The organism is Blastococcus brunescens (assembly GCF_035320885.1).
Classification (GTDB): domain Bacteria; phylum Actinomycetota; class Actinomycetes; order Mycobacteriales; family Geodermatophilaceae; genus Blastococcus_B; species Blastococcus_B brunescens.
The window spans coordinates 3,875,404-3,929,963 of the sequence record NZ_CP141261.1 but is presented as its reverse complement, the minus strand read 5'-3'; the positions used below and the strand labels follow the sequence as shown (position 1 = coordinate 3,929,963).

At 72.8% G+C, this 54,560-nt stretch carries 57 protein-coding genes and 16 pseudogenes (3 of these 73 cut by a window edge); 32 read left to right on the top strand and 41 right to left on the bottom strand.

Annotated elements, in window-relative coordinates:
- Positions 1-398, bottom strand: partial view of a phosphatase PAP2 family protein gene (locus U6N30_RS26390; protein ID WP_324274593.1) — the 5' portion only. The gene continues 40 nt to the left of window position 1, outside the view; 398 of the gene's 438 nt are visible here — the first part of the coding sequence; it begins with the start codon at positions 396-398; the stop codon falls past the left edge of the window.
- Positions 399-750: 352 nt separating this feature from the next.
- Here U6N30_RS26390 and U6N30_RS26385 point away from each other — a divergent pair, with 352 nt between their 5' ends.
- From U6N30_RS26385 to U6N30_RS26370, 4 genes are all read left to right on the top strand, one after another.
- Complete coding sequence (locus tag U6N30_RS26385) at positions 751-1,686, top strand: ABC transporter substrate-binding protein (protein WP_324274592.1); 936 nt, start codon at positions 751-753, stop codon at positions 1,684-1,686.
- A 36-nt stretch (positions 1,687-1,722) separates the two neighbouring features.
- Positions 1,723-2,334 (top strand): TetR/AcrR family transcriptional regulator, encoded by a 612-nt coding sequence (locus U6N30_RS26380; RefSeq protein ID WP_324274591.1) that lies wholly within the window; start codon positions 1,723-1,725, stop codon positions 2,332-2,334.
- Between the two features lie 68 nt (positions 2,335-2,402).
- The gene (locus tag U6N30_RS26375) at positions 2,403-3,305 is read left to right on the top strand and encodes an IS982 family transposase (RefSeq protein ID WP_324274590.1); all 903 of its coding nucleotides are present in this window, start codon (positions 2,403-2,405) and stop codon (positions 3,303-3,305) included.
- A 140-nt stretch (positions 3,306-3,445) separates the two neighbouring features.
- Positions 3,446-4,093 (top strand): enoyl-CoA hydratase/isomerase family protein, encoded by a 648-nt coding sequence (locus tag U6N30_RS26370; RefSeq protein ID WP_324274589.1) that lies wholly within the window; start codon positions 3,446-3,448, stop codon positions 4,091-4,093.
- Here the strand turns inward: U6N30_RS26370 and U6N30_RS26365 are convergent.
- The 5 genes and pseudogenes from U6N30_RS26365 to U6N30_RS26345 form a co-directional block, all read right to left on the bottom strand.
- Positions 4,021-4,874: pseudogene (locus U6N30_RS26365) on the bottom strand (acyl-CoA dehydrogenase family protein). The gene U6N30_RS26370 and the pseudogene U6N30_RS26365 sit on opposite strands and share 73 nt — an antisense overlap.
- 76 nt (positions 4,875-4,950) lie before the next feature.
- The gene (locus tag U6N30_RS26360) at positions 4,951-5,202 is read right to left on the bottom strand and encodes an acyl-CoA dehydrogenase family protein (protein WP_324274588.1); all 252 of its coding nucleotides are present in this window, start codon (positions 5,200-5,202) and stop codon (positions 4,951-4,953) included.
- A 334-nt stretch (positions 5,203-5,536) separates the two neighbouring features.
- Positions 5,537-6,571, bottom strand: coding sequence for a YihY/virulence factor BrkB family protein (locus U6N30_RS26355; RefSeq protein WP_324274587.1), 1,035 nt, complete (start codon positions 6,569-6,571; stop codon positions 5,537-5,539).
- A 116-nt stretch (positions 6,572-6,687) separates the two neighbouring features.
- Positions 6,688-7,458 carry an MFS transporter gene (locus U6N30_RS26350; RefSeq protein ID WP_324278478.1) on the bottom strand — a complete coding sequence of 257 codons (771 nt, stop codon included), beginning with the start codon at positions 7,456-7,458 and terminating at the stop codon, positions 6,688-6,690.
- Entirely contained in the window at positions 7,350-8,021 is a 672-nt protein-coding gene (locus U6N30_RS26345) for an MFS transporter (protein ID WP_324274586.1), read from the bottom strand. Before U6N30_RS26345 ends, U6N30_RS26350 begins: the two co-directional genes overlap by 109 nt.
- A 381-nt stretch (positions 8,022-8,402) precedes the next feature.
- Between U6N30_RS26345 and U6N30_RS26340 the strand changes: the two genes are divergently transcribed.
- Positions 8,403-8,528, top strand: a complete 126-nt coding sequence (locus tag U6N30_RS26340; RefSeq protein WP_324274585.1) for a hypothetical protein — start codon at positions 8,403-8,405, stop codon at positions 8,526-8,528.
- Between the two features lie 85 nt (positions 8,529-8,613).
- Here U6N30_RS26340 and U6N30_RS26335 read toward each other — a convergent pair whose 3' ends face one another.
- The 5 genes and pseudogenes from U6N30_RS26335 to U6N30_RS26315 form a co-directional block, all read right to left on the bottom strand.
- Complete coding sequence (locus U6N30_RS26335) at positions 8,614-9,171, bottom strand: acyl-CoA dehydrogenase C-terminal domain-containing protein (RefSeq protein ID WP_324274584.1); 558 nt, start codon at positions 9,169-9,171, stop codon at positions 8,614-8,616.
- 512 nt (positions 9,172-9,683) lie between these two features.
- Positions 9,684-10,421 (bottom strand): annotated as a pseudogene (locus tag U6N30_RS26330) (acyl-CoA dehydrogenase family protein); the annotation flags it as partial.
- A gap of 268 nt (positions 10,422-10,689) precedes the next feature.
- Positions 10,690-11,292: an MFS transporter gene (locus U6N30_RS26325; RefSeq protein WP_324274583.1), complete on the bottom strand. Its 603-nt coding sequence runs from the start codon at positions 11,290-11,292 to the stop codon at positions 10,690-10,692.
- The gene (locus U6N30_RS26320; RefSeq protein ID WP_324274582.1) at positions 11,289-12,290 is read right to left on the bottom strand and encodes an MFS transporter; all 1,002 of its coding nucleotides are present in this window, start codon (positions 12,288-12,290) and stop codon (positions 11,289-11,291) included. Before U6N30_RS26320 ends, U6N30_RS26325 begins: the two co-directional genes overlap by 4 nt.
- Complete coding sequence (locus tag U6N30_RS26315; protein ID WP_324274581.1) at positions 12,287-12,799, bottom strand: MarR family winged helix-turn-helix transcriptional regulator; 513 nt, start codon at positions 12,797-12,799, stop codon at positions 12,287-12,289. Before U6N30_RS26315 ends, U6N30_RS26320 begins: the two co-directional genes overlap by 4 nt.
- Positions 12,800-12,901: 102 nt before the next feature.
- Here U6N30_RS26315 and hrpA point away from each other — a divergent pair.
- The 3 pseudogenes from hrpA to U6N30_RS26300 form a co-directional block, all read left to right on the top strand.
- A pseudogene (gene hrpA / locus U6N30_RS26310) lies at positions 12,902-14,449 on the top strand (ATP-dependent RNA helicase HrpA); the annotation flags it as partial.
- Positions 14,450-14,463: 14 nt separating this feature from the next.
- Positions 14,464-15,060 (top strand): annotated as a pseudogene (locus tag U6N30_RS26305) (oligonucleotide/oligosaccharide-binding fold domain-containing protein); the annotation flags it as partial.
- Positions 15,061-15,227: 167 nt separating this feature from the next.
- Positions 15,228-16,942: pseudogene (locus U6N30_RS26300) on the top strand (DUF3418 domain-containing protein).
- Positions 16,943-16,945: 3 nt separating this feature from the next.
- Here U6N30_RS26300 and U6N30_RS26295 read toward each other — a convergent pair.
- Positions 16,946-17,347 carry a hypothetical protein gene (locus U6N30_RS26295; protein WP_324274580.1) on the bottom strand — a complete coding sequence of 134 codons (402 nt, stop codon included), beginning with the start codon at positions 17,345-17,347 and terminating at the stop codon, positions 16,946-16,948.
- Positions 17,348-17,530: 183 nt separating this feature from the next.
- On the opposite strand from U6N30_RS26295, the gene U6N30_RS26290 reads away from it, so the two are divergent.
- From U6N30_RS26290 to U6N30_RS34650, 4 genes and pseudogenes are all read left to right on the top strand, one after another.
- A complete protein-coding gene (locus tag U6N30_RS26290) occupies positions 17,531-18,169 on the top strand; it encodes an ATP-binding protein (RefSeq protein ID WP_324274579.1) in 639 nt (212 codons plus the stop codon).
- A gap of 71 nt (positions 18,170-18,240) precedes the next feature.
- Positions 18,241-18,576 (top strand): hypothetical protein, encoded by a 336-nt coding sequence (locus tag U6N30_RS26285; protein WP_324274578.1) that lies wholly within the window; start codon positions 18,241-18,243, stop codon positions 18,574-18,576.
- A gap of 44 nt (positions 18,577-18,620) precedes the next feature.
- Positions 18,621-19,037 (top strand): cytochrome P450 family protein, encoded by a 417-nt coding sequence (locus U6N30_RS26280; protein WP_324274577.1) that lies wholly within the window; start codon positions 18,621-18,623, stop codon positions 19,035-19,037.
- Positions 18,974-19,438, top strand: a pseudogene (locus U6N30_RS34650) (cytochrome P450); the annotation flags it as partial. The gene U6N30_RS26280 and the pseudogene U6N30_RS34650, both read left to right, overlap by 64 nt.
- Before the next feature lie 209 nt (positions 19,439-19,647).
- On the opposite strand, the gene U6N30_RS34645 reads toward U6N30_RS34650, so the two are convergent.
- Positions 19,648-19,944, bottom strand: a complete 297-nt coding sequence (locus U6N30_RS34645) for an elongation factor 1-alpha C-terminal domain-related protein (RefSeq protein ID WP_422678146.1) — start codon at positions 19,942-19,944, stop codon at positions 19,648-19,650.
- Positions 19,945-19,995: 51 nt separating this feature from the next.
- Here U6N30_RS34645 and U6N30_RS26270 point away from each other — a divergent pair, with 51 nt between their 5' ends.
- On the top strand, positions 19,996-20,181 hold the full coding sequence (locus U6N30_RS26270; RefSeq protein WP_324274575.1) for a hypothetical protein: 186 nt from the start codon (positions 19,996-19,998) through the stop codon (positions 20,179-20,181).
- 37 nt (positions 20,182-20,218) lie between these two features.
- On the opposite strand, the gene U6N30_RS26265 is transcribed toward U6N30_RS26270, so the two are convergent.
- The 10 genes and pseudogenes from U6N30_RS26265 to U6N30_RS26225 form a co-directional block, all read right to left on the bottom strand.
- Positions 20,219-20,947 (bottom strand): GTP-binding protein, encoded by a 729-nt coding sequence (locus U6N30_RS26265; protein WP_324274574.1) that lies wholly within the window; start codon positions 20,945-20,947, stop codon positions 20,219-20,221.
- Positions 20,947-21,144, bottom strand: a complete 198-nt coding sequence (locus U6N30_RS35850; RefSeq protein ID WP_324274573.1) for an adenine nucleotide alpha hydrolase family protein — start codon at positions 21,142-21,144, stop codon at positions 20,947-20,949. Before U6N30_RS35850 ends, U6N30_RS26265 begins: the two co-directional genes overlap by 1 nt.
- Complete coding sequence (cysD, locus tag U6N30_RS26255) at positions 21,096-21,854, bottom strand: sulfate adenylyltransferase subunit CysD (RefSeq protein ID WP_324274572.1); 759 nt, start codon at positions 21,852-21,854, stop codon at positions 21,096-21,098. The genes U6N30_RS35850 and cysD overlap by 49 nt, the downstream gene beginning before the upstream one ends.
- A 158-nt stretch (positions 21,855-22,012) precedes the next feature.
- Positions 22,013-22,360 (bottom strand): hotdog fold domain-containing protein, encoded by a 348-nt coding sequence (locus tag U6N30_RS26250; protein WP_324274571.1) that lies wholly within the window; start codon positions 22,358-22,360, stop codon positions 22,013-22,015.
- Complete coding sequence (locus U6N30_RS26245) at positions 22,357-22,482, bottom strand: hypothetical protein (RefSeq protein WP_324274570.1); 126 nt, start codon at positions 22,480-22,482, stop codon at positions 22,357-22,359. Before U6N30_RS26245 ends, U6N30_RS26250 begins: the two co-directional genes overlap by 4 nt.
- The gene (locus U6N30_RS26240; RefSeq protein ID WP_324274569.1) at positions 22,479-22,724 is read right to left on the bottom strand and encodes a hypothetical protein; all 246 of its coding nucleotides are present in this window, start codon (positions 22,722-22,724) and stop codon (positions 22,479-22,481) included. Before U6N30_RS26240 ends, U6N30_RS26245 begins: the two co-directional genes overlap by 4 nt.
- Positions 22,721-24,253 carry a sensor histidine kinase gene (locus U6N30_RS26235; protein WP_422677983.1) on the bottom strand — a complete coding sequence of 511 codons (1,533 nt, stop codon included), beginning with the start codon at positions 24,251-24,253 and terminating at the stop codon, positions 22,721-22,723. Before U6N30_RS26235 ends, U6N30_RS26240 begins: the two co-directional genes overlap by 4 nt.
- Positions 24,254-24,344: 91 nt before the next feature.
- A pseudogene (locus tag U6N30_RS35845) lies at positions 24,345-24,443 on the bottom strand (winged helix-turn-helix domain-containing protein); the annotation flags it as partial.
- Between the two features lie 100 nt (positions 24,444-24,543).
- Positions 24,544-24,972: a response regulator gene (locus tag U6N30_RS35840; protein ID WP_479690559.1), complete on the bottom strand. Its 429-nt coding sequence runs from the start codon at positions 24,970-24,972 to the stop codon at positions 24,544-24,546.
- A 125-nt stretch (positions 24,973-25,097) separates the two neighbouring features.
- Positions 25,098-25,832, bottom strand: coding sequence for a siderophore-interacting protein (locus U6N30_RS26225; RefSeq protein WP_324274568.1), 735 nt, complete (start codon positions 25,830-25,832; stop codon positions 25,098-25,100).
- A gap of 406 nt (positions 25,833-26,238) precedes the next feature.
- Here U6N30_RS26225 and U6N30_RS26220 point away from each other — a divergent pair, with 406 nt between their 5' ends.
- Entirely contained in the window at positions 26,239-26,448 is a 210-nt protein-coding gene (locus tag U6N30_RS26220) for a hypervirulence associated TUDOR domain-containing protein (protein ID WP_324274567.1), read from the top strand.
- A gap of 195 nt (positions 26,449-26,643) precedes the next feature.
- Complete coding sequence (locus tag U6N30_RS26215; protein WP_324274566.1) at positions 26,644-26,904, top strand: DUF2795 domain-containing protein; 261 nt, start codon at positions 26,644-26,646, stop codon at positions 26,902-26,904.
- Here the strand turns inward: U6N30_RS26215 and U6N30_RS26210 are convergent.
- A complete protein-coding gene (locus tag U6N30_RS26210) occupies positions 26,850-27,650 on the bottom strand; it encodes a hypothetical protein (RefSeq protein WP_324274565.1) in 801 nt (266 codons plus the stop codon). The two genes, U6N30_RS26215 and U6N30_RS26210, sit on opposite strands and share 55 nt — an antisense overlap.
- On the opposite strand from U6N30_RS26210, the gene U6N30_RS26205 reads away from it, so the two are divergent.
- Both U6N30_RS26205 and U6N30_RS26200 read left to right on the top strand, forming a co-directional pair.
- Positions 27,532-29,214, top strand: a complete 1,683-nt coding sequence (locus U6N30_RS26205) for an LCP family protein (RefSeq protein WP_324278477.1) — start codon at positions 27,532-27,534, stop codon at positions 29,212-29,214. The genes U6N30_RS26210 and U6N30_RS26205 overlap by 119 nt on opposite strands.
- Positions 29,105-29,842, top strand: coding sequence for a LytR C-terminal domain-containing protein (locus U6N30_RS26200; protein ID WP_324278476.1), 738 nt, complete (start codon positions 29,105-29,107; stop codon positions 29,840-29,842). The genes U6N30_RS26205 and U6N30_RS26200 overlap by 110 nt, the downstream gene beginning before the upstream one ends.
- Positions 29,843-30,118: 276 nt before the next feature.
- Here the strand turns inward: U6N30_RS26200 and U6N30_RS35835 are convergent, their stop codons facing one another.
- From U6N30_RS35835 to pstS, 6 genes and pseudogenes are all read right to left on the bottom strand, one after another.
- Positions 30,119-30,325 (bottom strand): hypothetical protein, encoded by a 207-nt coding sequence (locus U6N30_RS35835; RefSeq protein WP_479690558.1) that lies wholly within the window; start codon positions 30,323-30,325, stop codon positions 30,119-30,121.
- A gap of 102 nt (positions 30,326-30,427) precedes the next feature.
- Positions 30,428-30,514 (bottom strand): annotated as a pseudogene (locus U6N30_RS35830) (phosphate ABC transporter ATP-binding protein); the annotation flags it as partial.
- A 95-nt stretch (positions 30,515-30,609) separates the two neighbouring features.
- Positions 30,610-30,831: pseudogene (locus tag U6N30_RS35825) on the bottom strand (ATP-binding cassette domain-containing protein); the annotation flags it as partial.
- A 95-nt stretch (positions 30,832-30,926) separates the two neighbouring features.
- Positions 30,927-31,895, bottom strand: coding sequence for a phosphate ABC transporter permease PstA (gene pstA / locus U6N30_RS26190; RefSeq protein WP_324274564.1), 969 nt, complete (start codon positions 31,893-31,895; stop codon positions 30,927-30,929).
- Positions 31,896-32,010: 115 nt separating this feature from the next.
- Complete coding sequence (gene pstC / locus U6N30_RS26185) at positions 32,011-32,964, bottom strand: phosphate ABC transporter permease subunit PstC (RefSeq protein WP_324274563.1); 954 nt, start codon at positions 32,962-32,964, stop codon at positions 32,011-32,013.
- Between the two features lie 118 nt (positions 32,965-33,082).
- A complete protein-coding gene (pstS, locus tag U6N30_RS26180; protein ID WP_324274562.1) occupies positions 33,083-34,327 on the bottom strand; it encodes a phosphate ABC transporter substrate-binding protein PstS in 1,245 nt (414 codons plus the stop codon).
- A gap of 655 nt (positions 34,328-34,982) precedes the next feature.
- On the opposite strand from pstS, the pseudogene U6N30_RS26175 reads away from it, so the two are divergent.
- Both U6N30_RS26175 and U6N30_RS26170 read left to right on the top strand, forming a co-directional pair.
- Positions 34,983-35,578 (top strand): annotated as a pseudogene (locus U6N30_RS26175) (PhoX family protein); the annotation flags it as partial.
- Positions 35,521-36,663, top strand: a complete 1,143-nt coding sequence (locus U6N30_RS26170) for a PhoX family protein (protein WP_324274561.1) — start codon at positions 35,521-35,523, stop codon at positions 36,661-36,663. The pseudogene U6N30_RS26175 and the gene U6N30_RS26170, both read left to right, overlap by 58 nt.
- Before the next feature lie 34 nt (positions 36,664-36,697).
- On the opposite strand, the gene U6N30_RS26165 is transcribed toward U6N30_RS26170, so the two are convergent.
- The 4 genes and pseudogenes from U6N30_RS26165 to U6N30_RS26150 form a co-directional block, all read right to left on the bottom strand.
- Positions 36,698-36,961, bottom strand: coding sequence for a GNAT family N-acetyltransferase (locus U6N30_RS26165; RefSeq protein ID WP_324278474.1), 264 nt, complete (start codon positions 36,959-36,961; stop codon positions 36,698-36,700).
- 391 nt (positions 36,962-37,352) lie between these two features.
- Positions 37,353-37,457 (bottom strand): annotated as a pseudogene (locus U6N30_RS26160) (mycothiol synthase); the annotation flags it as partial.
- 153 nt (positions 37,458-37,610) lie between these two features.
- Positions 37,611-37,970, bottom strand: a complete 360-nt coding sequence (locus U6N30_RS26155) for a winged helix-turn-helix domain-containing protein (RefSeq protein ID WP_324278473.1) — start codon at positions 37,968-37,970, stop codon at positions 37,611-37,613.
- A 111-nt stretch (positions 37,971-38,081) separates the two neighbouring features.
- Positions 38,082-38,338 (bottom strand): annotated as a pseudogene (locus tag U6N30_RS26150) (DNA-binding response regulator); the annotation flags it as partial.
- A gap of 190 nt (positions 38,339-38,528) precedes the next feature.
- Between U6N30_RS26150 and U6N30_RS26145 the strand changes: the two are divergent.
- The 5 genes and pseudogenes from U6N30_RS26145 to U6N30_RS26120 all read left to right on the top strand — a co-directional run bounded on the left by U6N30_RS26145 (position 38,529) and on the right by U6N30_RS26120 (position 41,835).
- Entirely contained in the window at positions 38,529-39,362 is an 834-nt protein-coding gene (locus tag U6N30_RS26145; RefSeq protein ID WP_324274560.1) for a hypothetical protein, read from the top strand.
- Positions 39,281-40,067 (top strand): annotated as a pseudogene (locus U6N30_RS26140) (LmeA family phospholipid-binding protein). The gene U6N30_RS26145 and the pseudogene U6N30_RS26140 overlap by 82 nt, the downstream one beginning before the upstream one ends.
- 30 nt (positions 40,068-40,097) lie before the next feature.
- The gene (locus U6N30_RS26130; RefSeq protein ID WP_324274559.1) at positions 40,098-40,445 is read left to right on the top strand and encodes a thioredoxin family protein; all 348 of its coding nucleotides are present in this window, start codon (positions 40,098-40,100) and stop codon (positions 40,443-40,445) included.
- 262 nt (positions 40,446-40,707) lie between these two features.
- Positions 40,708-41,535: a sulfurtransferase gene (locus U6N30_RS26125; RefSeq protein WP_324274558.1), complete on the top strand. Its 828-nt coding sequence runs from the start codon at positions 40,708-40,710 to the stop codon at positions 41,533-41,535.
- Positions 41,536-41,541: 6 nt separating this feature from the next.
- On the top strand, positions 41,542-41,835 hold the full coding sequence (locus tag U6N30_RS26120; RefSeq protein WP_324274557.1) for a DUF1416 domain-containing protein: 294 nt from the start codon (positions 41,542-41,544) through the stop codon (positions 41,833-41,835).
- A 31-nt stretch (positions 41,836-41,866) separates the two neighbouring features.
- Here U6N30_RS26120 and U6N30_RS26115 read toward each other — a convergent pair whose 3' ends face one another.
- The 3 genes and pseudogenes from U6N30_RS26115 to U6N30_RS26105 form a co-directional block, all read right to left on the bottom strand.
- On the bottom strand, positions 41,867-42,844 hold the full coding sequence (locus tag U6N30_RS26115; protein ID WP_324274556.1) for a PP2C family protein-serine/threonine phosphatase: 978 nt from the start codon (positions 42,842-42,844) through the stop codon (positions 41,867-41,869).
- On the bottom strand, positions 42,751-43,107 hold the full coding sequence (locus U6N30_RS26110) for a PAS domain-containing protein (RefSeq protein ID WP_324274555.1): 357 nt from the start codon (positions 43,105-43,107) through the stop codon (positions 42,751-42,753). The genes U6N30_RS26115 and U6N30_RS26110 overlap by 94 nt, the downstream gene beginning before the upstream one ends.
- Before the next feature lie 83 nt (positions 43,108-43,190).
- Positions 43,191-43,870: pseudogene (locus U6N30_RS26105) on the bottom strand (TetR/AcrR family transcriptional regulator).
- A gap of 127 nt (positions 43,871-43,997) precedes the next feature.
- Between U6N30_RS26105 and U6N30_RS26100 the strand changes: the two are divergent.
- Together U6N30_RS26100 and U6N30_RS34640 are read left to right on the top strand one after the other, a co-directional pair.
- A complete protein-coding gene (locus U6N30_RS26100; protein WP_324274554.1) occupies positions 43,998-44,927 on the top strand; it encodes an NAD-dependent epimerase/dehydratase family protein in 930 nt (309 codons plus the stop codon).
- A gap of 135 nt (positions 44,928-45,062) precedes the next feature.
- Positions 45,063-47,161: pseudogene (locus U6N30_RS34640) on the top strand (DUF885 family protein); the annotation flags it as partial.
- Between the two features lie 86 nt (positions 47,162-47,247).
- On the opposite strand, the gene U6N30_RS34635 reads toward U6N30_RS34640, so the two are convergent.
- The 4 genes from U6N30_RS34635 to nhaA form a co-directional block, all read right to left on the bottom strand.
- The gene (locus tag U6N30_RS34635) at positions 47,248-48,039 is read right to left on the bottom strand and encodes a hypothetical protein (protein WP_422677982.1); all 792 of its coding nucleotides are present in this window, start codon (positions 48,037-48,039) and stop codon (positions 47,248-47,250) included.
- Between the two features lie 29 nt (positions 48,040-48,068).
- Positions 48,069-48,446, bottom strand: coding sequence for a hypothetical protein (locus U6N30_RS26085; RefSeq protein WP_324274551.1), 378 nt, complete (start codon positions 48,444-48,446; stop codon positions 48,069-48,071).
- Positions 48,447-48,555: 109 nt separating this feature from the next.
- Positions 48,556-48,780, bottom strand: coding sequence for a hypothetical protein (locus tag U6N30_RS26080; RefSeq protein ID WP_324274550.1), 225 nt, complete (start codon positions 48,778-48,780; stop codon positions 48,556-48,558).
- A gap of 329 nt (positions 48,781-49,109) precedes the next feature.
- Entirely contained in the window at positions 49,110-50,384 is a 1,275-nt protein-coding gene (nhaA, locus tag U6N30_RS26075) for a Na+/H+ antiporter NhaA (RefSeq protein WP_324278472.1), read from the bottom strand.
- Positions 50,385-50,691: 307 nt separating this feature from the next.
- Here nhaA and U6N30_RS26070 point away from each other — a divergent pair, with 307 nt between their 5' ends.
- Positions 50,692-51,159 (top strand): Fur family transcriptional regulator, encoded by a 468-nt coding sequence (locus U6N30_RS26070; protein WP_324274549.1) that lies wholly within the window; start codon positions 50,692-50,694, stop codon positions 51,157-51,159.
- Positions 51,128-52,036, top strand: a pseudogene (gene ygfZ, locus U6N30_RS26065) (CAF17-like 4Fe-4S cluster assembly/insertion protein YgfZ); the annotation flags it as partial. The gene U6N30_RS26070 and the pseudogene ygfZ, both read left to right, overlap by 32 nt.
- A gap of 196 nt (positions 52,037-52,232) precedes the next feature.
- Positions 52,233-53,072 (top strand): beta-keto acid cleavage family enzyme, encoded by an 840-nt coding sequence (locus U6N30_RS26055; protein ID WP_324274547.1) that lies wholly within the window; start codon positions 52,233-52,235, stop codon positions 53,070-53,072.
- Positions 53,073-53,145: 73 nt separating this feature from the next.
- Positions 53,146-53,706 (top strand): RsiG family protein, encoded by a 561-nt coding sequence (locus U6N30_RS26050; protein WP_324274546.1) that lies wholly within the window; start codon positions 53,146-53,148, stop codon positions 53,704-53,706.
- Positions 53,707-53,783: 77 nt separating this feature from the next.
- Positions 53,784-54,560, top strand: partial view of an asparaginase gene (locus U6N30_RS26045; RefSeq protein ID WP_324274545.1) — the 5' portion only. It continues 18 nt past the right edge of the window; 777 of the gene's 795 nt are visible here — the first part of the coding sequence; it begins with the start codon at positions 53,784-53,786; the stop codon falls past the right edge of the window.
- Positions 54,515-54,560: the 5' portion of a hypothetical protein gene (locus U6N30_RS26040; RefSeq protein WP_324278617.1), read on the top strand. Its footprint extends 128 nt past the window's final position; the window shows 46 of its 174 coding nt (coding positions 1-46); it begins with the start codon at positions 54,515-54,517; the stop codon falls past the right edge of the window. The genes U6N30_RS26045 and U6N30_RS26040 overlap by 64 nt, the downstream gene beginning before the upstream one ends.

Genomic DNA, 54,560 nt, shown 5'->3' with positions numbered 1-54,560 from the left:
ACGACGCCGGCCAGGATGCCCGTCGGGTGGTCCTGCGCCAGGTAGAGGCGGGACACGGCGGTGATCACCAGCAGTACGCCCACCGCCCACTTGCCCCGCGTCCGCCACGTCCCCGGCGGGATCAGGGCGTAGACCGTGCTCACGAGGAACGCGGCGAGCACGGTCATCGGCAGCGACGGCATCGAGAAGCCGGACCAGTCACCGATCGTCTCCACCTCGAACGGCCGGGGCCGCTGCAGGCCGAGGGCGAGGAAGGCGCCGAGGTTGGCGACGAGCAGCCCGACCCCGACCCAGACGAACAGGTGGCGCCACCGCCGGAAGACCACCAGCAGGACCAGGTTGCTCAGCCACAGGACGTGGATCGCCTTCTCGCTCGCGAGCAGCCCCGCGGCCTCCATGACCGGGGTCAGACCGGGGAGCGCAGCTCGCTGATCGCCTGGAGGATGCGGGTGTCGATGACGTCGAACCACGTGATCGTGCCGGTCGCGACGACCACGACCCACATGACGAGGACGACCGCGCTCAGGCCCAGCCAGAACCGGCCGGAGGCGTTGAGCGCCCGGGGAGCGGTGGCGGTTCGCCGGACGGGCGGCGCCGGCTCCGGACACGGGCGATCGCCGGGGAGCGGGCCGCGGGACGGGGACCGAGCGTCCCGGTCCGGGCGGGGCCTGCGGCAGCGACGCCATGTCGGGGAATGCTGCCCTCCGAACCGGATCCGGACCATCCCCTTCGCCCGCCCGTGGCGTTACGGTGACCTCCGCCCGCATCCGGGGAGAGGGAGACGCGCCGTGCGACGTCGGCCTGCCGGCCTCCTGGGGTGCTGCTGCTCGTCCTCCTCGCGGCCTGCGGGGGCGGCCCTCGACGCCCGCGGCGCCAGCGGGGACGATCCGGTTCGCCTCCTACGACTTCCAGGAGAACCAGATCCTGGTGGAGGTCTACGCCGAGGCGGCCCGCCGGGCCGGGCTGCCGGTCTCCGTCCAGCACGGCATCGGCACCCGGGAGGTCGTGGCCCCCGCTTTGCAACAGGGCGTGGTCGACGTCGTCGTCGACTACCTCGGGACGGCGACGATGTTCGCCCGCCCGGCCTTCCCCGATCTGCCGGAGACGCCGGAGGGGATGCATGCGGTCCTCTCGCGGACCCTCGGCGGGCGCGGGGTGCTCGTCCTCGACGCCGCGCGGGCCGAGGACCAGAACGGGTTCGTCGTCACCACCGCGTTCGCCGCCGAGCACGACGTCGGCCGGATCTCCGAGCTGGCGCCGCTGGCCCCGCAGCTGGCGTTCGGCGGCCCGCCGGAGTGCCCGGACCGGCCGCTGTGCCTGCCCGGCCTCGAGGAGGTCTACGGCCTGGAGTTCGCCGAGGTGCTGGCCATGCCCACGCGGGCCGCCACGGTGGAGGCGCTGCTCGCCGGGCACATCCAGGTCGGCCTGCTGGAGACCACCGACGCGCGGCTGGCCCTGGCGCCGGTGATGCTCCTGGTCGACGACCGCGGTCTCCAGCCGCGGGAGAACGTCGTCCCGATGGTGCGCAGAGCCGTGGCCGACCGGTTCGGCCCCCAGCTCACCGATGCCCTCGACCAGGTCAGCGCCCTGCTGACCACCGGCGACCTCGTCCAGCTCAACCGCGCGGTGGAGCTGGAGGGGCTGAGCCCGGAGGAGGCCGCGCGGCGCTGGTGGGGAACCGGGTGAACCACTCGTAATGGAGCAGATGCTCTAATACTCGGCATGGCGCGACCGCGGCTGCACCCGCCCGAGGCGCTGCTCGACGCCGCTGAGGAGCTGGTGATCGAGCACGGCCGGGCCAACCTCACCGTGCGCGCCCTCGCCGAGCGGGCCGGGGCGTCGAACGGCAGCATCTACCACGCCTTCGGGTCGGTGGACAACGTCGTCGCGACGACCTGGCTGCACCGCGCGCGGCAGTTCCTCGAGGTGCAGCGGACGGGCGTCGAGGCGCAGCTGGCCGCGGGCGATCCCCGGGCGGCGGTCCAGGCTGCGGCCGACGCACCCGCCCGGCTGCACGAGATCGAGCCACCGGCCGCGCGGTTGCTCACCGAGCTCCGGCGGGACGACCTGCTGACCGACGCCGTTCCGGACGCGGTGGCCGCGGACCTACGGGGCCTGGACCGCGACCTGGCCGCGATCCTGCGCCGGCTCGCCCGGTCGGTGTGGGACCGCACCGACCGGGAAGCGGTGCAGGTCGTCACCACGTGCGTCGTCCGGCTGCCCGGTGCGCTGCTCTTCCCGGAGATCCGGGTCGGGCGGGTGCAGCCCCGCACCCGCCGGCACCTGGCGGCCGCGGTCGGCGCCGTCCTCGACTGCCCGCTCACCCCTAGATGAGTGAGTCCTATTGACCCGGGCGCGTGTCGGTCCCCGGGGAAGTGGGCGGAGGGTGCCAAGACCGATGTGTGACCAACAACCTCGACACCCTCCTGACAGCACTCTACGTAGAACTGGAAGACCGCGTCCTGCCTCGATTGGGCTGGTCGCGGGCGCACCGGCCAGGCCGCAAGCCGGTGCTGTCCGACGCCGAGTTGCTGTGCCTGGCCGTCGCCCAGCAGTTGCTGGAGATCGCCAGTGAGCGGCGCTGGATCCGGTACGCCCGCACGCATCTGACGGGCACTTTTCCTCATCAGCCGAACCAGTCCGGCTACAGCAAGCGGCTGCGCGCGGCCGGTCCGCTGATCTCCGCGGTGATCACCGAACTGGCCCGGGACACCGACTCCTGGCATGACCTGCTGCGGCTGGTGGACTCCACCCCGGTGCCTGCGGCCGCCTCTCGGGAGACAGTCAAGCGCTCGGACCTGGCCGGGCACGCCGGCTACGGCTACTGCCCGAGCCACTCCCGCTTCTTCTGGGGATTCCGGCTCTACCTGATCTGCACCGCCGAGGGCATGCCGATCATCTGGGGTCTGGCCAATCCCAAGCTCGGCGAGCGCGAGGTGACCCAGGCGCTGCTCGAACACGACCACCACCTGCTTCGCGCCGGCCAGGTCATCCTCGGCGACAAGGGGTTCGCCGGCGTCGAGTTCGAGGCCTTCGTCCACGACGAACTCGGCGCGCACCTGGTGCGCCCCGACCGCAAGGACGAACCCGCCCGATTCGGCAAGCTTGCCCGCTGCCGGCAGTGGATCGAAGCGGTCTTCGACACCCTCAAAGGCCAGCTCACCCTCGAAGAACACGGCGCGCGCACCCTGGCCGGGGTCTACGCCCGCGTCGGCGCCCGACTGCTGGCACTGGCCACCGCGATCTGGCACAACTGGCACATCGGAGCCCCGATCAAGCGCTCCCTGATCGCCTACGACCACTGAGATCAATAGGACTCACTCATCTAGGAGATCCGCGATGCCCCTGCTGGACCGTCATGACGACGTCTTCGTCCTCGACCTCGGCGACACCGAGAACCGTTTCTCCCCGACTGGCTGGCCGCCGTCGAGGCCGCGCTGGGGAGGTGGAACGGGCCGAGGGGCCGCGCGCGCTCGTCACCGCCGCCACAGGCAAGTTCTTCTCGAACGGGCTGGACCTCGACTGGCTGTTCGCGCACGCCGAGCAGCACGAGGAGTACGTCGTCCGCGTGCACGAGCTGCTGGCCCGCGTGCTCGCGCTGCCGGTGATCACCGTCGCGGCGCTCCAGGGGCACACCTTCGCCGCCGGGGCGATGCTGTCGCTGGCGCACGACTTCCGCATCATGCGCGCCGACCGCGGCTTCTGGTGCCTGCCCGAGGCCGACATCGGCATCCCGTTCACCCGCGGGATGTCGTCCCTGATCCAGGCGCGGCTGACCCCGCAGACGGCGCACGAGGCGATGACCACCGGACGCCGCTACGGCGGCGCCGATGCGCTGGCCGCAGGCATCGTCGACCACGCCGTCGGCGAGGACGCCGTGCGGACGACGGCGGCGGAACTGGCCGGTCCGCTGGCCGGCAAGGCCGGCGACACCCTGGGCACCATCAAGTCGCGCATGTACGCGCCGGTGCTGGCGATCCTGCGCGACCGCAGCGACCCCGGAACTGACCCCGCCCTGCCTCAGACGATGGCGCCGTGCCCGGTGATCGCCCGGCCCACGATCAGCGTGTTCACCTCGCGGGTGCCCTCGTAGGAGTAGATGGCCTCGGCGTCGGCGACGAAGCGGCCGACGTTGTGCTCCAGCAGGATGCCGTTGCCCCCATGAGCTCGCGCGCCCAGCCGACGGTCTCCCGCATGCGCACCGTGCTCACGGCCTTGGCCAGCGACGCCTGCTCGTCGGTCATCCGGCCGGCGTCCTGCAGCTGGGACAGCCGCATGCACAGCGCCGCCGAGGCGGTGATGTTGCCGAGCATCCGCACCAGCAGGTCCTGCACCAGCTGGAAGCTCGCGATCGGTTTGCCGAACTGGGTGCGCTCGTTGGCGTAGCGGAGGGCGTGTTCGTACGCGCCTCGGGAGCAGCCGACCGCCGACCAGGCCACGCCGGCCCGCGTCGTCCTCAGCACCTTGGCGGTGTCCGTGAAGCCGTTGGCCTCCTGCAGCCGGTTCTCCTCCGGCACCCGCACGTCCTCCAGCGTGATCACCGCGTTCTGGACGGCGCGCAGCGCGATCTTGTCCTCGAGGTCGACGGCGGACATGCCCTCGGTGCCATGCTCGACGACGAAGCCGAGCACCCGCTGGGTGTCGACGTCCTGGGCCCAGATGATCACGAGGTCGGCGAAACTGCCGTTCCCGATCCACTTCTTCTGCCCGTTGAGCACCCACGTGTCCCCGTCGCGGCGGGCCGTCGTCCGCAGGCCGCGGGCGACGTCGGAACCCGAGTCGGGCTCGGTGAGACCGAAGGCGCCGATGAGCTCCATGCGGGCCATCGCCGGCAGCCAGCGTTCCTTCTGCTCCTCGGAGGCGCACAGGTGCATCGAGCCCATGGCCAGGCCACCGTGCACGCCCATGAACGTGGAGACCGACGGGTCCCCCGGGACAGCTCCATGGCGATCATGCCGTCGAGCAGGGCCGACCTTCCGGGGAGCCGTAGCCGGAGAACTGGGTGCCGGCGATGCCCAGCTCCGCGAGCCCCGGGATGATCTGCCGCGGGAACTCCGCCCGCGTCCAGTACTCGTTGATGATCGGCTGGACCTCGGCGTCCATGAAGGCGCGCACCCGGTGCAGCAGCGCCCGGTCCTCGTCGTCGAGGAGGGCCTCGAGGTCGTAGAAGTCGGACGTCACTGCCCTTGCTCCGTCGGTCACCCGCGCCCCCTACCCGCGGCGTGGTGGAACTCAACCGGCACGTATGCGGCCGGGCAGGACGGAAGCCCGTTCCGTAGCGAGGAGGCACCGTGCGATCCATCGCCCAGCAGCGCGGCGCTGAGCAAGGGGCTGGCCGCGGTCGCCGGCCTGGTCGAGCGCGTTCTGCGTCGTGGCAGCGCGATGACGACTCGACCTCGCGGTACGGCAGCCGTTCTCGCCGTCCACCGCGCGGTCGGCTGCAGCGTGGCGAGGACGGCGAGCCGGCGACGCGCGTCGGCCCCTCCCCGACGGGGAGAGGGCCGAAGCGTGCGCGGTGGAGCGGCCGGGTCGGCGCTTACGTGGTCTTCTTCTCCTTGGGCTCACCGCGGGCGTCGAGCTGGATCTCCTTCTCGGCCCTCGGCACGCCTTCCTTCAGCTCCTTGGTCCGCTCCATCTCGGCGTCCAGCTCGATGCCGAAGAGCAGGGCGACGTTGATCAGCCAGAACCAGATCAGGAAGATCACCACGCCGGCCAGCGTGCCGTAGGTGGCGTTGTAGCTGCTGAAGTTGGCCACGTAGAACGCGAAGGCGGCGGACGCGACGATCGCGACGAGGATCGCGACCCCGGCGCCGGGGCTGACCCACTTGAAGCCGCGCAGCCGGACGTTGGGGGTCGAGTAGTAGAGGACCGCGATCATCAGCGCCAGGACGACGAGGATCACCGGCCACTTCGCGACGGTCCACACCGTCTGGCCCACCTCGCCGATGCCGATGGCCCCGGCGACCGCGTCGACGACCGGTCCGCTGAGCACGAGCAGGGCCACGATGACGGCGGCGAACAGGACACCGATCAGGGTGATCAGCAGCTGGAGCGGCTTGAGCTTCCAGATCTTGCGGCCTTCCGGCGTCTCGTAGACGACGTTGGCGGCACGGGTGAAGGCGCCGACATAGCCCGACGCCGACCAGATGGCGGCGGCCAGACCGATGACGAGGCCGAAGCCGGCGGTGCTCTGGTTCCCGGCGATCTGCTCGATGACCGGGTTCAGGTCCTCGGCGGCGCTCGCGGGGACCACGGTGGTCAGGGCTTGGCTGAGCTCCTCGGGCGTGGTGAACAGGCCGACGATGGAGGTCAGGGCGATCAGCGCGGGGAACAGCGCCAGGACGCCGTAGTAGGTCAGCGCGGCGGCCCAGTCGGTGAGGTTGTCCTCGCTGAACTCCGTGACCGTGCGCTTGACCGTGCCCATCGTCGTGGGCGTCGGATCGGCGCCCGTGGGGGCGTAGTCGGCGCGCGTCCCGCTGATCTCGTCGGTCTCGGGAGCGGGGTCTCCAGCGCGGTTGCCGGAGAACTCCGTCTCCGGCGTGCGGCTCGAGGAGCCGGTGGCTCGGGCCATGTGGTCCTCCGGGGTCAGGCAGCGGGAAGTCCTCACCTCGGTGCCCCGGACGGACCCGTTCCATGCCGGACGCGCGGGTAACGGTTCGGACAGCCTCGCGCCGGTCCGGTCGCGCGTCAGCGGATCCCGGACACCGGCGACCACTCCCCGGCGCGGGCGGTCGCCTCCTCCACGCCGGTCAGGGGCCCCGCCCGGCGGGGACCACCACCACGCCGGTCGGCGACCATGCCGAGGGCGGCCACGGCCAGCACCGCCAGCGTCGCGAGGGCGCCGACCAGGCCGACGCCGGTGAACGCGCTCGCGCTCGGATAGCCGGTCGCGGGGTCGAGGGTGGCCGCGATCAGCGTGACCGCCACGGTGCTGCCCAGGGCCTGCCCGACCGAGCGGGCGATCGAGTTGACGGCGTTGGCCACGCCGGTCTCGTCCTCGTGGACCGCCTGCACCACCAGGGCGGGCAGGGCCGCGTAGGCGACGGTCACCGACAGCTGCGTGAGCAGCCCGGCCAGGACGACCTGCCACGGTTCGCCGCGGAGGAACGCCAGGAGCAGGAAGCCGACGACACCCGAGGCGGCTCCGGCCAGCAGCGTGGGCAGCGCGCCGACACGGGTCACGACCGTTCCGGCGACCGGGGCGACCAGGATCCCGGCGATCCCGCCGGGCAGCAGGTAGACGACCGACGCCTCGAGCACCGAGGCGCCGAACCCGTACCCGGCGATCTCGGGCGGCGTCTGCACGTACTGGAGGACGGCGAGGAACGAGGCGAACAGCGCGATGCCGGTCATGAGGCCCGCGATGGTGGGTACGAGCGTGCGCCGGTCGGTGAGCATGGCGGGGCGCACGAGCGGCTGCGCCGTCCGACGCTGCAGGACCACCCATCCGGCGAGCACCACGACCGATCCGGCCAGGCACCCGACGACCCCGGGGAGGCCCAGCCCCACGCGTTGCCCTGCGACAGCGGCAGCAGGAGGAGGACCAGCCCGACGCCGAGGACCACTGCTCCCCACCAGTCGACCCGGCCGGTGCCCGACGACGGGCGGGAAGGCAGCACCCGGTGGGCGAGGACCAGGGAGAGGAGGGTGACGGCGAGGCCGATCCAGAACGGCCGCCGGTAGTCGCCGCCGTCGCCGACCAGCAGGCCGGTGGCCACCAGACCCGCCACGCCGCCGACGGCGAGGGTGCTGCTCACGACGGCCATGGCCACGCCGAGCCGGGCCTCGGGCAGCTCCCGGCGCAGCACGCTGATCGACAGCGGGAACAGGCCGTAGGAGGCGCCCTGCAGGATCCGGCCGACCAGCAGCAGCGGGAGCGACGTCGTCACGACGGCCAGCAGCGTGCCTACGGCCACCGCCACGAGGATGCCCAGGATCACCGGCCGCTCGCCCGTGAGGTCACCGAGCCGGCCCAGCGCCGGCGTCAGGACGGCCGCGGCCAGCAGGTTGGCCGTGAGCACCCAGCCGGCGGCTCCGGGGACACCTCGAGCTGGTCCTCGATCGTGCCGAGCACGGGGACGACGAGGCTCTGGAGCAGCGACAGCGTGGTGACCCCGAGGGCCAGCGCGAGGACCAGCAGGCCGGGCCGGACCGCGGTTCCCGAGGGGACGACGGGGAAGGGCGGGGCACCCGTCGATCAGACCACGGCACCGCGGACCTCAAGTTGGCTGGAGCAACGACCGATGACCGTGAAGCTGGTCACACTCCGTCAGGTGAAGTACCGAACTCGACGATTGAGACCTCCACGGACGGGGGACAGAGCCTCCCGACGACGTGCGCCGCCCCTGTCCCGGCGGCCATCCGAACTGCAGGGGAGAACGACAATGATGTTGTGGCCGGCCGTGACCCTGATCGGGTTCCTGGTACTGACGGCCCTGGTCATCGCGATGGGCACCCGGTCCACCGCCCGCTACGAGGCCGAGCGTGCCGAGACGTCCCCGGGCCTCGCCACGCGGCGGAGCCGGTGAGGGCTCCGGCCGCCGCCTGAACCACGAGTACGACAACGCGCCCCGCGCCCTCCTCAGGAGGGGCGGGGCGCTGCCATGTCGCGGCTCAGAGCCAGCGGTCGGGGGTGTCCAGGACCGTGCGGTCCAGCGACTCCAGCAGGTCGAAGCGGTGGTGCACCCGCGGCAGCTCCCAGCGCCAGAAGAACCGCGCCGCCTGGCGCTTGCCCTGGTGGAAGTCCGAGTCCGCCGTACCGGTGGCCAGGGCCTGCTCGAGCCACAGCCACGCGACGACGAGGTGCCCGGCCGCTTCCAGGTAGACGTGCGAGTTGGCCAGCGTCACCGCCGGGTCGCCGGCGCCCCACAGGGTCGCGGTCACCGCGCCCATGCGCGCCACGGCCGATTCGATGTCCGCGGCGAAGTCGGCCCACTCGGTGCCCGCGGCCCGGGCCGTGGTCGCCGTGATCGTCTCGCCGAGGAGGGCCAGGCCGGCGCCGCCCTGCATGACGACCTTGCGGCCCAGCAGGTCCAGCGACTGGATCCCCTGCGTCCCCTCGTGGATCGGGTTGAGCCGGTTGTCCCGGTAGAACTGCTCGACCGGGTAGTCGCGGGTGTAGCCGTAGCCCCGTGCACCTGGATGGCGAGGTCGTCGGCGACGGGGCCCCACTGCGACGGCCAGGCCTTGGCGATCGGGGTGAGCATGTCCAGCAGGAGGTGCGCTCTGGCTCTGTCCTGGGGATCCTCGGCCGTCTGCTCCTCGTCGACCAGCCGCGCGCAGTACAGGCCCAGTGCCATGCCGCCCTCGACGTAGGACTTCGCGGTCAGCAGCATCCGCCGGACGTCCGCGTGCTCGACGATCGGGACGGGCGGCGAGTTCACGCCTTCGGATGTCATGGCCTTGGCGCCGGCCGGGCGGCCCTGCGTGCGGGTGCGGGCGTACTCCAGCGCGTGCAGGTAGCCGGTGTAGCCGAGCACCGTCGCGCCCACGCCGACGCCGATCCGCGCCTCGTTCATCATGTGGAACATGTAGGTGAGCCCGCGGTGCTGCTCGCCGACCAGGTAGCCGACGGCGCCGGCCTGCCCGCCGGGGGTGTGCACGCCCTCGCCGAAGTTCAGCAGCGTGTTCGTCGTCCCGCGGTAGCCCATCTTGTGGTTGAGCCCGGCCAGGACGACGTCGTTGCGCTCGCCGAGCGACCCGTCCTCGTTCACCAGGAACTTCGGGACGATGAACAGCGAGATGCCCTTCACCCCGGGCGGTCCGCCGGGGATCTTGGCCAGCACCAGGTGGACGATGTTCTCGGTCAGCTCGTGGTCGCCGCCGGAGATCCACATCTTGTTGCCGGTCAGCCGGTAGGTGCCGTCGTCCTGCGGGACGGCGCGGGTGGTGATGTCGGCCAGTGACGACCCGGCCTGCGGCTCCGACAGCGCCATGGTCCCGAACCAGCGGCCCTCGAGCTCGGGGCGGACGTAGGTGTCGATCTGCTCCCGGCTGCCGTGGGCCAGCAGCAGGCGGGCGTTGCCCATCGTGAGGAAGGGGTAGGCCGAGGTCCCGACGTTGGCCGCCTTGAACCAGGCGAACACCGCCTGCCCGACGGTGTGCGGCAGCTGCATGCCGCCGTACTCCTCGTCGAAGGACCCGGCCATGAGCCCGGCGTCGGTGAAGACCTGCAGCGCCTTCTTGACGTCGGGGATCATCTCGACCTTGCCGTCGACCATCCGCGGCTCGTTCAGGTCCGCGGTGCGGTTGTGCGGCGCGAAGTGGTCGGTCGCGATCTGCTCGGCGAGGTCGAGGACGGCGTCGAACGTCTCCCGGGAGTGCTCGGCGAACCGGGGTCGCTTGGTCAGCGACTCGACGTCCAGCCACTCGTGGAGCAGGAAGTCCAGGTCGCGGCGGGACAGGATCAGCGAGGTAGCCACGACCGTGAGCGTATGCCGAGCGGGCGACGCCAGCGGCACGTCCCGCCCATTCCAACCGGTGGACCCGGGCGACCCGGATCGCTCCCGGGACGGGCCATCCGGGCCCACTGGTCCGTGATGTCAGCCCTGTGTGTTCCCGGGCCGGCCGGCGGGGGCGGGACCGACGTCGGTGCGGCCGTACCGGCGGCGTGCACGACCTGACCGGCGGCGTCGTCCGCCGGCGGTGTGCCGGCCTCCTCCGCGCGCGCCTGGATGCCCGACTTGGTGCTCAGTGCCAGCTGCGGCAGGAAGAGGAACACGAAGAACCCGATCGCCACGACGCCGGCCGCGATGAGGAACACCAGGCCGATCGTGTCGGAGAAGCCCACCTGGAACGGCAGGGCCAGCGCCGTCGGCAGCTCCTGGATGAAGGAGGTGTCGTCGAGGCTCCCTCCGCTGCCCGCCCCGAGCTGCTCGAACTGGGGGCGAGCTGGGGATTCGCGCGGACCGTGTCCTGGACGGCGCTGCCGATGTCCTGGGGCAGGCGGGTGAACAGGATCGACAGGAAGGCCGCCGTCCCGATCGTGCCACCCATCTGGCGGAAGAACGTCACCGACGACGTGGCCACGCCCATCTCCCGCGGCGAGACGGCGTTCTGCACGGCGAGGATCACCGGCTGGAAGTTGAAGCCGAGGCCGAGGCCGAGCATCACCATGAACGGCACCAGGGTCCAGACGGAGGTGTCGGGACCGACGAGGAACGACATCGACAGCAACGCGGTCACCATCAGCGCGATGCCGACCAGCGGGAAGACCCGGTACTTGCCCGTCCTCGAGATGGCGATGCCGGAGCTCATCGCGCCGGTCATGATGCCCGCCACCAGCGGGATCATCTGGAGACCGGCGACCGTGGCGCTGGAGCCCTTGACGATCTGCAGGTACTGGGGAGCAGCAGCAGGCCGCCGAACATGCCGGCGCCCATCACGATGCTGCCGATCCCGCTGACGGTGAAGGTCCGGTTGCGGAACAGTCGCAGCGGCAGCAGTGCCTCGTCCTTGTAGACCCGCTCGAAGGCGACGAAGAGGACGAAGCCGACGGCCCCGATGGCGTAGCAGATCAGCGCCCGACCGGAGGTCCAGCCCCAGAGCCGGCCCTGCTCGGCGATGATCAGCAGCGGCACCAGGAACGTGACCAGCGCGAGCGCGCCGGGCCAGTCGATGCGGTGGTCGCGGCGCTCGTGCGGCAGGTGGAGGACCCGCCAGACGACGGCGAAGGCCATCAGGCCCAGCGGCACGTTGATCCAGAAGATCCACCGCCAGCCGTCCAGACCGAGGATCGAGGACTGGCCGGCGAGGAACCCGCCGATGACCGGGCCGAGCACACTCGACGTGCCGAAGACGGCCATGAAGTAGCCCTGGTACCGGGAGCGCTCCCGCGGCGGCACGATGTCGCCGATGATCGCCAGCGCCATCGACATCAGGCCACCGGCACCGATGCCCTGCACGGCCCGGAACGCGGCCAGCTGGTACATCGAGTCCGCGATCCCGCAGAGCGCGGAGCCGATGACGAACACGGTGATGGCGAACAGGTAGAACGGCCGCCGTCCGTAGATGTCGGACAGTTTCCCGTACATCGGGGTGGCGATCGTCGAGGTGATCAGGAACGCCGTCGTCGCCCAGGCCTGCAGGTCGTAGCCCTGCAGGTCGTCGGCGATGATCCGGATCGCCGTCGCGACGACCGTCTGGTCCAGCGCGGCCAGGAACATCGCCACCATGAGCCCGACGAGGATCGTGACGATCTGGCGGTGGCTGAAGCCGCCGCTGGCGTCCGGCGCCGCGGCGGCCGCACGCGCGCCCCGGCGCTCGGCCGCGGTGGTACGGGTGGAGGTCATGCGGTCACCGTCCGGTCGGGAGCCGTGGACATGCTGTCGGGGGGCAGAGCGTCGGAGGGGAGGGTGGCCGCGATGCCGTCGAGCAGTCGATCGAAGAGTGCGGTGAACGTCTGCAGCTCGTCGTCGGTCCAGTCGGCGGTCACCTGACCGAGGTAGGCCTCGCGCTCCGCGCGGAGCTTGTCGAGCTGAGCGCGACCGGCGTCGGTGACGACGAGGTTGCTGGCCCGGCCGTCGGACTCGTCGGCAGCGCGGCGCACCAGTCCCTGCTCCACGAGCAGCGTGACGTGCCGGCTGACCGTGGAGGGGTCGGCGTGCACCAGGTCGGCCAGCGCTCCCTGACGCAGCGGGCCCAGCCGGCACAGCGGGAAGAGCAGCACGTGGGCCGCGCGGTCGCGCCCGCCCTCGGCGGCGTGCTGGCTCTTCAGGCCGTGCATCAGCCGCATGAAGCGGGGCAGCTGCTCACCGAGGACGCCCACGTCGCGGGGGACGCCCGCGGTCGGGTTGTTCATGCGACGGACCTCACGGCTCGGTGCGGATAACTATGTGCACGCTACACCTTGTTGTACGACGCATGCATCGATCCCGACCGTGCCGTCCGACACACCAGGAGGGTGGGATCCTTGGGGTGCCGGGCTTCCGGCGCCATCAGATCCCCGGAGAGGAACGCGAGCCCGACCGTGAGTGCCCCGACCGACGACCTGCGCGCTCGGCTCGCGGACCTCACGTTCCTCGACGAGCACCGGCTGCGCCGCCGGCTGGAAGGCCTGCGGACGACCCGCGACCCGCAGGCGCGGGCGCGGCAGCGCGAACGGATCGCCGCCGACATCGCCGCCGCGGAGGCGCGGATCGCCGGGCGCCGGGCCGTCGTCCCCACGGTCACCTATCCCGAGGACCTGCCCGTCAGCGCACGACGGGACGACATCGCCGCCGCCCTGCGGAACGCCCAGGTCGTCGTCGTCGCCGGCGAGACGGGCTCGGGCAAGACGACCCAGCTGCCCAAGATCGCCCTCGAGCTCGGCCGTGGGGTGCGCGGCCGGATCGGGCACACCCAGCCCCGGCGGATCGCGGCGCGCAGCGTCGCCGAGCGCATCGCCGAGGAGCTGGGCACGCCGCTGGGCGAGGCGGTCGGCTACAAGATGCGCTTCAACGACCAGGTGTCGGATTCCACGCTGGTCAAGCTGATGACCGACGGCGTGCTGCTGGCCGAGATCCAGCGCGACCGGCTGCTGCGCCAGTACGACACGATCATCCTCGACGAGGCCCACGAGCGGAGCCTCAACATCGACTTCCTGCTGGGCTACCTCGCCCAGATCCTGCCGCGGCGCCCGGACCTCAAGCTCGTCATCACCTCCGCCACCATCGACGTCGAGCGGGTGGCTGCCCACTTCTCCGGGGCGCCGATCGTCGAGGTCAGTGGCCGCACCTACCCGGTCGAGGTCCGCTACCGGCCCGTCGTGGACCCCGATCATCCGCAGGCCGACGAGGACCGCGACCAGGTGAGCGCCGTCCTCGACGCCGTCGACGAACTGGTCGCAGAGGGGCCCGGGGACATCCTCGTGTTCCTCGCCGGCGAACGGGAGATCCGCGATGCGCAGGAGGCATTGCAGGCGAGCACAGCCGAGCGGTCCGGTGAATCCATGGAGATCGTGCCCCTCTACTCGCGGCTGTCGGCCGCCGACCAGCACAAGGTCTTCGCCCCGCACACCGGCCGGCGGATCGTGCTGGCCACCAACGTCGCCGAGACGTCGCTGACCGTTCCGGGCATCCGGTACGTGATCGACCCGGGGACGGCGCGGATCTCGCGGTACAGCCATCGCACCAAGGTGCAGCGGCTGCCGATCGAGCCGGTCAGCCAGGCGTCGGCCCGGCAGCGCTCGGGGCGGTGCGGCCGGCTGGGCCCGGGCATCGCGATCCGGCTCTACACCGAGGACGATTTCGAGGCGCGGCCGGAGTTCACCGACCCGGAGATCCTGCGCACGAACCTCGCCTCGGTGCTGCTGCAGATGGCCGCCCTCGACCTGGGAGCGGTGGAGGACTTCCCGTTCGTCGACCCGCCGGACCGTCGGGCGATCGCCGACGGTCTGGCGCTGCTCGAGGAGCTGCACGCGCTCGACGGCACCGGGAAGCTGACACCCACGGGGCGGGCCCTCGCGGCGCTCCCGCTGGACCCCGCATGGCGCGCATGGTCGTCGAGGCGAACGAGCGCGGAGTGCTCGACGAGGTCCTGGTCATCGCCGCCGGGCTCACCATCCAGGACCCGCGCGAGCGGCCCATCGAGCACCAGCAGGCCGCCGACGAGCTGCACCGCCGGTTCGCCGACGAGAACTCCGACTTCCTGGCGCTGCTGAACCTCTGGCGCTATCTCGCCGAGCAGCAGGACGCCCTGAGCGGCAACCAGTTCCGGCGCACGGTGAAGCGCGAGTTCCTGCACTACCTGCGGATCCGGGAGTGGCAGGACCTGCACGGCCAGCTGCGCGGGACGGCCCGCCGGCTCGGGATGACGGTGGGCGAGCCCGCCGCCGAACCGGACGAGAAGGGCATCCACGCCGCCCTGCTGGCCGGCCTCCTGTCGCACGTGGGGCTGCAGCTGGAGCCTGGCTCGGGGCGGAGGGGCGGGCAGGAGACACCGCCGCGCGACGGGAAGCCGGGCCGTCCGGGGAGGGAGTACCTCGGCACCCGCAACACCCGGTTCGTGATCGCGCCCGGAACCCCGCTGGCGAAGAAGCCGCCGCGCTGGGTGGTGGCCGCAGAGCTCGTCGAGACCAGCCGGCTCTTCGCCCGGACCGTCGCGCGCATCGACCCCGAGACGGTCGAGAGGCTCGCCGACCACCTGGTGAAGCGCCAGTACTCCGAGCCCCGCTGGGACGCCAAGCGCGGCTCCGTGGTCGCCACCGAGCGGGTGACCTCTACGGGCTGCCGCTGGTCGTCGGGCGCCGGGTGCAGTACGGCTCGATCGACCCGGTGGTGTCCCGGGAGCTGTTCATCCGGCACGCGCTGGTCGAGGGGCAGTGGACGACGCACCACCGCTTCTGGGCCGACAACCAGCGCGCGATGGAGCAGGTCGCGGCCCTGGAGGAGCGCGCCCGCCGCCGCGACATCGGGGTCGACGACGAGACGGTGTTCGAGCTGTACGACGCCCGCATCCCGGCCGACGTCGTCTCGACCCGGCACTTCGACCGGTGGTGGAAGCACGCCCGGCGCGAGCGGCCGGACCTGCTCACCTTTTCCCCGGAGATGCTCACCAACGCCGCGTCCGCCGGTCAGGTGCGCGTCGAGGACTATCCCGACGAGGTCGAGCTCGCGCGCGGCCTCACGCTGCCGCTCTCCTACGCGTTCGCCCCGGGGACGGCCGAGGACGGCGTGACCGTCGACGTGCCCCTCGCCGTCCTGGACGGCGTCACCGAGCGCACGTCGGGAGAGTCCCTCGCCTTCACCGTGCCCGGCCTGCGGGAGGAACTGGTGACGGCGCTGCTGCGGACGCTGCCCAAACAGCTGCGCCGCGGTCTGGTGCCCATCCCCGACCGGGTGCGCGAGGTGCTGCCGAACATCGACCCGGGGAACCGCTGCTGCCCGCACTGGAGCGCGAGCTGCGCCGCGCGACGGCGGTGACCATCCCGCCGGACGCGTGGGCACCCGACCAGGTGCCCGGACATCTGCGGGCGACGTTCCGGGTGCTCGACGACCAGCAGCGGCCGATGGCGGTCGGGAAGGACCTCCAGGAGCTGCGTGCCCAGGTGGCACCGACGGCACGGGCGAGCCTGGCGCGGGCGGCCTCGGAGCTCGAGCGCACGGGGCTGACGGCGTGGACCTTCGGCACCCTGCCTGCGACGGTCGACGTCCAGCGGGGTGCCCACGTCGTGACCGCCTACCCCGCCGTGGTCGACGAGGGCACGAGCGTCGGCATCCGCGTCGTCCCGACGGAGGTCGAGGCCGACCGGCTGACCCGCCGGGGAGCACGGCGGCTGCTGGTGCTGGTCGCCGGGTCACCGGTCAAGCAGGTGGTGAAGTCGCTGTCGCCGCGTTCCCGGCTGGCGCTGCAGTTCAACCCGGACGGCGAGATCCCCGATCTGGTCGCCGACTGCGTCGACGCGGCGGCCGACGAGCTGATCGCCGCGGCCGGCGGCCCGCCCCGGGACGAGGCGGCGTTCACCGCTCTGGTCGCGACGGCGAAGGCCGAACTGCACCGCCTCACCGTGGACGCCGTCCAGAAGGTGGAGGACGTGCTGACCCAGGCGCGAGAGGTCGCGGTGGCGATCGGCGGGGCGTCGGCCCGACGGGTTCCCGAGGCCTCGGTCGCCGACCTGCGCCGTCAGATGACCGGCCTGCTCCACCGGGGGTTCGTGGCCGCCGCCGGCCGGAGGAGGCTGCCGGACCTGGTGCGGTACCTGCGGGCGATGGCCTACCGGCTGGAGAAGCTGCCGGCGAACGCGGTGCGCGACGAGCTGGCGATGCGCCAGGTCGCGGCGGTCACCGCGGAGTACGAGCAGCTGCGGGACCGCCTACCGGTCAGTGGCGCTCCCGACGACCCCGTCGCCCGGATCCGCTGGATGATCGAGGAGCTGCGTGTCGGGGTGTTCGCCCAGGGCGTCGGCACGCCGCGGCCGATCTCCGAGCAGCGCGTCTACAAGGCGATCGACGCGCTCACCGCGTGAGGGTCAGGACCGGCCGGCCTCGGCCCCGTTCTCCTTGAGCAGCGCGGAGATCCGCTGACGGGTGACGCCGAACATCGCCGCGATCCGGTTGATGCTGACGTGTTCGGACTGCAGGGCGGCCGCCTGCTCCCGGCGCCAGACGTGACCGGCTGCGGACAGCGAGGCCAGCACGGTCGAGATCCGCTCGACCACCAGCGGGCGGGGCTCGCCTGCGACGAGGTCGAGCCACGGCCGCCCGGCCTTGCGCTCGTGCAGCAGCTTGTCGGCGCGGGCCCGGGCACGGACGAGCTCGTCGACGCAGCGGTCGAGCTCGGTGACGAGGTCCTCGAGAGCGCGCGCGGCCACGTCGACGGAGGGTGGGGCCGCCGCGGCCGGAGGCATCTTGGAACCCGGGGAGCTGCTCATCTCGGTTGCACACTACCTGACTGAACGCCTGTTGCGTGCAACGGCTCTGACGCGCAATCCCCTTCCGTGCAACACGCCTGCCATGCAATGGCCCTTGCGGTTCACTCGTCGGCGTGGTTGGTTGTGCACAACGGAGTCACGCCCTTCCCGCGCGGCACGTTCGGAGCAGATCGGAACCGCGCCGTGTCCAGCCGGAACGCCAGCATCGACCTTCCCTCGATCCCGCCCAGCGTGACGGTGTCCCGGCATCTCGTCCTCGAGCTGCTCCGCTCCTGGCGCGTACCGCACGACCGGGAGGACGCGGCACTGCTGGTCACCGAACTGGTGTCGAACGTCGTCGACCACGTGGGTGGCCAGACCACCCTGACGCTCGAGCTGGCGGTGTCCGAGGATTGGCTGCGCATCGCCGTCGTCGACGGCTCCCCGGCGCGCCCCGTCGTCCAGGAGCCGTCGCTGGACCACCCGCGGGGGCGGGGATTCGGATGGTCGAGCTCATCGCCGACCGCTGGGGGACCGAGGACCATCGCGGCGGGAAGCGGGTGTGGTTCGAACTGCGGCCGCCCGGCCGGTGAGCCGGCCGGTGGTTTGCCACGGACGGCGATCGGGGACCGGCTGCTGGACGTCCTGTTCGCGACAGAGAGGAACCGCGTGATGAGCGAGCCCACCGGAGACGTGCACGGCGCCGGGGAGGGCATCTCCGACGAGGAGATGGTCGAGACCGTCGCCGGCCAGACCGACAGCGCGTCGGAGAACGCCGACACCGCGGGCAAGGACTGGGACGGCGACCCGAGCGAGGCCCCGGCTCCGACCGACCAGGCCTGAACCGTGCCGGAGCCGTCCCGCCGGTGCCCGGAGCACCGGTCGGACGGCGTCCGCGCTGACAGACTGCCGGCGTGACGACGGACCTCGCCGCGACCGCGCACCAGCCGGCCGGAGCATCGGCCCTCGCCCTGCGCCCTGCGCGCACCCTCGTCCGCTGGGGCGTGCGGCACGGGCTCCCCGCCGTCTTCCTCCGCCGCGGCGCGCGCCGCGGCGATCCCGTCGGACGGTTGCTGCGCGACCCGGCCGTTCGCGACGAGCCGTACGGGCTCTACGAGCAGATCCGGGCTCTCGGGCCGGTGTCCCCGGGCAGCATCGGGCTGGTCACCCCTCGCACGCGGTCGCCTCGGAGATCCTGCGCTCCGACCGCTTCGGCGTCGGATGGGACCGGTCGCAGGCGCCACGGCTGATCCGCTGGGCGCTGGCCTTCGGCGACGAGCTCGATGCCGCCGGGGTGGCCGAGCCGCCGTCGATGCTGGTGGTGGACCCGCCCGACCACACCCGCTTCCGCCGGCTGGTGAGCCGGGCCTTCACCCCGCGGGCGACCGCCGCGTTCGAGCCCGTCGTCCAGCGCACCGCCGACGCACTGCTCGACGCCCTCGAGCTCCGGCTCGGGCGACCCGGCGGCCACGTCGACCTGATCGACACCTACGCCGCGCAGCTGCCCGTGCTCGTCATCGCCGACCTGCTGGGCGTGCCCAGCGAGCGCCGGGAGGACTTCCTCCGCTGGGGCGCCGCGGCGCGGCCACGCTCGATCCGGGGCTGCCCTTGCGGCGCTACGTGGCTGCCGAACGCGCGCTGCGGGCGATGCACGCCTTCCTCCGCGAGCACTTCGCCCGGCTGCGCCGCGAACCCGGGGAGGACCTGGTGAGCCGGCTCGTCGGCCTCCCCGACGAGGAGGCGCTCACCGAGCGGGAGCTGCACGCGACGGTGATGCTGCTGCTCGGCGCCGGGTTCGAGACCACCGTCAACCTCCTCGGCAACGGCGTCGTGCTGCTGGACGGCCATCGCGAGCAGTGGGACGCCCTCCGGGCCGCGCCGTCCGGTTGGGACGGCGCAATCGAGGAGATCCTCCGCCACGACAGCCCCGTCCAGATCACCGGCCGCACGGCGAAGGAGGGCGGCGACCTCGCCGGACGCGCGGTCCGTCCCGGCACGCGGGTGACGGTCCTCCTCGGGGCGGCCAACCGGGACCCCGAGGTGTTCGACGCCCCCGCCCGCTTCGACGTCGGTCGCGCCAACGCCCGCGACCACCTGGCCTTCTCCGCCGGGATCCACTACTGCGTGGGCGCGGGCCTCGCCCGGCTCGAGGCCGTCGTGGGGCTGCGCACCTCAGCGAGCGCTTTCCGGCGCTGCGGATCACCGGCCGGCCGGTCCGCCGCGACCTCCGCACCCTGCGCGGGTTCGAGCACCTGCCCGTCCGCCTGCGCTGAGCAGCGCGGCCGGCGGTGCGAGGCCGGCGGTGCGAGGCCGCTCGCCCATCAGCTGCCGGGGACCAGCATCCCGGCGCCGACCGTGGCGTTGGTCGCCTCGTCCACGAGGATGAACCGGCCGGTCACCCGGTTCCGGGAGTACTCGTCCACGAACAGCGGCTGGGTGGTCCGCAGCCGCACCCGCCCGATGTCGTTGAGGCCGAGCTCGTTCGCGTCGAGATCCCGGTGGAGCGTGTTGACGTCGAGCCGGTACTGCAGGTCCTTGACCACCGCCCGTACCGAGCGCGTCGTGTGCTTGACCGCCAGCCGCGCCGCGGGCGCAGCGGCTCGTCGGTCATCCAGCACACCAGCGCGTCCAGGTCCTGCGACACGTGCGGCGCATTCGCCGGCCGGCAGATGAGGTCACCCCGCGAGATGTCGAGGTCGTCGGCCAGCCGCACGGTCACCGCCATGGGCGCGAACGCCTGCTCGACCGGGCCGCGCGGCCCGTCGATGCCGGCGATCGTCGTCGTCAGCCCGCTGGGCAGCGCCTGCACCTCGTCCCCGGGTCGCAGGACGCCGCTGGCGACGGTGCCGGCGTAGCCGCGGTAGTCGTGGTGCGCGTCGGACTGCGGCCGGATCACGTACTGGACCGGGAACCGGACGTCGACCAGGTTCCGGTCGCTGGCCACGTGCACGTGCTCCAGGTGGTGCAGCAGCGAGGGTCCCTGGTACCAGGGGTGCGCTCCGACCGGCGGACGACGTTGTCGCCGTGCAGGGCCGAGATGGGCACGACGGTCAGATCGGGCACGTCCAGCTTGGTGGCGAACGCGCTGAACTCGTCGCGGATGGACTCGTAGATCTCCTCGGACCAGTCGACGAGGTCCATCTTGTTCACCGCGACCACCAGGTGCGGCACCCGCAGCATCGAGGCGAGGAAGGCGTGCCGGCGGCTCTGCTCGACCATGCCCTTGCGCGCGTCCACCAGCACGATCGCGAGGTCGGCGGTGGAGGCGCCGGTGACCATGTTGCGCGTGTACTGCACGTGCCCCGGGGTGTCGGCGAGGATGAAGGTCCGGCGCGGGGTGCTGAAGTACCGGTAGGCGACGTCGATGGTGATGCCCTGCTCGCGCTCGGCGCGCAGACCGTCGGTGAGCAGCGCGAGGTCGACGTAGTCACCCTTGCTGGCGCGCTCGACCGCTTCGTACTGGTCCTCGAAGATGGCCTTGCTGTCGTAGAGCAGCCGACCGATCAGGGTGCTCTTGCCGTCGTCCACGGAGCCGGCGGTGGCGATCCGCAGGATGTCCTTGCGAACGGTCTCCGTCCGCGGGTGGATGCCGGGCTGGGCGGCCTCTGGTGTGGCGCTCATCAGAAGTACCCCTCCTTCTTCCGGTCCTCCATGGCGGCGTCGCTGACCTTGTCGTCGCCGCGGGTGGCGCCGCGCTCGGTCATGCGGGTCACCGAGATCTCGGTGATGACCTCTTCGACCGAGGTGGCCTCCGACCGCACCGCGGCGGTCAGGTTCGCGTCCCCGACGGTGCGGTAGCGGACGGTCTCGCGGCGCACCTGCTCGCCGTCGCGCGGCCGGATGAACTCGTTGACGGCGTAGAGCATCCCTGGCGCTCCACGACGTCCCGCGCCTGCGCGAGGTAGAGCGCCGGGATCGCGATCTCCTCGTGGAGGATGTACTGCCAGATGTCGAGCTCGGTCCAGTTCGACAGCGGGAAGACCCGGATCGACTCGCCGACGTGGATCCGGCCGTTGTAGAGGTCCCAGATCTCGGGGCGCTGGTTCTTCGGGTCCCACTGGCCGAACTCGTCGCGGAAGGAGAACATCCGCTCCTTCGCGCGGGCCTTGTCCTCGTCACGCCGGGCGCCGCCGAACAGCGCGGTGAAGCCGTGCTCCTCCACCGCGTCGAGCAGCACCGGCGTCTGGATGCGGTTGCGGGAGCCGTTGGGCTCCTCCTTGACGGTGCCCGCGGCGATCGCGTCGGGCACCGATGCGACGACCAGCTGGACACCGAGCTCGGCCACCCGCTTGTCGCGGAACTCCAGCACCTCGGGGAAGTTCAGCCCGGTGTCGACGTGCATCACCGGGAACGGGATGCGGGCCGGCGCGAACGCCTTGCGCGCCAGCTCCAGCATGACGATCGAGTCCTTGCCGCCGGAGAACAGCAGCACCGGCCGCTCCAGCTCCGCGACGACCTCGCGGATCACGTGGATGGACTCGGCCTCCAGCGTCTCCAGCTGGCTCAGCCGGTAGTCGGGCGTGGTCATGCGCTCAGGCTCCGGTGGGTCGGCATCACGGACGGCGTACCGCACCGACCAACCTCATCGTCGTGGTGCAGATTCCCGTCCAGTGTCCGCTATCGCACCCAGCACCCAGGACTCGGCACCCGGACCCCGCAGCGGGGCCGGCCTCCCGGTGTCCGGTCTCAGTGCCCGTCGTCCACGGCCGTGGCGTCACTGGGGCGGCTCGGCGGGGTGTGCCGCCCCGTGGCATCGGTGATGGCGCCGAAGTAGGCCTCCACCTTCTCGGGCCGGGGCATCACGAATACCCCGCGGGCCTCGACGAGCACCCGCTCCGGATCGTCGGCCAGCGCGATCGTGCCCGTGATGAGGGACTTGCGGCCGGAGCTCTCGGCCACCCGTGCGCGCAGCACCAGCGGCGTCTCCAGCGGGAGCGGGCCGCGGTAGTCCAGCTCCAGGTGGGCGGTCATCCCCCAGAGGCCCGCGGCAGCGGCGGCGGAGCCGAGGAGCTGGTCCATGAACAGGGCGCTCATGCCACCGTGCACGAAGCTCGGTGGCCCTCGTACGCGGCTCCGAGGGTCACCTCGGCGACGACACCGTCGGCGTCCCGGCGGACGACGAGCGGCGGCGCCAGGGCGCTGCCGATCCCGGTCACCGGGTTGAAGACCCGCCGCCCCTCGAGAGGTCGTCCAGCGCGGGCAGCTGGGAGGCCGTCCGCCGGGCGACGGCCAGCCGCTCGGAGGCCTGCCGGACCAGCTCGGCGGCGGCGCGCACCTCGGCGGCGGCGACGGTGGTGGTCACCGACACCTCGATCAGCTCGCGCAGCGCCGTCCCGAGGTCGGCAGCAGCGGCGAGCGGTTCGGCGTCGGGGATGGTCCCGCTGTCGGTCGGAGTCACCTCCGGATCGTGGCAGGGGCGTCAGGACGACCCGGCGGCACCCCCGGTGGAGCGCAGGTCGGCCGGGCCCGAGCGGGGCAGCCGGACGGTGAACGAAGCGCCCTGCGCCCGAGCGGTCCTGAGGTCGACCGAGCCGCCGTGCGCGGCGACGAGCGAGGAGACGATGGCGAGGCCGAGACCCGTGCCGCCGGCCTCCGTGGTGCCGTCCTGGCGGCGGGTGCGCGCCGCGTCGGCACGGTAGAAGCGCTCGAAAGCGCGGGCCGCATCGGCCGGGTCCATGCCCGGTCCTCGTCGGAGACCCGGAGGACCAGCGTGTCGCCGTCGTCGGGTGCCTCGGCCACCGACACGGTCACCCGCACATCGGCCGGGGTGTGGGTCAGGGCGTTGGTCACCAGGTTGCCGACGACCTGCCGCAGCCGGCTCTCGTCACCGATCACCACGGGGACATCGGTGAGCGACTCGTCCAGGTGCAGGCTGATCGGCCGCAGGGGCGCGACGGCCTTCGCGTCGTGCACGGCGTCGCCGGCGATCTCGGCCAGGTCGACGGGGGCGAAGGTGAGCGGACGCTGCTGGTCCAGCCGCGCCAGCAGCAGCAGGTCCTCGACCAGCACCCCCATCCGGGCGCCCTCGGCCTCGATGCGCTGCATCAGCCGTGCGACCTCCTCGTCGCTGCCCACCGCGCCCTGCCGGTAGAGCTCGGCGAAGCCCCGGATGGAGGTCAGTGGGGTGCGCAGCTCGTGGCTGGCGTCGGCGACGAAGCGTCGCATCCGGTGCTCGGACCCCCGCGCTTCTTCCTCGGAGGCCTGCTGGGCGCGGAACGCGCTCTCGATGCGCGCGAGCATCCCGTTCAGGGCCAGGGAGAGCCGGCCGACCTCCGTGCGCTGGTCGCCCGTGGGCACGCGCTGGGAGAGATCGCCGGCGGCGATGGACCGCGCCGTCCGCTCGACCTCGACCAGCGGCCGGAGGCTGTTGCGCACCAGCAGGTAGCCCGCGGCGCCGAGGATCACGAGCAGCGCGAGCCCGACGACCAGCTCGATGCGCACCAGCCGGGCGATGGCCCGCTCGTCGGTCTCCAGGTCAGCGCCCACCACCAGCGTGTAACCGTCGGGCAGCTCGCCCGAGGCCAGGCGCCACTGCTTGCCGCCGGACCGCACCGTGAGCGGGGCGTCGTCCTCGCGGAGCCGGTCGACCACGTCGTCGCTCAACATGGGCAACTCGTCGCCGTGGGGACCGCGCGGCTGGGCGATCACCACCGGCGCGTCGCTGTCGGGAGTGAGGCACGCGAAGAAGAACGAGCTCGCCTGAGGGGAACCGGGCTGGCGGCAGGCGTTCACGAACTGGGGACGCTGGTTGTACTGGACCGTGGCGCGGAGCTCCTCGTCCTGCTGGTCCTGCAGGTAGTCGTGCAGCAGCGACGTGGTGGCGAAACCGGTCGCCAGCAGTGCGACGCTCAGCAGGGCCACCATGAGCGCCACGAGGGTGACGCGCAGCGGGACCCTCGAGCCCCGGACGTCGGGCGGAGGTGTCATGCGCCCCGCGGCAACCGCAAGGTGTAGCCGACCCCCGGATGGTGTGCAGCAGCCGCGGCTCCGTGGTGTCGATCTTGCGGCGCAGGTAGGAGATGTAGGACTCCACGACGTTGGCCTCGCCGTTGAAGTCGTAGTTCCAGACGTGGTCGAGGATCTGCGCCTTCGACAGCACCCGGCCGGCGTTGGCCATCAGGTAGCGCAGCAGCTTGAACTCGGTGGGGAGAGGCTGATCAGCGTGCCGGCCTTGATGACCTCGTGGCTCTCCTCGTCCAGCTCGATGTCGGCGAAGGTCAGGCGGGGGCCTCGGCCGCCGCCTGCGCGGCGCCCGCTGTCCGCCGCAGCACCGCCCGGATGCGGGCGATGACCTCGTCGAGGCTGAACGGCTTGGTGACGTAGTCGTCGCCGCCCAGCGTCAGGCCGGAGACCTTGTCCTCCGCGGCGTCGCGCGCGGTCAGGAAGAGGACAGGGGTGTGCCGGCCGTTCTGGCGCAGCCGGCGGACGACGCCGAAGCCGTCCAGCCCGGGCATCATCACGTCGAGGACGAGCAGGTCCGGCCGGAAGCTCTCCGCGAGGGCCAGGGCCTGCTCGCCGTCCGCGGCGGTGGCGACGTCGAACCCGGCGTAGCGCAGGCTCGCCGACAGGAGCTCGCGGATGTTGGGCTCGTCGTCGACGACGAGGAGCCGCGCCTCCGGAGTGCGGGACTGCGAACTGCCGGTCACGGTTCCTCCGGTGGGGCGAGCGGGTGCCGTCGTCATGACCCGAGAGTGGCGGCTCCGCCTGCGGTCGGTCTGGACGCTACCTGTGAACTCCCTGGGCGCAGCTCGCTGTGATGCTCCCGGCGCTGTCAGCCGGCGGGAGCCATGGCGCGGCCGCGGCGCCAGTAGCCGATCGCGTGGTGCTGCGCCCGGCCCAGGCCCCAGCGGCCGCGCAGGTCCGCGCGGATCGTGCGCACGGCGGCGGACTCGGCCCCGACCCACGCGAAGACGTCGTCCCCGTCGGGCCGTTCCAACGCCGCGACGGCGTCGACCAGCAGCGTGCTCTCACCCGGCGGCGTGGCACCGCGGTGCAGCCAGTGCACGGCGATCCCGGCCGGCGCGGTGAGCGGCTGCTCCTCCTCCGGTCCGGCGACCTCCAGGAAGGCGACACCGGTGGTTTCCGGCGGTGCCGCGGCCAGCAATCGGCTGATCGCCGGCAGCGCGGTCTCGTCCCCGGCCAGCAGCACCCAGCGGGCGGGACGCTCCGCCAGGGAGGCGGCCCCGGCGACGGCGAGCAGGGCGCCGGGTCGGGCGGCGGTGGCCCAGGCGGCCGCCGGCCCGTCACCGTGCAGCACGAAGTCGATCTCCACGATGCCGGCGGCCGGATCCTGGCGCCGGGCCGTGTAGCTGCGCAGCGCCACGCCGTGGCTGCCGTCCGGCCAGACGATCCGCCCGTCCCGCTGGATGCGCGGCCAGCGGGGCTCGGGATCGCCCACGCGCGGCACCAGCAGGTTCACCGTCGGTCCGGCCGCTGCCACGGCCGCCGGGGAACCGGACAGGACCACGCGGCGCACCGACGGCGTGACGTCCGAGACCCCGACCACCGTCAGGACGTCGACGGGACGGGGCCCATCGGACGCGGGCCCATCGGTCGCCGGCCCATCGGTCGCGGGCCGGTCGGCGGGGTGGGGGAGGGTCACGGCACGCCAGCCTAAACGGGGGCGGAACGGGCCGACCCGGCCGACTCCGGGGAATGGAGTCGACCGGGCCGGCGATCGAGGACGGAACCGGATGTCACGCTGGGTAGCCAGAACGCGGCTCGGGCCTGCGTGGACATCGATCAGGTGTCCGTCGTGGTCGACGCTACGTGACGGATCCGCTCCTGCCATGGCCCCTTGGGGTGAGGTCCGCTCTCGAACGGGTGATCGTGCCCGCCGCCGATCCCCATGTGTGTCCGGCGGCGGCGCCGGGCACGGGCAGGGACACCGGATCCGCGACAGGGGGACAGTCATGGCCAAGGACTTCTCGAAGGGTGACCACGTCACCTGGAACAGCCACGGGAGCACTGTGGAGGGCACCGTCGAACGCACGATCACCGAGGACACCGAGGCATCCGGGCGGACGGTCCGGGCCAGCAAGGACGACCCGCAGTACGAGGTGCGCAGCGAGAAGAGCGGCAAGACGGCCGTGCACAAGCCCGACGCCCTGCACGAGGGCTGACGGCCCCACCCGGATCAGAGAGGGAGACAGCGTGAGCGAGTCCAGTGGCGACTTCGCGTCCCAGCGGAGCACCAAGCACAGCCCGCGGGTCGACGAGGAGATGGAGCACGAGATCCAGGGCATGCTGAAGGGGAGCACGCCACCCGGGCCGAGGAGTGGCGCGAGGTCGAGCCGGCAGCCGAGGGCGATCCGGACTTGGACGCCGATCCCGCGGGGACGATGGTCGGCGGGACGCCGGTCGGGATGGACGCCGACGCAGTGGTGGCCCGGGCGGAGCTGGCCCGCTGGTTGGATCGGGCGGACTTCCCGGCCACCGGTCCCGAGCTGATCGAGGCCGCGCGCGATCACCGCGCGCCCGATGTGGTCGCCGCAGAGCTGGCGAAGCTGCCTGCGGGGCAGACCTACGAGCGGATCGGCGACGTCGTCCGGGCGCTGGGGTACCCGACCGAGACGTGATCGGGGCAGGAGGGCGCCGGCTCAGGTGCCGGCGTTCTCCCGCGCCTCGTCGCCGGCGATCTCCTCGGCCCCCGTCGGCGGAAGAGCTTCGAGCCGGGGAAGCCCTTCACGATCTGGCGCATGTCCTGGACGGTGTCCACCAGGTCGTGGACGTCCGTGCCCACGGTCCCGAGGGTCTCCAGCACCGGCAGGATGTCCTCGTCGAGGTGGATCACCAGCTGCGGCATGCGGTCGATGAGCGTGATCAGTGCGTCGACCTCGCCGGGGTCGAACGAGGCCGCCAGCCGCCGGATCGACGGCGCCAGGGCGGCCAGTGCCGGCTGGTAGTCGGCGAGCAGCGGCTCGACCCGGCCGACCATGTCCTCGGCCCGCACCACGACCGCATCGGCGCGAGCAGCCGTCCCGCCGACCGCGGCGATCGCCTCGTCGGCGTCGGCGCGGGTCTGGGCGACGCCTGCGATGGCCTCGTCGGCGTTGGCGCGGGTCTGGGCGACGCCTGCGATGGCCTCGTCGGCGTTGGCGCGGGTCTGGGCGACGCCTGCGATGGCCTCGTCGGCGTTGGCGCGGGTCTGGGCGACGCCTGCGATGGCCTCGTCGGCGTTGGCGCGGGTCTGCGCGACCCCGTCGATGGCCTCGTCCGCCCGCGTGCGGGTGGCGTCCAGGCGGGTGATGGCCTCGTCCGCGCGGTCGACGATGCCGTCGACGCGGTCCAGGACGCCCGACACCCGGCTCAGCAGCTCCTCCATGCGGCCGACGGCCGCGGCGACCGGGGATCAGGTCGAGCGCGTCCGAGAAGCCGTCGCGGACACTCCCGCGGCGTTCAGGAGATCGGACGGGCCCGGCACCGAGGGCAGTCTCACCGGCACCACGCTACGCAGGAAGCCGGTGGCCCACTATTCGGTTGGACGCTTCCTCGCCCGGTCGGGGGTATCGCCTGCCGCGAGTCCGGCCCGCTCCTCGCCCACTCCCCGTATCGTCGGGGCACGCCGGGACGACGCCGGCGACGGGGCAGGGACGACGACGAGAAGGTGTCGACACCGGTGGGGAACAGCCGACGCGGGGCGCTGCTGGTTCCGCCGTCCCCGGACGCACCCGCCGCGGTGCGGACGACGGCCAGGCCGGCGCCCAGTCCGTGACCGTCGAGCAGCTGCTCGCCCGTCAGGGCGGCGCCGTCGGTCGGCGCCGTGCCGCCCGCCGGGTCGAGGACCACCCTCGCTGCGCGCACCCGATGAGCCGCCGCCCGTCGTGCGGGCCGGGCTGCCGCCCGTGCCGGGCGGAGGGGTCTCCGCGCGCCAGTCCGGCCTGCCGCCCGTGCCGGGTGCCGGCCGCCCCGCACCCCAGGCAGGCCTGCCGCCCGTCCCCCGCTCCAGGCCAGCCGGTCGCCTGGGAGCCCGACAGCCGCCCCTCCCGCCGGAGCGGCCCCATTCCACCGCTCCCCGGCACGGTCGCGCCCCCGCCGGTCGACCGGCGACGGCGTCCCGTCCCGCGTCCGGCGGCCGGTCCCGGTCGGCGCCGGCTGATCCGCGCCCTGACCGCGCTCGGCGCGGTGGTGGGCGTGGTGCTGCTCTACCACCTGGGGCTCTACTTCTACGTCGACCAGAAGATCGACCGGGTCGATGCGCTCGCGGTCGACGGGCCGGAGATCCTCGCGCCCGTGCTGCAGGCCGGGGACGAGACCTACCTGGTCGTCGGCAGCGACGTGCCCGGCCAGACCGGGACGGCCTCGGTCGCCGCTCTGCTGGCTTCGGTCTCGGCCGAGGGGACCGGGCGGTGCTGGTCAGCTTCCCGCCGACCGCGCTCGTGGACACGCCGGCCTGCCGGACGCCCGACGGCTCGCTGCGCAGTCCCGTCACGGAGGCCTTCGCCACCGCGCTGCTCGAGGGCGGCCCGGGGTGCATGGTGCGGGCCGTCCAGCAGCTCTCCGGTCTGCGCGTCGACCACTACCTCGGGGTCGACCTCGCCGACCTCCCCGGGATGGTCGACGCCCTCGGCGGCGTCCCGGTCTGCGTCATCCCGTCGCAGGCGACCGATGCCGCGGCGACCCGCTGCCGGCGGGCCTGTCCGAGATCTCGGGGAGGCGGCCGCCGGCTACCTCCAGCCGGGGGACACCGGTACGGACGTGACCGGAACCGCGGTGGCCGAGCGGGCCCAGCGACTGCTCACGTCCACGCTCCGGGCGGCGATGTCGACCGGCACGTTGGTGGACCCGATCACGCTGAACCGCTTCCTCAACCGCGCCGCCGAGGCGCTCACGGTCGACGAGCAGACCAACCTCGGCGACCTCCGGACGCTGGCCGGCAGCCTGGGTGACCTGTCCGGGGACGCGGTGCAGCGGGCCGGCCTCCCGGTGGCCCAGGTCGGCTACGTCCCGGCCGGGACCGACCAGGCGTACGTGCTCCTGGACGGCACGGGCACCCGGGCCCTGTTCGACGCGGTGATCGAGGGCACCCAGGTGCCGGAGCAGTTCGTCCTCGGGCCCGAGGAGCCGGCCGCGGCCCCCGAGGAGGCCCCGACCGGTGATCTCCTGCCGCCGCCCGAGGCCGCGCCGGCGGACACGGCGCCGACCGTGCCGCCGTCGTCGGTGACCGTGGACGTGCTGAACGGGACGGCGACGACGGGTCTCGCGGCCACCGTCGCCGACCTGATGCGGGCGCAGGGCTTCGTCGTCGCCGCGGTCGGCAACGAGCCGGGGACGGTGAGCCAGAGCGTCGTCCGCCATGGGCCCGACGGCCTCGAGCAGGCCCGCACGGTCGCCGCAGCCGTGCCGGGCGCCGTGCTGCAGTCCAGCGACGACCTCGCGGGCACGGTGCAGTTGGTCGTCGGGCCGGGCTACTCGTCCGTCGTCCCGGTCACGATCGCTCCCGCGCCCGAGGCGGCAGCGGCGGACGTGACCGAGCCGGCGGCGGCCGAGCCGGAACCGGCTCCCGTCACCTGCTGACGAGGGTCGCGTCCCGTTCACCTGCCGGTCGTCTCGACGCCCGCACGGAGGGGTAGGGATCCCGCATGTCGATGATGCCGCCGCCGTTCAGTGCCGATCCCTCCGACGAGGGGATCCCCGCCGCGGATCCCGGTCAGGGTGCGCCGGAACCGGCACCCGGTTTCGGGGTCGAGGGGAGGAACCCGACGTGTCGGTCGACGACGAGGACGCGGAAGGGCGGCCCGCACCGAGCGAGCCGCCCTTCCGTACCCCCGACCCCGACGAGGTCGGCCTCGTTCAGCCGAAGCGGCCCGAGATGTAGTCCTCGGTGGCCTTCTCGTCCGGGTTGCTGAAGATCTTCTCCGTCGGGTTGAACTCGATCAGCCGCCCGGGCTGGCCGACGCCGTTGAGGTTGAAGAAGCCCGTCTGCTGGCTGACCCGCGCGGCCTGCTGCATGTTGTGCGTGACGATGACGATGGTGAACCGCTCCTTGAGCTCGGTCATCAGGTCCTCGATCGCGAGTGTGGAGATCGGGTCCAGCGCGGAGCAGGGCTCGTCCATGAGCAGGACGTCGGGCTCGACGGCGATGGCCCGGGCGATGCACAGCCGCTGCTGCTGGCCGCCCGAGAGGCTCGAGCCGGGCCGGTCGAGCCGGTCCTTGACCTCGCCCCAGAGGTTGGCGCCCTCAGCGATCGCTCGACGAGCTCGTCCGTGGCGGCCTTGGTCATCTTCTTGGCGTTCAGCCGCATGCCGGCGGCGACGTTGTCGTAGATGGACATGGTCGGGAACGGGTTCGGCCGCTGGAACACCATGCCGATCTGCCGGCGGACGGTCACCGGGTCGGTGTCCGGGCCGTAGAGGTCCTGGCCGTCCATGACGACCTTGCCCTCCACCCGGGCGCCGGGGATGACCTCGTGCATGCGGTTGATCGACCGCAGGAACGTCGACTTGCCGCAGCCGGAGGGCCCGATGAGCGCGGTGATGCTGCGCGGCTCGATGGAGACGTTCACGCCCTGGACGGCGAGGAACTTGCCGTAGTAGATGTCGAGGTCGGATACGTCGATGCGCTTGGCCACGGGGTGGTCCCTTCCTGGCTGGAGCTGGTTCAGCGACTGGTCTTGGGAGCGAAGAAGCGGCTGATCAGGCGGGCGACCACGTTGAGGCCCATGACCAGCATGATGAGGACGAGCGCCGCCGTCCAGGCCCGGTCGATGGCGTTCTCCGGCGGTACGCCCGGCTGGGTGAGCTGGTAGAAGGCGTAGACCGGGAGCGTGGCCATGCGGCCCTCGAACGGGTTGAGGTTCGTCCCGTTCGTGATGCCCACGGTCACCAGCAGCGGTGCGGTCTCACCGATGACCCGGGCGATGGCCAGCGTGACGCCCGTGCCGAGGCCCGCGATGGCAGTGGGGAGCACCACCTTCACGATCGTGCGCCACTTGGGGACGCCCAGCGCGTAGGCGGCCTCGCGCAGTTCGTTGGGGACGAGCTTCAGGACCTCCTCGGCGGAGCGGACGACCACCGGGATCATGAGGACCGAGAGGGCCACCGCGCCCATGATCCCGAGCCGGATGCCGGCCCCGAAGAAGATGACGAACAGGGCGTAGGCGAAGAGACCGGCGACGATCGAGGGGATGCCGGTCATCACGTCCACGAAGAAGGTGATCGACTTCTTGAGCCGGCCGGAGCCGTACTCGACGAGGTAGATCGCCGTCATCAGGCCGATCGGCACGGAGATCAGCGTGGTGAGCAGCGTGATGATCAGGGTGCCCATGATGGCGTGGTAGGCCCCGCCGCCCTCGCCGATGACGCCCACGAGCGAGGCGCCGAAGAACTCGCCGTCGAAGCGCAGGGCACCCCGCCGGATGACTTCGAAGGCCAGGGACACCAGCGGCACCATGGCGATGCCGAAGGCGCTCGAGACCAGGCAGGTGACCAGCCGGTCCTGGGCGCGGCGCGGCCCTTCGACGACCCGGGAGGCCGCGTAGAGGGCGATGGTCCCGATGACGACGGTGTAGATCACCAGCAGGACGATGTTCGTGCTGGTGGCCAGGCCGAGGAGGTAGGCCACTGCCACAGCGCCGGCGAACGCCGCCCAGGGGGCCCAGCGGGGGAGCCGTCGGGTCGGGCGCGGGTCGGGCGCGGCCGCGACGTCGGTGGTGGGGGCTGCCCCTGGGCGGTCGACGTGCTCATCAGTTGGCTCCGGAGAAGTCGGCCCGGCGGTTGACGATCCAGCGGGCGAGCATGTTCACCAGCAGCGTGATCACGAACAGCACGAGGCCGCTGGCGATCAGGGTGTTGACGTCGAGCCCGGTGGACTCCGGGAACTGCAGCGCGATGTTGGCCGCGATGGTCTGCGGGTTGGCGCTGGAGATGAGCGCGAAGGTGATCCCTGCGGCCGAGCCGGAGAGGATGATGGCGACCGCCATGGTCTCACCGAGCGCGCGGCCGAGACCCAGCATGGCGCCGCCGATGATGCCCGACTTCCCGTACGGGATCACGGCCATCTTGATCATCTCCCAGCGGGTCGCGCCCAGGGCGAGGGCGGCTTCCGTGTGCAGCGACGGCACCTGGGTGAAGACCTCGCGGGAGATGGCGCTGACGATCGGCAGGATCATGACGGCGAGCACGAGGCCGATGGTCAGCATCGTCCGCCCCGTGGCCGAGACCGGGCCGGCGAAGAGCGGGATGAACCCGAGGTTCTCCTCGAGCCAGCGGTAGAAGGGGACCAGCCGCGGCGCGAGCCAGGCGATGCCCCAGAATCCGTAGACGATGCTCGGGATGGCCGCCAGCAGGTCGACGACGTAGCCCAGGACCTGCGCCAGCCGGCGTGGCGCGTAGTGCGTGATGAACAGGGCGATGCCGACGGCCAGCGGGGTCGCCACCAGGAGCGCGATCGCCGCCGACAACAGCGTGCCGAAGATGAGCGGCCAGACGTAGGAGGCCAGCCCGCCCTCACCGGGGATGTCCTCGGCCGGGGCGGTCAGGGCCGGGAGGGACTCGGCGAGGAGGAACAGCGAGACGCCGGCGAGGATGACGAGGATCAGGATCCCGGCGCCTCTGGCGCTGCCGGAGAAGATCCGGTCGCCGGGCCGCCGGACGGGCCGTGGGGCCGTCGGCTCCTGTGGTGGGCTGGTGACTGTCACCGGTGCTCCGTCTGCTGGGCTGCGGTAGGTGCGTCGTGAACTGGTGCCGCCCCGAACGGGCGGCGGCGACGGCCCGGAACGTCGTCTGACGCTCCGGGCCGTCGCTGATGGTGCCGGATCAGGCAGCGGTGATCGCATCGATCGCCGACTGGGCCTGCTCGCGCAGCGCGTCGGAGATGGGCGCGGAGCCGGCCGCGTCGGCCGCGGCCTGCTGGCCGTCCTCGCTGATCACGTAGGACATGAAGTCCTTGACCAGGTCGGCGGTCTCCTGGTCGTCGTACTCGATGCAGCCGATGTGGTAGCTGATGAGCACGATCGGGTAGTTGCCGGACTCCGTGGTGTCGCGCGCCAGTTCGATGGCGAAGTCGTACTCGCCACGACCCTCGAGGGTCTCGGAGTTCTCCACGACCGCCGAGGCTGACTCGGCCGTTGGCTCCACGAACTCCTCGCCGACGCCGATGTTGGCGACGCCGAGGTCACCGGCCTGGCTCAGGTCGGCGTAGCCGATGGCGCCGTTGCCCGCACCGACGGCGCTGACCACGCCGGAGGTGCCCTGGGCGGCCTCGCCGCCGGACACCGGCCAGTCGCCGCTGGGCTCGTGCGGCCACGCGTCGCCGGCGGCGGCGGTCAGGTACTCCAGGAAGTTCTCGGTCGTTCCCGACTCGTCGGAGCGGTTCACCGGCGTGATCGTCAGGTCCGGCAGGGTGGCGTCGGGGTTGTCTGCGGCGATGGCCGGGTCGTTCCAACTGGTGATCTGCTGGTTGAAGATCCCGGCGACCGTCTCGGGCGAGAGGTTCAACTCGTCGACGCCCTCGAGGTTGTAGACGACCGCGATCGGCGCGATGTAGTTCGGCAGCTCGAAGATGCCGGACTCGCCGCAGCGCTCCTCGGCCTCGGCGAGCTCCTCCTCGTCCAGCGCGGCGTCGGAGCCGGCGAAGTCGGTGCCGCCGGCAAGGAACTGCTCGCGGCCACCGCCCGAGCCGACCGGGTCGTAGTTGACCGTCACGTCGGGCTGGACGCCCGAGTACCCGGCGGTCCAGCCCTGCATGGCCGCCTGCTGGCTGCTCGCGCCGGCACCGACGAGCGTGCCGCTCAGACCGCCGCCCTCGCTGCCGCCGCCGCTGGAGGCGTTGTCCGTCTCGTTGGAGGCGCCGCACGCGGTGAGGGCGAGGGTGCTGGCGAGCGCCACGGACAGCGTGGTGACGCGCGTCTTGGAACTGAGCTTCAACTCAAAGCCTCTCGACATGAGCCCGGACTCTTCCGGGCAGCAGCGGACCGACGAGAGGGAAGTTAGGGAGCCGAAGTGGCCGCCTGCCGGTCGCTCGGTGAACGCGAGATGAACGCGGTCCGAGGCTTGGGTCACGGTGTGGCGGCCGTCATACGTCCATCGGGTGAACCGGGGCGTGGCAGCTCTCCACGGTGTCGCGCCTCGGGTCGCGAGCGGCCGCACCCGGCGACCCGAGGCGCAACCGTTTCCATGCCCGCGATGCCCCGCTCCGACGACCTCCCTCCCCATCCCGCGTCGACAGGGCTCGTCGGGACCCGCGCCTGCTCGTGACCCCGGGGTGGTGACAGCTGCTCCGTGTGCGGGGCACCCCATAGCTCGGTCAGGTGAACGGGAGGGGCCGGCGGATTCACCGTCGCTCCCTCGACGGCCACCCGAGCATCGGTTCGTGCTCCTAGCGTCCCGTGCGCCCCACCGGCCACTCCTGAGGAGCTCGCATGTCGCTGTCGACCGGACCTGCCGTCGGTATCTCGTCCGACCCCGATGACCGTTCGTCGAACCCGTCCGGCGCCGACCACATCTCCCAGGTCATCCAGCGGCACGTGTCCCGACGGGCGGTACTGGGAGGCGGCATGCTGGCGGCCGCCACGTTCCTGTCGACCAGCCTCGTCGGGCCGCCGTCGGCGCTCGCCCATGGCCGTGGGAAGCCGGGCGGCGCCCCGGCCAGCCGGGCGGAGCCCCGGGCGCAGGGCTGCTCGGCTACCAGGCGGTCCCGCTGGGCTACGGCGACGAGGTGGTCGTCCCGCCGGGCTACACCGCCGTGCCGTTCCTGCCGTGGGGCACCCCGTTCCTCGGCGACCACCCGAGGTTCGTGCCCGGCTCCCCGGATGCCGGGGTGCCCGATGGCAACACCGCCGCGGACCAGGCCCAGCAGATCGGCATGCACCACGACGGCATGCACTACTTCCCGCTCGGCGACCGCGACAAGGGCAGCCGGCGGGGGCTGCTCGTGGTCAACCACGAGTACACCGACGAGTTCTACCTGCACACCGGCGCCTACGTGGAGGACTACACCGAGGTCGCCCGCGGCAGCTACACCCCCGAGATGGTGCTGAAGTCGCAGAACGCCCACGGCGTCGCCGTCGTGGAGGTGAAGCGAGCGGGCAGGAACTGGAAGATCGAACGCTCGGGTCTGAACCGGCGCATCACGGCCAACACCGAGATGGCCGTCGCCGGGCCGGCGGCGGGCAACCAGCTGCTCCGCACGGCGGCCGCCCCGACGGCAGCCGCCCGCTGGGCACCTTCAACAACTGCTCCCACGGAGTCACCCCGTGGAACACCTACCTGACCTGCGAGGAGAACTTCAACGGCTACTTCGCGGTCGGCGAGGAGGCCTTCGCCCCGGAGGACGCCGAGCTCCAGGACCGCTACGGCGTGGGGGCGACCGGTTCAACTGGGCGCTGCACGATCCCCGCTTCGCCGTCACCCCGGCTGACCCGCACGAGCCCAACCGGCACGGCTGGGTGGTGGAGATCGACCCGTTCGACCCTGGGTCCACGCCGGTCAAGCGGACCGCCCTGGGCCGGCTGAAGCACGAGGGCGCCTTCGTGCAGACCGCGTCGAACGGTCACGTGGTCGTCTACATGGGCGACGACCAGGTGAACGAGTACGTCTACAAGTTCGTCAGCGCCGGCACCTGGGAGTCGATGCGGGCCGCGGGCACCAGCCCACTGGACGACGGCACGCTCTACGTCGCGAGGTTCGACGACGACGGCAGCGGTACCTGGCTGCCGCTGGTGCACGGGCAGGGTCCGCTGACCGGCGACGCCTTCGCCGACCAGGGCGAGGTGCTGGTCAGGACGCGGCTGGCGGCCGACGCCCTCGGCGCCACACCGATGGACCGGCCGGAGTGGACGACGGTCGACCAGACCACCGGCATGGTCTACCTGACCCTCACCAACAACGCCGAACGCGAGACCCCGGACGCGGCCAACCCTCGCGTGCAGAACCGCTGGGGGCAGATCCTCCGCTGGGAGGAGGCCGGCGGCGACCACACCGCCACCACGTTCGCCTGGGACCTGTTCGTGCTCGCCGGCCCGCCGGAGTCCGGCGCCACCATCGACGGCGAGGACGCCTTCAGCTCCCCCGACGGGCTCTGGGCCGACCCCGACGGCCGGATCTGGATCCAGACGGACGGCACGCAGCCGCTGGAGGCCAACGACCAGATGCTCGCAGCGGACCCGACCACCGTGGATGCGGACGGCGTGCCGCACATCAAGCGGTTCCTGACCGGGGTCATCGGCTGCGAGGTCACCGGAGTCATCACCACGCCGGACCAGCGGACCATGTTCATCAACCTGCAGCACCCGGGTGAGGACGGCGGCAGCACCTGGCCGCAGAACGAAGACTTCGACACTCCCCGGTCGGCCACCGTGGTCATCACCAAGGACGACGGCGGCGTCATCGGCACCTGAGCGCGGTGCCCGACGCCAGGAGCATGCGGCGCCGTCACCCGGCAGGATCTCGTCGCCAGGAGACGTCGACGGCGAACCGGGTGAAGCCGCGGCCCTCGTACAGCCGCACGGCCGCCTCGTTGTCCTCCTCCACGTAGAGGAGAACCTGACCGAGGCCGCGCTCGCGCAGGTGTGCCAGGCCGAGGTCGGTGAGCGCCCGGCCCAGCCGCATGCCCTGGGCGTCGGGGTCGATGCCGAGCACGTAGATCTCGCCGACCGGGCCCTCGGCCGCGTCCCCGGCGGATGCACCTTGGTCCAGTGCGAGCCGAGCAGCACGCCGCCGTCATCGGGATCCCCCGCCAGGCCATGAGGAATCCCGCCGGGTCGAACCAGGGCTCGGCCTCGCGCAGCTCCAGGTCTTCCCGGGTCATCCGTCCCTGCTCGGGGTGCCAGGCGAACGCGCGGGCGTTGACCCGCAGCCAGGCGTCCTCGTCCCGGCCGGGCCGGAACGGCAGCACCCGCACGTCCTCGGGGAGCGCGGGGTGCGCGTCGACGTCGGCGGCGGCCAGGTCCGGCAGGCGCATCTGCAGCAGGACCCGGGCCCGGGTGAACCCGTGCGGTGCCAGCAGCTCGGCCGAGCCGGGCAGATCCCCGTGCGCCCAGATGCTCAGCTGCCGGTCGCCGCCCAGCTCGAGCAGCTGTCTCAGCAGTGCCGTCCCGACGCCGCGGCGCCGCCGGTCGGGGTGCACGACCAGCTCGGCGGTGCCGTCGAAGACGTGGGCGTACCCCGCGAGGTGGCCGTCGTCGCGGACCAGCAGGTCGACCCCGTCGGGGAGCCGTGCTGCAACCGCAGCTCGGCACCCTCCGACACCGGGCGCACCCCGTCCGACGCGGCGGCGGCGCGCAGCAGCGCGAGGATCTCGGGGACGGGGACCTCGGACGCGTCGACTCCGGTGATCACCGGGCCATCAGACCAGCTCGGCGTCGGCCGTGTCCTCCGAGGCGGCCTGCGCGGCCTTCGCGGTGGCGTCGGCGACCTGCTGGTCGAGCTTGTAGCCGACGTTGCGGACCGTCCCGATCAGCGCCTCGTGCTCGGTGCCGAGCTTGGCGCGCAGTCGCCGCACGTGGACGTCGACGGTGCGGGTGCCGCCGAAGTAGTCGTAGCCCCAGATCTCCTGCAGCAGCTGGGCGCGGGAGAAGACCCGGCCCGGGTGCTGCGCGAGGTACTTGAGCAGCTCGAACTCCTTGTAGGTGAGGTCGAGCGGGCGGCCGCGGAGCTTGGCGGAGTAGCTGTGCTCGTCGATGACCAGCTCGCCGGCCTGGGTCACCCCACCGTCGCTGCCGTCGGCCGGGGTGGTGGCGGCCAGCCGGCGCGCGGTCGCCCACCTCAGCCGGGCGTCGACCTCCGCGGGACCGGCGGTGTCGAGCAGGACGTCGTCGACACCCCAGTCGGCGGACAGCGCCACCAGGCCCCCTCGGAGAGGACGGCGACCAGTGCGGAAGCCACGCCCGTGGAGGAGAGCAGGCCGCAGAGCGTGCGGGCCTGGATGAGGTCGTGGCGCGCGTCGACGAGGACGACGTCGCCCGAGTCGCCGTCGAGCAGGCTGGAGAGCTCGGGGGCGACCACGCGCACCTGGTGGGCCAGCAGCCCCAGGGCGGGCAGCACCTCGGTCGTGGCCTGTCGAGCCGCCGTCATGAGCACGAGTCGCATGTAGGTCTCCTTCGAGGGGAGCCATCGACGGCGCTGTCGAGGTGAGACGGCAGGATAGCCGACCCGACGGTGGCGAGGCCGGGTCCGGCGGCGATTCGGCGCTCCGCCGTCCGAACTGCCGCCCGATCGGCCGAGGGAACCGGCCGGCCGGACCGGCGTCTGCCACGATCGACCCGTGACGTCGCCGGCGCTCTCCTCCGCGCTCCCCGCGCGGGTGCACCACCTCCAGCCGGCCGCCCTGGCGGCGCCGGCGGTGCTGCTGGTGGCGGGCCTGCCGGAGGTGCTCGGCGACGAGGGCCGACTGGCGGGGGTGCTCGTCCTGCAGCTCGGCCTGGTCCTCACCTGGGTGGTGGTGACCGGCATCCAGGGCTTCACCGGTTCGCTGACCGTGGGGGCGGCGACCGCGGTCGCCGCGGATCTCGTCCTCGTCCTGCCCGAGCGGCCGGCGCTCGGGCACCTGCTGGTCGTCCTCGGGCTGGGTTTCCTGGCAGCCGTCGTCCAGCAGATGTTCCGCAGGCCCCGGCACGATCTCGTTGCGTCGCTGTCCGGTTCGGCGCTCCTCCTCACCGCGGTCGCCGCGCTCGCCGCGCTGCTCCTGCTCGGCCGCACGCCCGAGGGCCACGGGCGCGCGCTCGTGGCGCTCCTGGCCGTCGGTGCCGCACTCGTCGTGGGGCACCTCGTCGACCTCGTGCTGCCCCGCCCGCTCCTTGCCACCGGCGTGCCACGGGGTCTGCTCGGGCTCCTCCTGTCGGTGGTGGCCGGCGCGCTGGTGGCGTTCCTCGGACGGGACGTCGGCGGCAGCGCCGGGGCCGTCCCGGCGCTCGTCCTCGGCGCCGCGCTCGCCGGGGTGACGGCGATGATGGCGCTGGTGGCCAGCTACGTGGTGGTCGAAGCGACCATGTCCGGTGTCGACCCGTCGCTGTCGCCGTGGGCGCTGTCGGTGGTCCAGACCGTGCTGCCGTTCGCCGCCTGCGCGCCGGTGGCACTGGCCCTGCAGACGGTGCTGTGAGACCCGCCCGCGCCAAGGCTCTGTGGATCGTCCTGGGTGTGGTCCTGGGCCTGCTGCTCCTGGTCGACCGCCTCGCGGTGGGGCTGGCCGAGCGCGAGGTCGCCGAGCGGCTGGCGGAGCAGGAGACCGTGCAGGGCATGCCGGAGGTCGACATCCGGGGCTTCCCGTTCCTGACGCAGGCGATGGGGGTCGCTACGACGACGTGCACATCTCGCTCACCGCCGCGCAGCTGGACCAGCCGGAGGGCACCCGCGCGGAGGTCACCCTGCGCGGCGTCGAGCTGCCGTTCTCGGACGTGCTCTCCGGCTCCGTGCAGGAGGTGCCGGTGGAACGCATCGAGGGGACGGCGACGCTGACCTACGCGCTGCTGTCCGAGGAGCTCGGGGCGGACACCGAACTGACGCGCGAGGGGACGGTCTGCGCATCACCCGCACGGTCGAACTGCTCGGCCGGGAGCTGCCGCTCGTCGCGGACGGCCAGGTGACCCTGGACGGCGACATGCTGGTGATCGACGTCGACGAGGCGTCGGGCGCCGGCATCGAGGTCCCCGGTTTCCTCCTGGACCGCGCCGTCGACCTGCTGGACCTGCGGTACGAGCTGCCCGCGCTGCCGTTCGGGCTGGAGCTCACCGGCGTGCGCTCCGCCGCGGACGGCGTCGACATCCGGGTCGAGGCGACCGACACCGTGCTGCGGCAGCCGGAATAGTCCCTCGGCCCGGTCGGGTTGCTGCCAGGGATGACCGTGGGAGGCGAGAGCGTGACACCCACCGGCGCTTTCGACCGGCTCGGCGTGCGACCGGAGCAGGCCGACCTCACCGTCGTGCAGTTCTCCACCGCGTTCTGCGGGCCGTGCCGGGCGACCCGAGCGCGACTCCGGCAGCTCGAGGCGACCCGGCCGGGCCTGGCGGTCGTGCAGGTGGACGCCGAGAGCCACCTGGACGCGGTGCGCGAGCTCGACGTCCGGCTGACCCCCACGCTCTTCTACCTCGACCGGGAGGGCCGGCTGATCGGGCGCGGCAGCGGCGCGCCCCGACCCGACGAGCTGACCGCTCTGGTGGACGCCCATGTGGGGACACGCGCGTGATCGGCTACTCTCGCGCCGTGGGCACTCTGCTGACCTCTCGCCGCACAGTTGACCTGTGCCGCGTCGGCAGCTGCCTCTGTCCGACCCCCTGAGGTCGGTTCCGACCGTCCAGACGCGCCCTGTCCGCCGTCCGAAGGTCTTCTCCCTGCAATGACTGCACCCGTCCCGCCGCACCCACGTGCGTCGGTGAGCTGCGCCTGAACCCAGCGGGCCCTGCCGGCCCGCGCCCGACCACCCGCACACCGATCTACGGAGGAACACCATGAGCCGCAACGACGTGCTCGTCACCGCCGACTGGGCCCAGGAGAACCTCGGGACCCCCGGCCTCGTCTTCGTCGAGGTCGACGAGGACACCGCCGCGTACGACGGCGGCCACCTCGAGGGTGCCGTCAAGCTGGACTGGAAGAAGGACCTGCAGGACCCGCTGCGCCGCGACTTCGTGAACAAGGAGGCCTTCGAGGCCCTCCTGTCGGAGAAGGGCATCAGCAACGACGACACCGTGGTGCTCTACGGCGGCAACAACAACTGGTTCGCCGCCTACGCCTACTGGTACTTCAAGCTCTACGGGCACTCCGACGTCAAGCTGGTCGACGGCGGCCGCAAGAAGTGGGAGCTCGACGGCCGCCCGCTGTCCAAGGACGCCGTCCAGCGCCCGGCCACGCAGTACGAGGCCAGTGAGCCCGACCTCTCGATCCGTGCCTTCCGCGACGAGGTCGTGGCCTCGATCGGCTCGAAGAACCTCATCGACGTCCGCTCGCCCGACGAGTTCTCCGGCAAGATCCTGGCGCCGGCGCACCTGCCGCAGGAGATGGCGCAGAAGGGCGGGCACGTCCCGACCGCCAAGAACATCCCGTGGAGCAAGGCGGCCAACGAGGACGGCACGTTCAAGAGCGACGAGGAGCTGGCCAAGCTCTACGACGAGCAGGGCTACGACGAGGGCAAGGCGACCATCGCCTACTGCCGGATCGGCGAACGCTCGAGCCACACCTGGTTCGTGCTGCGCGAGCTGCTCGGCAAGCCCGACGTCAAGAACTACGACGGCAGCTGGGTCGAGTACGGCTCGCTCGTCGGCGTCCCGATCGAGAAGTGAGCTGACATGTGCGGCGCTCCGCAGCAGGGCGGCACCCTCGCCGGTGTCGACCTCTCCACGCAGACGGTGATCCAGGGTCAGGTCTGGCACGACGGCGCCCCGGTGGCCGGTGCCTACGTCCGGCTCCTGGACACCACCGACGAGTTCACCGCCGAGGTGGTGACCAGTCCCGAGGGCGAGTTCCGGTTCTTCGCCGCCCCCGGGGAGTGGAAGGTCCGTTCGCTGGCCCCGGTGGGCAAGGGCGAGCGGGTGCTCTCCGCCGAGGTCGGGCTGAACGAGACGACGATCGTCATCGAGTAAGGCCCCGTCTCGGGGAGAACGGGGTCCTATCTCAGCCCATGCCCGGCGGCAGGCGGTTCGGCCCCGCCTCCGCCGGGCGTGGCTGGTCCTCGGGATAGGCCCGCACGCCGACGACGGCGACGTCGTCCTCGCCCGCCTGGGGGACCAGCCGGGCCAGCACCGCGTCGAGCTGCTCGTCGAGCGGCTCTCCGCTTACCTCGCGCAGTGCCTCCTGCAGGCGGGCCATGCCCTCGTCGAGATCGCAGCCTCGCCGCTCGACGAGCCCGTCGGTGACCAGCAGCAGGGTGTGCCCGTCGTCGAGCTCGACGGTGTGGTCCCGGCGTGCGGTGGCCGGGTCCACGCCCAGCATCAGGTCCGGCGGGGTCTCGAGCACCCGGGAGGTGCCGTCGGGAGCGAGCAGCAGCGGAGGCACGTGGCCCGCGTTGCTCCACCGGATCACCCGCCGGCCGGACACCGGCACGTCGGGATGGCGCTCCACGCGGGCGAGGATCGCGGTGGCCAGCGTCGAGACCGCCAACCCCTGGGCGGCCCGGTCCGTGCGACCGAGGGTTGCCGCGGGGGTCTCGTCGTTGTCGTAGGCGAGGGCCCGGAGGATCCCGCGCAGCTGCCCCATCGCGGCCGCGGCGGCGCTGCCGTGGCCGACGACGTCACCGATCGCGATCATGGTCGCGCCGTCGGGCTGCAGGAACGCGTCGTACCAGTCCCCGCCGACCTGGGCCTCGTGGCCGGCCGGCTGGTAGCGGACGACCACGTGCAGGTGGTCGGGCTCGGGTGGCGGGGTGAGCAGGGCCTGTTGCAACCGGTCGGAGAGGGCGCGTGACGCCGCGGCGTCGCGGGCCAGCCGGTCGATCTCCGCGGCCTGCTGCGCGGCCTCGCGCCGCTCGGTGAGGTCGCGGAAGGACACGATGACGCCGGTCACCCCGCCGTCCTCGACGGTGGGGACGGCGACCAGCTCGACCGGCACCGGGGTGCCGTCCCTGCGCCAGAACACCTCGTCGTCGGCGACCACGGTGCGCCCGCTGCGCAGGGCCTCCCAGACGGGGCACTCCTCGCGCGGGTAGGGGAGCCGTCCAGCCGGTGGTGGTGCAGGAGGGCGTGCTGGTCGTGGCCGCGCTGCTCGACCGACGGGTAGCCGGTGATGCGGACCGCGGACGGGTTCACGAACTCCACGCGACCCTGGGCGTCGAGGCCGTAGATCCCGTCGGCGACGTTGGCCAGCACCCACTCGTAGCGGGCGAGGGCGCGGGCGAGCTCTTCCTCGGGCGTCCGCACGCGTGCCTCCTCAGCCGGGGGACCGGTTCCCACCGGCACGACGGTCGGCGAACCCTGGTGAGCATAGGCGCGGGCCGGTCCCGTCATCGCAAGCCGATGAGGCCTGCCAGGTCGGTCATGGCGCGGTCGAAATAGCGGTCGCCGTCCTCGACGGAGCCGGCGAAGTGCCCGAACAGCTCGAAGCTGATCGTGCCGAAGAGGGCGCTCCAGCCGAGCAGCGCCCGGACCCGCACGGTCTCGTCCAGCGCGGGGTGGTCCCCGCCGAGGACCGCGGCCGTCTCGTCGCTGACGAGTGCCGGATCGCGCTCGCCGGTCCCCTCCGGCAGCCGGCCGGCCCGTGCGGCGTCGCCGAGGATCCGGCCGAGCACCACCCCGGTCCGGGCCGCCGCGGGAACGGTGTCCCGGGGCGCCGCGTAGCCGGGTACGGGGAGCCGTAGAGCAGGGCGTACTCGTGCGGGTGGGCGAGGGCCCAGGCGCGGACGGCGCGGCACACGGCCAGCCAGCGCTCCGGTGCCGGTGCGGCCGGCCGGTCGGCCGCCTCCGCGGCGGCACCCAGGTCGTCGTAGCCGTCGATGATCAGCCGGGTGAGCAGGTCGTCCCGACTCGGGAAGTAGCGGTAGACGGCGGAGGACACCATGCCGACCTCGCGGGCGACCGCGCGCAGGGACAGCGCGGCGGCGCCGACCTCGGCCAGTTGCCGGCGCGCGGCGTCGGTGATCTCGGCGGTGAGTTCGGCGCGGACACGTTCCCGGGCGCTCGGCACGACGGAAGACTGTCAGGTGAGAGCACTGCTCGCAACCAGGATCGATGCTCTTGACAGCAGTGCCGCAATGCAGGACGTTGCTCTCGAACGAGAGCACCGCTCTCGTCGAAGGGTGAGGGAGCTCCCCATGTCACTGCACGTGATCGTCGGCAAGGGCCCCGTAGGACTGACGACGGCCGAGGAACTGGTCGCCCGGGGACACCGGGTGCGGGTGCTGTCGCGCAGCGGCGGCCGCTCGACGGAGACCGTCGAGCACCGTCAGGTGGACGCCGCCGATGCCGAGGCCCTCACCCGTGCGGCCCACGGCGCGGCCGCGCTGTACAACGCCGTCAACCCGGCCTACCACCGCTGGGCCCCCGACTGGCCGCCGGTCGCCGCGGCCCTGCTGAGCGCCGCCGGTCGGACCGGCGCGGTACTGGTCACCATGTCCAACCTCTACGGTTACGGCCGCCCGTCCGGGCCGATGACGACGGAGACACCGCTGGCCGCCACCGACGTCAAGGGGCGGGTCCGTGCCCGGATGTGGGCCGACGCCCTCGCCGCGCACGAGGCAGGCCGGGTCCGCGCCACCGAGGCCCGGGCGGCGGACTTCGTCGGACCGCAGGTGCCGGCCGGGCAGTCGCACCTGATGCGCCAACTGCCCGCCCTGCGCGCGGGCCGCCGGGCCTGGGTCGTCGGGAACCCGGACGCGCAGCGCAGCTGGGCCTACCTGCCCGACGTCGCCGCCACGCTCGCCACGCTGGGCACCGACGAGCGCGCCCTGGGCCGGGCGTGGCACGTGCCGAACGACGCCCCGCGTTCGCAGCGGCAGGCCCTCGACGACGTGGCGCGCGGGCTGGGCGTGGCACCGGTGCCGGTGAGCGGCATCCCCTGGCCGGTGCTGCGCGCCGTCGGCGTCGCCGTCCCGGTGATGCGCGAGGTCGTGGCCATCCGGCACCAGTGGGACCAGGACTTCGTGACCGACGCGACGGCGACGACCGCGACCTTCGGCCTGACCGCCACCCCGTGGGACGAGGTGGTGCGGGCGACGGCGGCGGGTGCGACGGGAACCGCCTGAGGCGTCCGCCGCCGTCGTCATTACCGTGGAGGGCATGGTCTCTGCCTGGGTTCTCGCCACGCTGGCGTCGCTGGGCGCGATCGCCTGCGCCGCCGGCGCCTACCGGCTCGCGCGCCGGCCGACGGGAGGCCGGCGGTGACCGGCGCCACCGAGCTGCCGGTTCCCGACACCAGCGACGTCCGCTCCGGCCCCGAGGTGTCCGACGAGCTGCTCTCCGTGCTGCCGCTCCTGGGTGAGTGGCACGGCGAGGGTGTGCTGAGCGGCGCCGCCGCGGGATCCGATCGTGACCTGCGGTTCGGCCAGTGGATCCGGTTCGGCCACGACGGCCGCGGTTTCCTGGCCTACGAGTCGCGGTCCTGGCAGCTCACCGATGACGGCGCGATCGTGGGCCCGGGGGTCCGGGAGTCCGGTTTCCTGCGTCCCCGGGACGGGGACGACGTCGAACTCCTCGTCACCAGCCCGGACGGGCTGGTCGAGCTCTACGTCGGGCAGGCGCGGACGACGACGAGCTGGGAGCTCGCCACCGACGTCCTGGCGCGCACGCCCGACGCGCCGGACGTCAGCCGGGCGGTGCGCCTCTACGGGATCGTCGAGGGCGCCCTGATGTACGCGATCGACCGCGCCGGCCCGGGCGGCCCGCCCGCCCCTGGATGTCCGCACGATTGGAACGTCTCCGCTGAGCAACGAACCCGCCACCCCCGACAGGTCGCCGACGCCTACGTCGAGGCGGTCAGCGACCTCGACCCCATCGTCGCGACGAGCCTGGGCAACCGCCCCGGCGACGACCGGCTGCCCGACTTCGGCCCGGCCGGGCTCGAGGCGGAGGCCGAGCTGGCCCGGACGACGCTCGGGGAGTTGGACCGGGTCCTGGCCGCTCATCCCGCCCTGGCCGACGACCCGGTGGAGCGGAGCTGCGCACGGCTGCTGCGCGAGCGCCTCGGTGCCGAGCTGGCGGCGCACGAGACGGGCGAGGGCTACCGGGCGCTGTCGAACCTCTTCAGCCCGGTCCACTCCGTCCGCCAGGTCCTGCTGATGATGCCGTCGGCGACCGAGGAGGACTGGGCGGTCATCGCCCGGCGGATGGCGCGCGTGCCGGAGGCCTACGCGGGTTTCCGCGCTGCCCTCGAGGAGGGCGTCCGGCGGGGCTGCTCGTCGCTCCGCGACAGGTGCGCACCGTCGTCGGACAGCTCGACGAGTGGCTTGCCGGGCCGTACTTCACGACCTTCGCCGCGGCCGGGCCCGAGGGCCTGCGGACGGAGCTGACGCGGGCGGCGGCCGCCGCGGACGGAGCGGTGGCCGCGATCCGCGACTACCTGCGCGACGAGTACGCCCCGCGCGCGGAGGGAACGCCGGACGCGGTGGGCCGGCAGCGCTACGCCGTCGCCGTCCGGCGCTGGACCGGCTCCGACCTCGGGGCCGGGACCGGGCTCGAGGATGCCTACGCGTGGGGCTGGGGCGAGCACCGCCGGATCCTCGCCGAGCAGCGCACCGAGGCCGAGAAGGTCGTGCCCGGCGGGACGCCGATGGAGGCGATGCGCTGGCTGGACGTGCACGGTCCCGCCGTCGACGGGGTGGAGGCGATCCGCGAGCGGCTCCAGTCGATGATGGACGACGCGATCGGGGCCCTGGACGGGACGCACTTCGACCTCGCCGAGCCGGTCCGGACGGTCGAGGCCATGATCGCGCCGCCGGGCAGCGCGGCTGCGCCGTACTACACGCGGCCGGCGCAGGACTTCTCCCGTCCGGGGCGGACCTGGCTGCCCACGCTCGGCCGCGAGCGCTTCCCGCTCTGGGACCTGATCTCGATCTGGTACCACGAGGGCGTTCCCGGTCACCACCTGCAGCTGGCCCAGTGGGCCTACGTCTCCGGGCAGCTGTCGGCCTACCAGACGTCGCTCGGCTCGGTCGGCGCGAACGTCGAGGGCTGGGCCCTCTACGCCGAGCGGCTGATGGACGAGCTGGGCTACCTGACCGACCCGGCCGCGCGGTTGGGCTACCTCGACGCGCAGCAGCTGCGCGCGGTGCGGGTGGTCATCGACATCGGCATGCACCTGGGGCTGCCGATCCCCGACGACGCCGAGGGCGCGCTCGCCGAGCACCGCGGGCAGCCCTGGACGCCGGAGCTCGCGCGGGCCTTCCTCGGCGAGAACTCCGGCGCCGACCTCGCGTTCCTCGACAGCGAGCTGGTCCGCTACCTCGGCATCCCCGGGCAGGCGATCAGCTACAAGCTGGGGGAGCGGGCGTGGCTGGAGGGCCGGGCGGCGGCGCAGGCCAACCGGGGGACGCGTTCGACCTCAAGGCCTGGCACATGGCCGCGCTGTCACAGGGCTCGCTGGGCCTCGACGACCTGGCCGCGGAGCTGGCCCGGCTCTGATCGCGACGGGACGAGGGCGAGCAGGGTGACGGCTGCGGCCCACGCCATGCACGCCACCGACCAGGACGGCGAGAAGCCACCCCACGTGCCGGGGAAGGCGGAGGAGACCAGGCCGACGTAGCCGGCGCTGAGCCCCACGCCGAGGCCCAGGTGGCGCCGCCCGCGCGGCCAGCAGGCGGCGAGCAGCGCCAGGGTCGGCAGGGCGAGCGCCCACGCGCCCTGCACCGTGTAGTGGTCGACGTTCATGGTCAGCTCGTTGATGGTCTCCCCGGCGTTCCGGCGGCTCGCGCGGAACATCCGTTCGGCGTGCCAGAGCCACGGGACCGCTCCGGTGGCCGCGACGACGAGCAGCGGCCAGCGCACCTCCGCGCCACCCGGGAGCAGCGACTCACGGCCGGGCACCCCGGCGAGCAGCCAGGTGAGCAGCGCGAGCTCGGCGGTGAGGATCGCGATGAAGAAGAGGAGTGGGGGCTCCAGGCCGACTGCCACCGCGACCAGCCAGGTCAGCAGGCTCACCCCGAGCGTCACCAGCGCGGGCGCCGGGCGGCGCGGCGTGGCGACGACGGCCAGGAACGAGCCACCGACCAGGACCGTCATGAACGTGCCCCAGCTGGCCTCGAGGACCACCGCCCAGTCCTCGTCCCAGGTGACCGAGAGGTCGGTCAGGCCGAACCCCGGGAGGAAGAGCCAGGTCACGGCGGAGAACGCGGCGACGACGCGGGCGGTGGCGAGGCGCATGGCGCGCGATCATGCCGCAGACGCACTGATCAGCGGGCGGCGTTCACCGTGTCGCCGTCGAACGTGACGCGATCGGCGGGGGTGGCCGGCACGGCCTCGATGCCATCGGTGGTGAGGATCTCGGCGATGCAGGCGGCGCTGCCCCCGACGTAGGAGCAGCGCAGGTCGATGTCGGTGTCCACGCACCAGGCCCGGTCGGCCGGCCACCACAGGTTGGCGCTCTGCTCGTACGGCTCCGGCGCCAGGTTGCGGACGGCATCGACGACCGTGCCGCGCACCAGCACCACGTCGTGGTTCCCGCGCAGCAGCAGCCGGGGCGGGACGTCGGGTGAGGCCAGGTCGTAGCCGAAGCCGTCCCAGCGTCCGAACAGGCAGTCCGACGGCGTCGTCGTGTGGCGGGCGAGCACTGCGGCGAGGCGCGCTGCGACCGTGACCGGGAGATGTCCTCGCTGGCGCCGTCGTCCCACACCGGGGGCTGGCTGTCGACGGGGCCGCGCGTGAGGACGTCCCACTGCATCAGCGGGTGGGCGACGGTGCCGTTGTGCGCGGCGACCTCGGCCCAGGAGACCTCGACGTCGTCGTCCCCGTCGTAGCGGACGGCCGGGTGGAGGACCCGGGCGTAGGCCTCGAAGACCGCCGGCACCAGGGCACCGACCGTGCCGTGCTCCCGCGACGGCGCGCCGAGGAGATCCAGACGCCGAGGGAGACGTCGACCTCGACCGGGAGTCCGCCGAGATGCACGCGACAAACCTACCCAGGGAACGGACAACCCCGGGCTGCTCCGCGGCGCCGCCCTCCGTAGAGGGAGCTGCACGCGGGCCGACTGGACAAATGTCGGCGGCCCGGGGGTCGGGTGACTGTCCGGTTCTCGCTCGCCGCCGTTCGACGGACGGGCGATCTGCCGTCGCTCAGACGCGAGTCTGAACGGGCGGCCCATCTGGACGGCGGCTAGCGGACAGCCACCTCACGAGTCCTGTAGCTATGCAAAGTTACGGACCACCTCCTCTCTCGTGTACGACGAAAGTACGTCGATTCCGGAGGGTCGGCAACGACGAATACGCAGAGGATCGTCAGCCGTCGGCGGACGGTCCCACCGTCCGGCCCGGTGGACGGGTGTCCTTCCAGTCGGGGTCGTGCTCGGCGTCGTCGTCCACGGTCTCGTAGGCGGGCGGAGGAGCGTCGTCCGCGTCGCCCAGGCGGGTCTCGCCGAAGGTCCGGCCCGGGTCGTGCCCGGCGCGGTCGTCGACGGTGTCCCAGGCGTCCGGGATGCCGTCCTGGTCGACGTCGCTGCTCTCGGCCGCGTACATCTGCTTGTAGCGGCGGTTCCGCAGCCGGAGGATGACCGCCGCGAGCAGGGCGGCGATGACCGTCCCGCCGAGGATGCCGACCTTGGCGTGGTCGTAGCTCTCGCTCTCGGCGCCGTAGGCGAGCTCGGTGATGAGCAGCGAGACGGTGAAGCCCATGCCGCCCAGGAGGGCGAGCCCGGTCACGTCGGACCAGCCCAGGTTCTCGTCGAGCTGGGCGCGGGTGAACCGGGACACCAGCCAGGTGGCGCCGGTGATGCCGATCGCCTTGCCCGCGACCAGGCCGACCATGATGCCGATCGCGATGCTGTCGCCCAGGGACTCGCCGAGGCCCGAGACCCCGCCGATCGCGACGCCGGCGGAGAAGAAGGCGAAGACCGGGACGGCGACCCCGGCCGACAGCGGGCGGATGCGGTGCTCGAAGTGCTCGGCCAGCCCCGGTCCGGCGTCGGGGCCGCCGGCCGCGTCGCTGCGGACGACGGGCACCGTGAAGGCGAGCAGCACGCCGGCGACCGTGGCGTGGATCCCCGACTCGTGCATGAAGACCCACGTGAGCGCGGCGAGCGGTAGGAGCAGCCACCAGGAACGGATCCGCTTCTGCACCAGGAAGCCGAAGAGCACGAGCGGCACGAGGGTGAGCCCCAGGAACGCGAGCGAGAGCTCCTCGGTGTAGAAGATCGCGATGACGACGATCGCCAGCAGGTCGTCGACCACGGCGAGGGTGAGCAGGAAGGTGCGCAGCGCGCTCGGCAGGTGGGTGCTGATCACCGCGAGCACGGCGAGGGCGAACGCGATGTCGGTCGCGGACGGGATCGCCCAGCCGCGCAGCGCGCCCTCGGGGCCGCCCAGGTTGAACAGCACGAAGAACAGGGCGGGCACGGCCATCCCACCGACGGCTGCGGCGATCGGCAGCGCCGCACGGCGGGGCTCGCGGAGGTCGCCGGCGACGAATTCCCGCTTGAGCTCGAGACCGGCGACGAAGAAGAAGATGGCGAGCAGGCCGTCGGCGGCCCAGGTGCCGAGCGAGAGGTCCAGGTGCAGCGAGGCGGGACCGACCCTGGTGTCGCGCAGGGTGGCGTAGGCCTCGCCCCAGGGGAGTTGGCCCAGATGAGCGCGATCGCGGCGCCGACGAGCAGCAGGGCGCCCCCGACCGTCTCCCTGCGCAACACCGAGGTGATGCGCTGCGCCTCGGTCCAGGAACCGCGGCCGAAGAGACTGGTCGACGGGGTGCTCACGGGGGCGGCTCCAGGCGTACGGGGTTCGACGGGGTCGGGTGGGACGCTGCCGACCAGACTTCCCGGCGCACCGCTGGTGAGGTTACCGGGCCGCTGCGGCCTAGGCTCGCCGCGTGGAACAGGGGCACGACGTCGAGGCACCGGGCCCCGCTCCGCTCGCCGAGCGGCTGCGGGCCCAGGGGCTGCGGCTGACCGCCCAGCGCCAGCGGGTGCTCGCGGCCGTCACCGCACTGGAGCACGCGACGCCGGAGGCGATCGGCGCGCGCCTGCGCGAGGAGGCCGGTCCGGCCGGCTCCGCGCCGGACACCTCCACCGTCTACCGCAACCTCGAGCTGCTCGAGCGGCTCGGCCTGGTGTGGCACACCCACCTGGGCAAGGGGGCGCCGGTCTACCACGCGGCCGAGCAACCCCACCTGCACGTGGTCTGCCAGTCCTGCGGCGAGATCGCCTCCGCCTCGCCGGACCTCCTCGACGGCGCCGCGGAACGTCTGGCGGCCGAACTGGGTTTCACCGTGGACGTGGGGCACGTCGCCCTGTCCGGGACGTGCCGTGCGTGCCAGCAACGATCGGAGACACCGTGAACCCCTGCTCGCCCGCCCCGGAGCCGTCGTCGTCGAAGGGGCGCGATCGCCGCCCACTACGGCGACCCCTGCGCGAGCAGCGGCTGCTGGCCGAGGGGGCCGGACTGGTCGACCGGGGGACCGTGAGGTCCTGGCCGTCCCGGGCACGGACCGGCTCACCTGGCTGCACAGCATCACCAGCCAGCACCTCGACCGGCTGGCCGACGGCGCCGGCAGCGAGGCGCTCGTGCTCTCGCCGAACGGCCACGTCGAGCACCACCTGGTGATCGCCGAGCTGGGTGCGGTGACCTGGATCGACGTGGAGCCCGGCACCGGGGAGGCGCTGCTGGCCTACCTGCAGAAGATGCGGTTCATGCTCCGCGTCGAGCCCGAGCTGCGGACCGAGCGCTGGGCCGTCCTCTCCCTCGTGGGCCCGGACAGTTCCGACGTGCTCACCGCCGCAGGATTGCCGGTACCGGCAGCGCCGTACGACGTGCGCGCGCTGGACGGGGCCTTCGTCCGCCGGATGCCACCCGTCGGCGACGGCGCCCCGGTGTTCGACCTCGTCGTCCCGCGCGCGGACGTCGGGGCCGTGGTGGACCGGCTGGGCGCACCGTTGGCCGGCGCCCAGGCCTACGAGGCGCTCCGGGTCGAGGCGCGCCGTCCCCGGTTCGGCGTCGACAGCGACCACCGCACCATCCCGAACGAGCTGCCGTGGCTGCGGACCGCCGTCCACCTGGACAAGGGCTGCTACCGGGGGCAGGAGACGGTGGCCCGCGTGCACAACCTCGGGCGCCCGCCACGGCGGCAGGTCCTGCTGCACCTGGACGGCGTCAGCGAGGTGCTGGCCGAGCCGGGCACCCCGGTGCTCGCCGGCACCCGCGAGGTCGGCCGGGTGGGCAGCGTCGTCCGCCACTTCGAGCTCGGCGTGATCGCGCTGGCCCTGGTGAAGCAGTCGGTGGCCATGGACGCCGTCCTGACGGTCGCCGGTTCGACCGCCGCCATCGACCCCGGGGACGCCCCGCCGGCACCGACGACACCCTGGCCGCGGCTCGCGAACGCATCCGTGCGGTCCGATCTGCGACGATCGGCCGGTGACCTCCAGCACGCTCATCACGGTCGCCCCGACGGGCGCCGAGTCGGCGAAGGCCGACGTCCCGGCGCTGCCGGTGACGGTCGAGGAGGTGGTCGCGGCCGCCCGGGACTGCCAGGCGGTCGGCGCCGCCGTCATCCACCTGCACGTCCGCGACACCGACACCCGCCCCACCCTCGACCTCGGCCGGGTGCGCGAGGTCGTCGCGGGGGTGCGGGAGCACACCGACCTGGTCGTGCAGCTGTCCACCGGCGGGGCGGTCACCGATCCGTTCGACGCCCGCCTCGCCGTCCTCGATGCCGGGCCGGACGCCGCGTCGCTGACCCTGGGCACGGTCAACTTCGGCCGCGACGTCTTCGCCAACCCCTGGGACCTGATCGTCGAGCTGCACACCCGGATGCAGGAGCGCGGCATCGTGCCCGAGTACGAGGTGTTCGACCTCGGTCAGCTCGCGACCCTGGAACGGCTGCTCGACCGGCACGGCCTGCCGCACGGTGGGCATGTCCACGTCGACCTGGTGATGGGCGTCCCCGGCGGCATGCCCGGGACGGCGCAGGCGCTCACCGCCTGCCTGCCGCTCCTGCCGCCCGGGGCCACCTTCGCCGCGACCGGCGTCGGCCGGACGTCGCTGCCGGTGATGCTGGCCGCCCTGTCGGCGGGTGGGCACCTCCGGGTGGGCATGGAGGACACGCTGACCTACGCTCCCGGCGAGCCGGTCCGCGACAACACCCAGTTGGTCGCCCGCGCGGCGGGTCTGGCCCGCATCGCCCAGCGCCCGCCGATGAGCACCGACGACGCCCGAAGCCTGTTGGGGATCAAGCCGATGGAGGCAGTCTTGTGAACGAGCTCGCGAGTTCACCGGTCAGCAGAGCAGTCCGGCGAACGCCGGCGACGAGCGCCAGCGAGGAGACGTCGTGAGTCCGAAGCCCGCACGCGCCGGGGGCGCGGCCGTCGACGGGCTCCTCGAGCCCGCGTTCCTGGAGACCGCGACGACGCAGCCGATGGCGGAGGTCCGGCGCCTCCGGCGCGACGCCGAGCAGCAGGAGGTCAACCTCTCCTACACGCGGCGCCTGCTGCAGGGGCGGTTGGACATCGTCCGTCGCGAGGTGCAGCGGCGCGCCGAGCACGACGGCCGCTCGCTGGTGGACCTGCTGCCCGAGATCCTCGCGGAGAAGGGGCGCGGCCCCGCGCACGGGCTCGGCCGGCACCAGACCGTGCAGCCGCAGGCGCCGGAGGACTACGAGTCCTGGGTGAACTCGCTGACCCCGGGCATCGACGTGTCCGCGATCGCGACCCTCACCGACGCCAAGCTGGAGAAGGCCGCCCGCGCCCTGGCCGAGGCGGAGGTCGACCTCTCCGAGCGCCGTCGCGGCGTCCAGCAGGTCATGGACGGTCTGGCCGCCGAGCTGGGCCGCCGGTACCGCGACGGCGAGGCCGACGTCGCCGCCCTGCTCGCCGACGAGGGGCGCCACTGAACGGTCAGCCGGACCTCGCGCCGTGGCCGGTCAACCCGGTTCTCGTCGAGGTCCGGCGGTCGGGGTTCCTCGAGTCTGTGCACCGCGGGTCGTTCGTCGTCCTGGACGCCGCCGGTGAGGTGATCGTCGCCGCCGGTGCGGTCGATCGGCCGACCCTGCCACGTTCGTCGAACAAGCCGGTGCAGGCGACGGCGCTGCTGGCGGCGGGCTGGACCCCTCGGTCCGCGCGGGAGCTGGCGATCGGGGCCGGCTCGCACAACGGCGAGGACGGCCACCGCGACACGGCCGCGGCCATGCTGGCCGCCGTCGGGCTGGGCCCCGACGACCTGGGTTGCCCGCCCGCCCTGCCGCAGCACGAGGCGACGAAGGCGGACTGGCTCGCAACCGGGCGCACGCCGGAACGGCTGGCGATGAACTGCTCGGGCAAGCACGCGGCCATGCTGTCGGCGTGCGTGGCGGCGGGCTGGCCGACGTCGGGATACCTGGAGCGGGAACACCCGCTGCAACAGGCGATCGAGGCACGGCTCGCGGAGGCGGCGGGCGAGCCGGTCGCCGCCGTCGTCGTCGACGGGTGCGGAGCTCCGCAGCACGCCCTGTCGGTGACCGGCCTGGCCCGCGGTGTCCTGTCCCTCGTGCAGGCCGGATCCGGGTCGCGCGAGCTGGCCGTGGCCGATGCCATGCGGGCGGAGCCCTGGTTCGTGGCCGGCACCGGCCGGGAGGACACCGAGCTGATGCAGGCGCTCCCCGGTCTGCTGGTCAAGGGCGGGGCCGACGGTGTCCACGTCGCCGCCCTTCCGGGCTGGGGGCGGTGGCGTTCAAGCTCGACGACGGCGGCGACCGTGGTCGCACGCCTG

Bases quoted from the DNA above. Each gene is read 5' to 3' on its own strand.
- U6N30_RS26220 (WP_324274567.1), top strand. From the start codon at position 26,239: ATGGCCAAGGACTTCTCGAAGGGTGACCACGTCACCTGGAACAGCCAC.
- U6N30_RS26250 (WP_324274571.1), bottom strand. From the start codon at position 22,360: ATGAGCGCCCTGTTCATGGACCAGCTCCTCGGCTCCGCCGCCGCTGCC.
- U6N30_RS26265 (WP_324274574.1), bottom strand. From the start codon at position 20,947: ATGAGCGCCACACCAGAGGCCGCCCAGCCCGGCATCCACCCGCGGACG.
- U6N30_RS26125 (WP_324274558.1), top strand. From the start codon at position 40,708: ATGAGCCGCAACGACGTGCTCGTCACCGCCGACTGGGCCCAGGAGAAC.
- U6N30_RS26235 (WP_422677983.1), bottom strand. From the start codon at position 24,253: ATGACACCTCCGCCCGACGTCCGGGGCTCGAGGGTCCCGCTGCGCGTC.
- U6N30_RS26130 (WP_324274559.1), top strand. From the start codon at position 40,098: ATGACCGTGGGAGGCGAGAGCGTGACACCCACCGGCGCTTTCGACCGG.
- U6N30_RS26295 (WP_324274580.1), bottom strand. From the start codon at position 17,347: ATGAGCAGCTCCCCGGGTTCCAAGATGCCTCCGGCCGCGGCGGCCCCA.
- cysD (WP_324274572.1), bottom strand. From the start codon at position 21,854: ATGACCACGCCCGACTACCGGCTGAGCCAGCTGGAGACGCTGGAGGCC.
- U6N30_RS26315 (WP_324274581.1), bottom strand. From the start codon at position 12,799: ATGAACAACCCGACCGCGGGCGTCCCCCGCGACGTGGGCGTCCTCGGT.
- U6N30_RS26120 (WP_324274557.1), top strand. From the start codon at position 41,542: ATGTGCGGCGCTCCGCAGCAGGGCGGCACCCTCGCCGGTGTCGACCTC.
- U6N30_RS34635 (WP_422677982.1), bottom strand. From the start codon at position 48,039: ATGCGCCTCGCCACCGCCCGCGTCGTCGCCGCGTTCTCCGCCGTGACC.
- U6N30_RS26100 (WP_324274554.1), top strand. From the start codon at position 43,998: ATGTCACTGCACGTGATCGTCGGCAAGGGCCCCGTAGGACTGACGACG.
- U6N30_RS26320 (WP_324274582.1), bottom strand. From the start codon at position 12,290: ATGACCTCCACCCGTACCACCGCGGCCGAGCGCCGGGGCGCGCGTGCG.
- U6N30_RS35835 (WP_479690558.1), bottom strand. From the start codon at position 30,325: ATGACCGAGCTCAAGGAGCGGTTCACCATCGTCATCGTCACGCACAAC.
- U6N30_RS26210 (WP_324274565.1), bottom strand. From the start codon at position 27,650: ATGGAGGAGCTGCTGAGCCGGGTGTCGGGCGTCCTGGACCGCGTCGAC.
- U6N30_RS26355 (WP_324274587.1), bottom strand. From the start codon at position 6,571: ATGGCCCGAGCCACCGGCTCCTCGAGCCGCACGCCGGAGACGGAGTTC.
- U6N30_RS26205 (WP_324278477.1), top strand. From the start codon at position 27,532: ATGGCCTCGTCCGCCCGCGTGCGGGTGGCGTCCAGGCGGGTGATGGCC.
- U6N30_RS26325 (WP_324274583.1), bottom strand. From the start codon at position 11,292: ATGATCCCGCTGGTGGCGGGCATCATGACCGGCGCGATGAGCTCCGGC.
- U6N30_RS26380 (WP_324274591.1), top strand. From the start codon at position 1,723: ATGGCGCGACCGCGGCTGCACCCGCCCGAGGCGCTGCTCGACGCCGCT.
- U6N30_RS26270 (WP_324274575.1), top strand. From the start codon at position 19,996: ATGAGGTCACCCCGCGAGATGTCGAGGTCGTCGGCCAGCCGCACGGTC.